The sequence below is a fragment of the Exiguobacterium sp. s192 genome (assembly GCF_018618795.1).
Lineage (GTDB): Bacteria > Bacillota > Bacilli > Exiguobacteriales > Exiguobacteriaceae > Exiguobacterium_A > Exiguobacterium_A undae.
In genome coordinates this window covers 1-57,516 of the sequence record NZ_JACSMS010000006.1, presented here as the reverse complement: position 1 = coordinate 57,516, position 57,516 = coordinate 1, and the positions used below count along the sequence as shown (strand labels likewise).

Genomic DNA, 57,516 nt, shown 5'->3' with positions numbered 1-57,516 from the left:
GTTCTTGAAAAAATCGGACAATGGATTGCGACATATCCGACTTTCAGTGTCTTGACCATCAGCTACAATACACTTCAAAACATCAATCATGATTTTGGCTATTCAATCGGAGATAAGTGGTTGTCGAAAACAGCGACTCAGCTTTTACACCATCTGCCACCCGCCTCCTACTTCGGTCATCTTTATGGAGATGAATACATTGTCTTGTTTCCAAACGTTGTTGAAGAATATTCAATCAACAAAATCTGTGAACAACTGCTTGAGGTCTCCAAACAAAAAATTGTCGTCGATTCCTATGAATGGTATCCATCCATCGGTATCGGAGTCAGTCGTTTTCCAGAGGATGCAGATTCGCCGGAAGAGCTCGTCAAAGCTTCCAGTATCGCACTCGGACGTGCCCGCGCGAACGACTACAGCGTCTACTCGTCGACTTTTAATGTCGAGACTTACCGACGCCATCAGCTTCAGAAAAGTATTCGAACGGCGATTCGACGAAATGAATTGTTCCTTGAGTATCAACCAAAGGTCAACGCCTGGTCGGGAACGATGGTCGGGGCGGAAGCGTTAATCCGTTGGCAGCATCCGGATTGGGGGCGGATTCCCCCCAACGACTTCATCCCGCTATCAGAAGAAAGTGATATGCATATCTTGATTGCCGACTGGGTGCTCGAAGAGACGTGTCGGAACATCAACCAATGGACTTTAGCTGAACTGCCGATTGTTCCGATCTCCATCAACGTCTCACCAAAACGATTGATCCACGGGAACTTTGCAGAAACGTGCCGGGAGACGCTCAACCGATTCGGTGTTTCTCCGAGCATGCTCGAAATCGAGATTCTCGAGACGGATGTTTTGTTTGATAACAGTAAGATTCAACAATCACTTCAGACATTGAGCCAGATGGGCATTAAGATCGCTTTAGATGATTTTGGAAAAGGCTACTCATCGATTTCTTATTTACAACAGTATCCGATTGATACCATTAAAATTGATCGTCAGTTCGCAACGACGCTCGTCCAGGATAAGAAAACCCAGTCCGTCGTCCGCAGTGTATTGTTCATGGCCAAAGAATTTGGCATGGATGTCGTCGCGGAAGGCGTCGAGACAATGGAACAACTCCACTTCCTGCGACAACTACAATGTACGACGATTCAAGGTTACCTGTTTAGTAAACCTTTACCAAAAGCACAGTTTGAACGAACGATGCAGGAACGACAAGTTCGAGCACTGGAAGCAATGACGACGGTCACAAATCATCGGACCGTTGCTGCGACCATCACGATTCACCGTTTAAACAGTCAGGAACTTAAAGTCGGTCAAACGGAGATTCTTGTTTCGAAAGGCACGCTAGAAAGTGTCTCCTTTTACTCGACGTTACACCTTCCCGTTCATGAGGGAATTGAGCTTTTACTTGTCCTCGATCAACAATCCATCGCGATTCGACCGATTCAAACGGTTGAACTCGATAACGGATGGATGGAGTATGAGTGCCGGTATCTGGATTTGAAGCAGTCACACTTTGTTTTTCAGGCGTTACAATCTTCGTAAGCGTTCAAGCATTTAATCGATTCAAAAAACGGGTCTGACTCAAGAGTCAATCTCTACAGAGATAAGGGTGGCAGATGACAAGTCTGCCACCCTTATCTCGTAAAAAAAGAATTACTCGTTACACGCACCTCCTAAAGGAAAAAGCGTATTTTTGCGCTGTCAGAGACAAACGAGACCCGCTTTCCTGCCTGAATGAGGCAGGAAAACTGGCTTGTATCTCGCCTGAGGAAAGGGGATGAAAAGACGAGTAATTCTTTTTTGAGTCAACTCCATCTCTTTTTGAGTCATCCCCTTTTTCTATAATCCAACTTATCTATATAAGTTGTTGACTTAACTTATATAGATAAGTTAAGATGAGTGTGCGCAGATAAGAAAACGTTTTCATTTCAATTGATGTCTTCAGTTCAATCCAAAAGGAGAATGTGAGATGAAACCCAACTACCGGCAAATCGCAGAACAAATCATCGAACGCATCGGCGGTAAAGACAATGTCGAGCAGGCTGCTCATTGTGTCACCCGCCTTCGTTTAACGCTGAAAGATCAAAGCCTCGTCGAGCAAGAAGCTTTACTCGAAGTACCACTCGTCAAAGGAGCCTTCTTGAATGCCGGCGTCTATCAAATCGTCATCGGAGCCGGTGACGTCGACCGGGTTTACGCCGAATTCATCCAATTGACCGGCTTGCAGGCCACCACAATCGCCGACGTCAAATCGTCCGGCGCATCCAAAATGAATCCGTTCCAAAAACTGATTAAAGTCTTTTCCGATGTCTTCATGCCCATTATCCCGGCCATCATCGTTGCCGGACTATTAATGGGGATCAACAATTTGTTCGGCATCGAGTTCGGCGGCAAGACGATGATCGAACGGTATCCGAATTTGCAAGGTCTCTGGGATTTGATCAACATGATGGCGAATACCGCCTTCGTCTTCCTCCCGGCACTCGTCGGCTGGTCGGCTACGAAGCGGTTTGGCGGCAGTGAAATCTTAGGGATTGTCATGGGACTGATGCTCGTTCATCCGGATCTTCTCAATGCTTGGAATTATGGACAAAGTGCCCTCAAAGGCGACATTCCGACATTTAATATCCTCGGCTTATTCGAAATCGAAAAAGTCGGCTATCAAGGACAGATTTTACCCGTCCTCGCAGCCGCTTACGTCTTGAGTACGATTGAACGTTGGTTGAAAAACCGGGTTCCAAATGCGATTCAACTCCTTGTCGTTCCGATTACGACGATCACGTTAACAGGGTTTCTTGCCCTTGCCGTCATCGGTCCTGTCACGCGCCAAATCGGGGACTGGATTACGATTGGTGTCGTTAATACATTTGAAGCTGTTCCATTGCTCGGCGCTCTGTTGTTTGGTGCCCTCTATGCCCCACTCGTCATCACCGGCATGCACCATATGTTCATCGCCGTCGATTTGCAACTGATCGGTCAAAGCGGGACGACGTTCATCTGGCCGATGATTGCCATCTCGAACATCGCCCAAGGTTCGGCGACGCTTGCGATGCTGTTCCTTGCGAAAAACGTCAACGATAAAAATATGGCATCGACTTCTGCCATCTCGGCTTACTTCGGGATTACGGAACCTGCCATGTTCGGGGTCAATCTCCGGTTCAAGTATCCGTTTTATGCGGCACTTGTCGGATCCGCGATTGCTTCTTCGTTCATCGCAGTCAGCGGTGTCTTAGCACCGGCGATTGGTGTCGGTGGTTTGCCGGCCTTCATCTCCATCGTGCCGGGATCCATTCTTTCCTTCATCATCGGTATGGTGATTGCCATCATCGTTCCAATCGTCTGTACGTTCCTGTTCCATTACGTCTCGACGAAACGTGCACGAAAAGCAGCACTGAAAGAAGCTGCGTAACTGTTTAGAAAGGTGTGACCTGACATGACTCTTACGACAACCGACTGGCGAAAATCCGCCGTCTATCAAATTTATCCGAAAAGCTTTTACAGCCCGGAAGGCACAGCGACCGGAACGCTCCGCGGTGTGACAGCGAAACTGGATTACTTGGCGCAGCTTGGCGTCGACTACCTTTGGCTGACACCGGTTTATGCATCGCCGCAACGCGACAACGGGTATGACGTCAGCGACTACTATGCGATTGATCCATCTTACGGGACGATGGCTGACTTCGAGGAGTTACTTGCCGAAGCCGACAAACGCCAACTCTCCGTCATGATGGATATCGTCGTTAACCATTGTTCGACGGACCATGACTGGTTTAAGCAGGGTCGGCATCCGGAAAGTCCGTATCACGACTATTTCATCTGGCGGGACGAACCGACGGATTGGATATCGAAATTCGGAGGTTCCGCCTGGTCGTTTGACGAAGTGGCCGGTAAGTACTACCTGCATTTGTTCGACGAGACACAAGCCGATCTCAACTGGGAAAATCCGGCGCTTCGGGAAGCTGTCTATCAAATGATGGGCTTCTGGCGTGATAAAGGGGTCCGCGGTTTCCGTCTCGACGTCATCAATTTGATTTCCAAGGATCGGTCTTTCCCAAATGATCCGACGGGAGACGGGCGCATCTTTTATACGGATGGACCGCGTGTCCATGATTATCTTCAGGAAATGAATCAACGTGTGTTTGACGGTCATGATTTGATGACGGTCGGCGAAATGTCGTCGACGACACTCGATCATTGCCTGCGTTACTCGAACACGAACGAACAGGAACTTAAGATGACGTTTAATTTCCATCATCTCAAAGTCGATTACCCGGACGGACAAAAATGGACGGCTGCTCCCTTCGACTTCCTGGAGCTGAAACGAATTCTGTCGGACTGGCAGGTCGGGATGCAGGGCAATGCCTGGAACGCCATCTTCTGGTGCAACCACGACCAACCCCGTGTCGTCAGCCGGTTTGGCGACGATACGGTCTATCGGGTCGAAAGTGCCAAAATGCTTGCGACGACGTTACACGGTCTTCAAGGCACGCCGTACATTTATCAAGGTGAAGAAATCGGGACACCGAATCCGGACTTCACTAACATGACCGACTACCGGGATGTCGAAACTCTGAACGTCTATGAAGAAAAGAAGACACAAGGTGCCGACGACGAACAGATTCTTGCTGCAATCCGGCAAAAGTCACGCGATAATGCGCGGACACCGATGCAATGGGATGCTTCGATGCATGGCGGTTTTTCAACAGAAACCCCTTGGATTCCGGTCGCTTCGAACCATACGACGATCAATGTCGAAGCGGCACTCGCTGATCCCGATTCCGTGTTTTATCATTATCAAAAATTGATTCAGTTGCGGAAACAGTATGATGTTTTGACGAACGGCCGGTATCGTCTCCTGACACCGGACGATCCATCGCTTTGGGCGTACGAACGAACAACTGACGACGAACAATTACTTGTCTTGTCGAATTTTTACGGGATAACGTGTTCGTTCACGTTACCAAACGAGTGGTTCGAACATGAGGTCTTGCTTCAAAACTATCCGGAGTTGCAGATAAAAGACGGTCTCGTGACACTCCGTCCCTATGAATCCGTCATGTTGTACAAATCGATTTAACACGATCAACCCCCGCATTCTCAAACGAGAGTGCGGGGGTTGTTAACTATCTATGAAATCTTTCGATTCGCTTCCTCCCGTTTCAGCTGTTCCCGGAACAGCCGGGTTTCGGCAATGACGACACCGGACAATCCAATCAATCCGATCAAGTTCGGGATAGCCATCAGTCCGTTGAAGACATCCGAAATCGCCCAGACCATGTTCAAGTTCGTCGTCATCGCCCCGAGACCAGCGACAAGGACAAACAAAATCCGGTACGGCAGAATCGATTTTTGACCAAACAGATAATAGATTGATTTTTCTCCGTAATACGACCAACCGAGGACTGTCGAGAAGGCAAACATGACGAGACCAATCGTCACGATGTATTTTCCAGTTGGTCCAAGGAACACTTCAAAACTTGCCGTCGTCAATTCGACACCTTCTAATTTCGTATCCAGTTGACCACCCATGACGAGTGTCAATCCGGTAATCGAACAGACGACGAGTGTATCGAGGAACACTTGGGTCATCGAGACGAGCGCCTGCCGACCCGGGAAATCCGTTTTTGCCGCAGCGGCAGCAATCGGCGCTGACCCCAGTCCTGCTTCATTTGAAAAGACCCCACGCGCGACACCATAACGGATCGCTGCCCCAATCGCACCACCTGTGATGGCTTCATTCGAGAACGTACTGCTGAAGATTGTTGAAATCGCACCCGGAATCAAGTCGTAGTTCATGACAAGAATCACGAGACCACTGCCGACATAAAAGAAAATCATGAACGGAACGAAGTAGCTGACGACTTTCCCGATGGATTTGACCCCACCGATGATGACGATTCCGGTCGCGACCATCAAGACGATACCCGTTACATACAGCGGAACGTCAAAAGTCGACTTCATCGCAAGAGCAACCGAGTTCGTTTGAACACCGTTTCCGATCCCAAAGGCAGCGAGTGACGCAAATGCCGCAAACAACACTCCTAACCATTTTTGTTTTAACCCCCGTTCGAGATAGTACATCGGCCCCCCGGCCATCTGCCCCTTCTCATCAACGACCCGGTACTTGACGGCAAGAATTGCCTCGGCGTACTTCGTCGCCATTCCGAATAACCCGGACAACCACATCCAGACGATTGCTCCCGGTCCCCCGAGCACGACTGCCGTCGCCACCCCGACGATATTCCCCGTACCGACCGTTGCGGCGAGCGCTGTCATCAGTGCTTGAAAGTGACTGATGTCCCCTTCGGATGTATCATCCTGATGTTTCGTAAACGCGAGTTTTAACGCATATGGAAGCTTGGTAATCTGAATGAATCCCAATCGTATCGTCAAGTAAATCCCCGTACCGACCAAAAAGACAAGCAACGGTGGTCCCCAAACGAAGTCCGACACCGTGCTGATCCAATCACTAAACGATGTTCCCATTCTATTCCCCTCCTCCAATTCAGTATGTACTTTTCTATTTTTTCAGAATTTACAGATTATTGTCAACACTTAATTTCACATGCAGATGATTACCTAACTTATAATTTTCAAATATAAGTAAATTTTCGAGTCCGCTTGTTATATTACAGGTAGTTGGATTGTTGTTCATTTCGCAAAAAGGAGCGTGCATGATGAAGATTAAAACGAAGTTAGTCTTATTGTCCTCCATTCTTTTGCTCAGCCTGATCGCGGTCGGTTTATTTGGGGCATTTGCACTCAACGATGCCGATCAAAAAAGTCAGGAAATCACCACGTCTTGGATTCCCGGTCTAAATTTGTCACACGAGACGAATACGGCATTATCCGATTTACGGCGTGTCGAACTGTTACACATCCAAGAGGATGACCCGACGATCAAAGCTGATTATGACAAACGATTACAAGACGGTCTTGCGACCGTCGAAAAAAATCTAACGGCTTATAAAAAAACGATTTATGGCGAATCAGACCGCCAACTGTTTGATGATCTTCAGAAAAAATGGACGACCTTTGAACAGACGACGGATCGGCTAGTTGAACTCAGCACACCGGAGACGAAACAAGAAGCCGTCACCTATTATGAAGGTGCGAGCCGGGATTCCTACTTTGCCGTATCCGACAGCTTAAAAAAATCGTTTCTTATAATAACAAACAGGCACAAGAGGCTGGAAACAGTATTACCGATGCGACGAACCGCGCACATATACTGTTGTTCTCCATCATTGGTCTGATCAGTGTGCTCGGAGTTGTCTTTACATTTTTCATTTTGCGCTCGATTTTCATCCCCTTGCAACAGTTACAGGATAAGACACATGAACTGGCGACACAGGGTGGCGATTTAACGGCACAGCTTCAGGTGACGCGTCATGATGAAATCGGACACATCGCAGACTCGATGAATCAGTTTATCCGAAATCTGCGGCAGATCATCCAGCAAGTGAATGGAACAGCGACCCATGTCGTTTCTACCTCTCAGCATGTCGCAGCACGTATCGGGGAGTTGGATCAAGATATGCATTCGACCTCACATACGATTGAAAATCTGTCTGCCGGAATGGAGGAAACGGCCGCTTCAGCAGAAGAAATGAACTCATCCGCGGTCGACATGGAGTCAACCATCCATGGAATTGTCGCAAGTGCCGGTGAAAACGGTCGGCTGGCAAAAGACGTCGACCAACGCGCCCAGTCACTTCAGGTCGTCGCGACAGAAGCCAAATCTAACGCGACGCTCATCTTGTCCGAGACAAAAACGAAACTGGAGGATGCGATGGTCCGGGCAAAGGCGGTCAAGGAAATCTCCGTCCTCTCCGACGCGATCCTCTCGATTGCCGCACAAACAAATTTGCTCTCACTGAACGCCTCGATTGAAGCGGCACGCGCCGGGGAAGTCGGACGGGGATTCGCGGTCGTCGCCGAAGAAATCCGGAAGCTCGCCGAAAGCAGTCGTGCAACCGTCGAACAGATTCAAGACGTGTCGTTATCCGTCATCGAATCCGTCGAGCACCTCAATACAGCATCCGGCGAAATGCTTCATTTCATCGATACGAAAGTTGTTCATGACTATGACTTATTTGAACAAGCATCCGAACAATACCGGACCGATGCGCATGTGTTCGGGAACGCGGCAGATCATTTTGCCGAACAAGCCGGACAGTTACAGGAGCTGACGACGAACATGCTCGGTGTCATTCATGATGTCGCTGTCACCGTCAACGATGGGGCCCAAGGCACGCAGTCGATGTCCGAACAGATGAATCATTCGGTCCAAGCCTTCCGGGATGTCCGGGAACAGACGACGGCAAGTCAACAGCAGGCCGAATCTCTCCAGGCTGTGTTACGTCAATTTAAAATTTAAAAGACACTAAAAAAGCAAACCGATTCCCGGACCAATCACCGGAAATCGGTTTGCTTTTATGATGTTTCAGCTGCATCTTATTGAGTGGCACTTGGTAATGCTTGCGCGTCTTTCGCTTCTTCCGGTAGCTCGATTGACTTGATCTCATTGAATTTCGAGAAGGTTGATGCATTTTCCATCGTGAATTCTGTTCCTTCCTCGATCTCAAATGCCATTTCCATATCGAGTGTCTGCGGATAATAGGTCTTGGCGTCATAGGTCATCGAATACTCCATCTTTTTGTAATCGACCTGGTTCATGACATCTTTCATCTGAGCAAGTTGTCCGGTTTGTTCAAGCGAATCTTTCATGAATGCTTTCAGTTGGTCTCCCTCAAGGTCGACATCGATGCGATACACATCGCCCTCTTTTTTCATCGTCCAGTTATCTTTATATTTTTTTAATAACGTTAGACTTTGTTCTGTCGATGCAGAGGATTCCATTGTTTTCATCAAATCCCCTAGTTCGGATGCATCTTGTACTAACCATTGTCCTGCTTGTGACATATACATCTTGTCATTTACGAGATAAAGTTCTGTCTCCATATCCGTACCATCTTCTGCATTTTTCATCGTCATTTTTTGATAGATCGACATCGGGTTTTGAATGATGTCTGCCGAAATCTTTTGACTGATCGGCATGCCGCCAATTTCTGACATCATATCACTGTCCATATGAAACGATTTGATGTTCTTCTGTGCAGCTGTTGCTTTTTTCAACAGTTCTGCATTGGACAGCTGACCTGAATCCGTGGAACTTCCACCGTTCTCACCTGTTTGGCTACATCCTGCCAATCCGATTGCCACCGTCATGAATCCGACTGTCATAAACCTCGTTTTCTTCATTCCCGTTCCTCCTTTAAAACATATTATCTGTATTTACGTGTTCTTAATGGAAAATGTTTCAATTGCCTATAGTATGCTATTACCTTTCTCTCCAGTTCTTACACCTTTCCAGTCAGGTCTTGTCTCTCACCTTGTAGGACTACTGCTATTCTTTATGAAACTTTACATCAGCAAAATGTTCGTTTTACATTCGAGCGCTACAGTTAGGTCTGTAGGTTTTACCCAGTAGCGAATAACATTCATTTTCCTTGAGGAGGAACATCCATGAAGTTGAAACGAATCATCCCGATTATGGCATTATCGACATTATCCCTTAGCACGATGATCTCGACAGATAATGCCGAGGCCAAGACGAAATCATCCAAATCTCCGGAAATCCGTAACGTCATCTTTTTGATTGGTGACGGAATGGGTGTTTCTTATACATCTGCCCACCGTTATCTGAAAAACGATCCCGCTACACCTGTCGCTGAGAAAACCGCATTCGATCAATATCTAGTCGGTCAACAGATGACCTATCCGGAAGATCCGGAACAAAACGTCACCGACTCTGCTTCTGCCGCAACGGCGATGTCATCCGGTGTCAAAACGTATAACGCGGCAATCGCTGTCGACAACGATAAGTCGGAAGTCAAGACCGTCCTTGAAGCGGCAAAACAACGTGGCAAATCGACGGGACTCGTCGCGACGTCCGAAATCACACACGCGACGCCGGCCTCATTCGGGGCGCATGACGAGAACCGCAAGAATATGAACGCCATCGCCGACGACTATTTCAAAGAACGTGTCAACGGAAAACACAAGATTGACGTCCTGCTCGGCGGCGGGAAATCCAACTTCGTCCGTCCGGATGTTGATTTGACGAAATCGTTTAAGAAAGACGGTTACAGCTACGTCACGGATCTTGATCAAATGCAGGCAGATAAGAACAAGCAGGTACTTGGTCTGTTCGCGGACGGCGGACTGCCAAAACGAATCGACCGCGAGAATACCGTCCCGTCTCTCGAGCAGATGACGAACTCGGCCATCAAGCGTCTTGATTCGAACAAAAAAGGCTTCTTCCTGATGGTCGAAGGAAGCCAAATCGACTGGGCGGGTCATGATAATGACATCGTCGGAGCGATGAGCGAGATGGAAGACTTCGAACGTGCCTTCAAAGCAGCGATCGCTTTTGCCAAAAAAGATAAACACACACTCGTCGTCGCAACAGCCGACCATTCAACCGGTGGTTACTCGATCGGAGCAGACGGGATCTACAACTGGTTCGCCGAGCCGATTAAAGCAGCAAAAAAGACGCCGGACTTCATGGCGGCAAAAATCATTGAAGGTGCAGATGTCCGGAAGACCTTGACGACGTACATCGATCAAAACCGACTTGCCTTGACGGAGGAAGAAATCCAGTCCGTTTCACGTGCCGCGGAGTCGAAGAAACTGCTCGACGTCGATAATGCGATCGAAGACATCTTCAACAAACGTTCGCACACAGGCTGGACGACAGGTGGACACACCGGAGAAGATGTTCCGGTCTATGCCTTCGGTCCTGCAAAGGAACGATTCGCCGGACAAGTCGATAATACGGATCATGCCAAAATCATCTTCGATCTGTTGAAATCGAAGAAATAAGGAGACTTTCCATGAAACAGATACTTGCTGCCTTGATGCTCGGGACGATTCTTTCGGGTTGCGGCACTACGCCAGACACCGTCCAAGAGAAGTCGTCAGAGAAATCGGTCCCGAAACAGGAGACACCGGTATCGATCGAGAAGTCTGCCGCGTATGTCCCGAACCCGCAATTACCAGATGACCGCAAACTGACGACCGTCAATCAATCGGTATCCGACGATAAAGGTGAACTGACATTAAAACAGATCGTCCGTCCCGATGTGACACAAACCATCGGACCAATCACGATGAAGATTGAAGAGATGAAGGTGTTCCATGCCCGTCCCAGTTACGGGATGATCGACTTTTTCCACGGCTTCACCCATGACGAATCCTTCGACCTCGTCAAGACGCGTGTGACGATCACAAATACAAGTGACGAACCGGTCACCTTTAACCCTGTCGCCCATTTTAAACTCGACGCTAAGACCGAGAAGACGATCGAGGACGATGTCTATCTCGAGTCACTCGCGACGACATACGCGCCGTCCGAGACACGAACCGGTAACTTCGGCTTCATCATCGAACAACCGCTCAAGTCCGTTGAATTATTGACCAGTGACGTCCTGAACGAGAAACGTGACGTCATTGAAAAAGGCATTTCGGTCTCAACAACACTCAAGTGAGAACAAAAAAACAGACAATCCTTTCCGCATGATACGGAAGGGATTGTCTATTTTTGATACAATGCCGGAATCTGTTCGGACGGCATCGGACGACCGAAGTAATATCCCTGCATCCGTGAACATTCCAACCGATTGAGGACATTGACCTGCTCCAGTGTCTCGACTCCTTCCGCGATGACTTCGAGCTCAAGCGATTTCGCCAAATGGATGATCGAGGAGATCATCGAGTAGCCGGTTGTTGCCGGCTGGATTTTTTCGACGAACTCGCGTGGAATCTTCAGCGTATCAATCGGAAAATCAGCCAGTCGGGATAAGGACGAGTAGCCGGTGCCAAAGTCGTCAATTGAAATCGTGAAGCCAAGTTCCTTCAGGCGATTCATCGTCTCGACCGTCTCTTCAATATCTTCCACGGCCGAGACTTCCGTGATTTCAAGATCAATTCGGGCCGGATTGACCTGTGTCTCTTCGACAAGTCGAACAAGTGTCAGGACAAACGTCGGATGGTGGAACTGTTGCATCGAGACGTTCAGTCCGACCTTCAAGGTCAAGCCGTCATCTTCCCACTGCTTCGCCTGTAAAAATCCTTCGCGTAACACCCATTCGCCTAGACGAATGATCATCCCCGCCTCTTCTGCCATCGGAATGAAATCGTTCGGGGCAATCATGCCGAGTTCCGGATGATTCCAGCGGATCAATCCTTCGACACCGACCATCCGATACGTCACCGTATCGACTTGCGGTTGATAATACAAAATCAATTGATTGGTGTCGATCGCAACCGGTAATTCGGACTCAAGCCGCAATCGATACGACGCTTTCTCCGCAATGTCTTCAAAGAAGATAATCGATTTTCCACCGCTTGATTTAGCCTGGTACATCGCTAAATCTGCTTGTTTCAACAACGTCACGATCGGCTTGTCGGTTGTCCGCTGATAACCGACGGCGCCGATGCTTGGATTCGAAATCAGTTCAATCTCATCAATCGTATAGGTCATGCGTAACCGTTCGAGCAGTCGGGTCGTCCGGATCCGTCCGTCCGTTTCCGATGCGACATGACGCAAAATGACCGTAAATTCATCACCGCCTTGACGCGCAACTAGATCTTCCGGCTCTGTCACCTCTTGTAAGCGGCTTGCGACTTGAATCAATAACTGATCTCCGACGTGGTGGCCAAACGAGTCATTAACGAGTTTGAAGTCATCCAAATCGATGAAGCACAAGATGATCGTTTCATTGTCCTGTTCCACTTCCACCAAATGATGAAGCACTTCTTCAAAGTACGTTCGGTTGATCGCTCCGGTCAAATGATCGTAATACGCAAGGCGGCGAATTTTCAGTTCATTTTCCCGCACCCGTGTAATATCCTGACCGATTCCATAGATACCGACAAACCGGTCCCGGACACGAATCGGAATGTTGGTTACGTTCAGCAAAACATCCGTCCCGCCCGATTTACGAAACGTCGTTTCAAATTGATGTGCCGTCATCTCCTCATCAGCCGCTGCCTGCTGTTCCATCAGCTGTTGATAGGATTTGCCGACCAGTTGGTCCGCACTTTGCTCCGTCAGTTTTTCAAAGGACGGATTGGCACTTTTGATGCGCCCTTTCAGATCCAGCGAGTAGACGGCATCCGGATGATACGTAAATAATGACTTATACCGCTCTTCACTCTCTTCAAGTTCGTCTGCCTTATGATGAATTTCTTCTATTAATTCGTGATTACTCAAAATCATCAAGATCTGCCGGATTAAAATTAACAGAATCGTAATCGCACAGCCAATCATCAATCCGTTTAAGGCCTCGTCACGCCGTGCATACAGGGCCATCGTTGAAAATAGGATGATGACGAGCAAATACGGCAAAAACAGTTTCCCCAGTTGCACCGTATTCCGTTGCTGACTGTCATTCGGCTCGTTCGCATTAACCGACTTGTTGACATGCCCCGCTACACCAACCATCAATAATCCGAGGATGAATAACGGATCAATCAAACGAACCGCTTCATTTCCGCTGACAGTCGTCATGTAGACGAACATCGTGTCGGCAACAACCTGCAGTAAAAGTCCTAAAAACAAGAATTGGAACAAACGAATCCGTTCACGCCACTCTTTTTTCTCAAACAGATAATAAATGCTGATCATACAAAACAGAAGCACGATGTCACACATTGGATAAGCAAACGCCAAAATCACTTCGCCGCGTGACGCAAACGGTGTATCGAACAAGGGGCGAATCAAGAAAAACCAGCTGTAGGTGACGGCGACCGTCATGACGATGGCAATATCGAAGATAAAACTGATCAGTCGGTTTTTCGTGACGTGCCGGCGAATCAAATGTAAAAAAGCGGCTAAAAAGCAAACCGATTGCAAGATGTAAAAAACATCCGACATGCCTGGAAAGGGGACATCCACACGCAGGATATTTTCATAAGACATCCAAATCAATTCGGCAATCAGATAACTCCCTGTCCCGAACGACAAATATAGAAAAAATCGTCCTTCTTGTTGACGGAATGTCCGGTGTGCCTGAAGCAAGAGAACTGTTGCTACGAAGCAACCGATGATGGAGAATAGATTGTTTCCCCAAGCCGAAAGCGCCGGCCGGTCCTCTAAAAGAATAATCCACAGGTAATACATCGCAATGAAAAGTAAGATTCCCGGCAGATAATACGATTTTTTAAGACTGATCATGTACCTTTCCTCCTTCATGAAAAAGTCCTTCTCCTTCCATTAGGGATAGACCGTTCAAAGTCCTGCGCGGGCGACAAAAAAAGAAACCTGCTTCTATCAGAAACAGGTCTCTAGCCTTACGTTCCACTCTTAGATCGTCCGCAACAGATTTGCCATTTCGATTGCCGAAACAGCTGCTTCGTATCCTTTATTCCCTGCTTTCGTACCCGCACGTTCGACGGCTTGTTCAATCGAGTCGGTCGTCAGGACACCAAAAATGATCGGAACACCTGTCTCACGTGACGCATTGGCAACCCCTTTTGCCACTTCATTGCAGACATAATCGTAGTGCGACGTCGCTCCGCGAATGACGGCTCCAAGCGTGATGACCGCATCGTACTTGCCGCTTTTCGCGAGCTTTTCTGCGACGAGCGGAATTTCAAACGCTCCCGGTACCCACGCCGTATCGACTGCGTCCGCTGCCACGCCGTGTCGACGGAATGCATCGTTTGCGCCTCCGACTAATTTTGATGTGATTAATTCATTAAAACGTGCCGCGACGATTGCGACGCGTAGTCCCTCACCTGTTAAAAATCCTTCGAATACCATGTTATTGTCCTCCTTGGATGTCGAGCAGATGCCCGAGTTTCGTTTGTTTAGTGTGCAGATAATTTTTATTTTCCGGAACCGGCGCGATTTCAAGCGGCACCCGTTCGAGCACCGTAATGCCGTGTTGTTCAAGGGCTTGTTGCTTATCCGGGTTATTCGTCATCAAGCGGACCTTCGTCACACCTAAATCATGTAACATCGCGGCTGCGACTTTGTAGTCGCGTAAGTCCGTCGCATATCCGAGCGCGTGATTCGCTTCGACCGTATCAAGTCCCTGCTCCTGCAACTCGTACGCTTTTAACTTTGCCATCAAGCCGATGCCCCGTCCTTCCTGTCGTAAATACAGGACGGCGCCTCCTTCTTGACCGATTCGTTCGAGGGCAGCGTCGAGTTGCGGACCGCAATCACAGCGTTTGGAGCCAAAAACGTCTCCCGTCAGACATTCGGAATGAAGCCGGACGAGCATGCCGTCTTCTGCCTCACCGGACAAGACAGTGACGTGTTCCTTCGCATCCGGCGTCGTGTAACCAAGCATCCGAAATGCTCCGTGATCCGCTGGCAGCAAGACGTCGGCTTCACGTCGAACGGGACGTTCCAGATAAGAAACGAGCGCGTCGATCGTGATCATCTTCAGTCCATGGACTTCTTTATACGTCAACAAGTCATCAACCCGCGCCATCGTCCCGTCTTCTAAGATGATTTCACAAATAACGGCCGCTTCGGCGCTTCCCGCGAGTCGCGCCAAGTCAACACCGGCTTCTGTATGACCCCGCCGTTCCCGGACACCGCCTTCTTTCGCAATCAAGGGGAAGATATGTCCCGGACGTTTGAATTGACCGGCTCGATCCGTCAACATCCGTTGAATCGTCAAGGCCCGTTCGCCCGCGCTGATACCGGTCTTCGCCTCTTCGTGGTCGATACTGATCGTAAAGGCTGTTCCGTGCGGATCGGTGTTGACGTCCGTCATCGGATTCAGTTCCAATCGGTTTGCCAATTGCGGACTGACCGGCACACAGACAAGTCCTTTGCCGTGAGTAATCATGAAGTTGATTTGTTCCGGTGTTGCATGTTCCGCAAGCAGAATCAAATCGCCTTCATTTTCCCGATTTTCGTCGTCACAGACGATGATCGGACGTCCTTGTTTTAACTCTTCAATGGCTTCTTCTATGAGATCAAATCCGTTCATCCTGCTCCGCCTCCTAAAAATGCCGACCAATCGGTTTTCTGTTCCTGTTGCGTAAAGTGATACAAGTGTTTCGCCATCAGATCACACTCAATATTGACGAGGGCTCCACTCTGTAAACGGTCAAACGTCGTCACTTGGCGTGAATGCGGAATCAGCGAAATCGTCAGACTGTCCGCTTGGACGTGTTGAATCGTCAAACTGGTTCCGTTGATCGCAATCGAGCCTTTCGGAATACAGTATTTGCGCCAGTCAGCGGTCTCAAATCGGTATTCCATCGCTTCACCGTCCGGTCGACGGCTTAACAGCCGGGCTGTCCCGTCAATGTGGCCACTGACGAAATGACCGCCGAATCGTCCGTTCGCCGGCATCGCCCGTTCCAGTTGGACCGGTGTGCCGACACGCAATGTCTGCAGTGCCGTCGCCCGAATCGTTTCATGGACCGCATCCGCCGTGAATCCGGTTGCCGTCATCGCCGTAACGGTCAAACAGATGCCGTCGACCGCGATACTGTCACCGATTTTTGTTCCTTCGAGGACGTGCCGGGCTTCGATTTCTAGCGCCAGACCGTTCGGACGCGGTACTTTTCGTTTGATCGTGCCGACTTCTTCAATCAATCCTGTGAACATGTCCATTCTCCTTTCCGCTCATACCGCAGATGGATATCCTGACCAATCGGCTCGACGTCTGTCAGTGCAAATCGATCTTCGATCTCGACGGTACCCGTCAAACCACCGGTTCCCTTCAAGACGGAAGGTGCCTGATAGACATCGATTCGATCCACAAGGTCCGCTGCCAAAAACGCCGACTGGATGGTCGGTCCGCCTTCAACCAAGAGGCTGCGGATGCCTTGTTCGTATAAGGTCTCAAGAATCTGGTCCGGTGTCGAATACGTGCCGACAAGGACGGTGACATTCGGCTTGGAACTGATTCGCGGCTGTTCCGTCAGCCAGTACGTCGGATTCAAGCCGTCATGCAAGACCTGAAACGTCTCCGACAACCGCCCCCGTCGATCAACGAGGACCCGAATCGGTTCGATTCCCTCTTCACTGCGTAACGTCAGGGCCGGATCATCAATTAAAACCGTCTCACTTCCGACCAAGATAGCGTCATGTCTTGCCCGCAACCGGCGTCCCGCCGTTCGCGCGGCTTCTGACGTAATCCAGCGTTTTTCACCTGTCGTGATGATTCCGTTTAGTGTCTGAGCAATCTTCACCGTGACAGCCGGCCGTTTTCGCTCGATACTTTGCCAAAACGGTGTATAAAAACGAACCGCTTCGTCTTGCAGCAATCCGACTTCGACCGTCAGTCCGGCGTCGCGCAGACGTGCAATGCCCTGCCCCGCGACGATCGCATGACGATCTTCCGTCGCGACGAACACCCGCTTGATACCGGCGGCAATGATTGCTTCCGTGCAAGGAGGTGTTTTGCCGTGATGGTTACACGGTTCAAGCGTGACATACAGATCGGCGCCGCGTGCCGCCTCTCCCGCCATCCGTAACGCTTCGACTTCGGCATGGGGACCCCCGGCAAACCGGTGCGCTCCAAAACCGATGATCCGTCCGTGCTTCGTGATCACACAGCCGACACTTGGATTTGGACTCGTTTGTCCGTCTAACATCTCTGCCAATTGCATCGCATGATGCATTCTATTTTTCATAATTTCGCTCCTTTCAAAAGAAAAAGACGCCGCTGCATTTGCAGGGCGTCATGATTGAAGGGTCACGAAAGAAACGTCTTGTTTTTCTGTTTGAAAGCATACAGAAATAGACCTTTCTCTGAATGTATTTTTTCAGAAAATGGTTTCAAGCACATTTTTTCGTTCTTCTCCCATCCGGACTTTACCGTCGGCCTTGGAATCACACCAAGTCAGCCATAGTGCGTACACTATGGGTCGCGGGCTCGTCGATTCAAAAATCGCATCACCGCCGGTTGGGATTTTCACCCTACCCCGAAGAACTGGTTATTCAGTTGTACAGCTCAAGACTAGCACAGGTTATTTTAAAATACAAAAAAGAATTTGTTTTTACTTCCATTTCCGAAAAAAAGTATGTGCTATCCGACGGACTTTAAAAGACATCCTCCCGTCGGACAGAAACATACTTTTCGTCTTGTCTGTTACGCCAAATAGCCGTTTTTCCGGTCATGGAACTCCTGTTTGACCGTCCCGAGTAACTGTCCGTCCGTCAACAGGCGTAACGCCGTCCGAGCCAGGATTTTTGCGCCGGTGTTCAAGGCTTCGTCGCCTTGTTCCGACCGTGCCGCTTCCCGGAAACTTTCCGTGTGGGCGACCAAATCGTCCGCTCCGATCTTGATGTACGGATGGATCGTCGGCAGGATCTGGCTGATATTGCCGGCGTCGGTCGAACCAAGACCCGGGCGTTCATCCGTCTTGACGTCTTCCCCAAGCGCAGTCGCCTCTTCCCGGAAAATCTCGTCAAACGTCCGGTTGAACAGGAGATTGTCGACCTCATTTTGGAATGCGATGACCTCAAGCGTCGCCCCGGTCGCAAGCGCCGCCCCTTCGGCAACGGCTTTGACCTTCTTCGTCACGGCATTCAGCCGTTCGCGTGTCGTCGCCCGGATGAAGAAGCGCGCTTTGGCGTATTCCGGGATGATGTTCGGCGCATCACCGCCATCCGTGATGATGCCGTGAATCCGGACATCGCTCGGTAATTGCTGGCGTAAGGCATTGATGCCGTTAAAGAGTTGGATGACGGCGTCGAGTGCATTGATGCCCTCTTCCGGTGACGCTGCCGCGTGAGCCGGCTTGCCGGTAAAGGCAAAATCGAGTGGATCGACGGCAAGTGAGGAACCGGTAATCCGCGTTTGTCCGGACGGATGAATCATCAGTGCCGCATCGATCCCCGTCAGGAGATCATGTTTGACGAAGCTGCCTTTCGCACTGCCGTTTGGTCCACCTTCCTCTGCCGGTGTTCCGAGCACGACGACACTGCCGCCGACTTCATCGATGATTTTACTAAGCGCGATCGCCGCTGCGACACTTGTCGTGCCGATGATGTTATGACCGCAGGCATGACCAATCCCCGGCAACGCATCGTATTCGGCAAGGAAGGCAACCGTCGCCCCCGGTTTATCCGAAGTCTTCCGGGCCAAAAACGCCGTGTCGTGTCCCGCGACCCCGAGCTCAACCGTGAACCCTTCTGCCGTCAGGCGTTCCGCATGATGACGCGAAGCAAAATATTCCTCGTTCCCAATCTCGGGTGTCGCATGAATCCGGTGACTCGTCTCGAGATACGACTCGCGTTTTTGTTCGATATCCTGCTCAATCGTTTGAATCAAGTTTTCCCGTTTTGTCTGAACCTTCATTTGGGTCACGCTCCTTTGGATTTTTAGTTATTCGCCGATGTCACTGAGTGGGACGAACGTCGGAATCGTGCTTCCTTTGTACTCTTTTTTGATGAATTCCGCGACATCATCCTGTTGGTACAGGGAAGCAATTTTCTTTAACGTCTTTTTGTCTTTGTCTTCCGTTCGTGTAGCGATGATGTTGATGTAAGGTTTCGCTGTTTCATTTTCATGGAGAATCGAGTCTTTGATCGGATTAAAGCCGGCATCCACGGCGATTCCGTTATTGATGATCGATGCGGATACATCCGGCAGAACACGCGGCGTCTGTCCGGCGACGACTGGAACAATCTTCAGCTTTTTCGGATTCTCGACGATTTTGTCGACGGCTCCGTTTCCATCAAAGTCGTCCGGCAACTTGATTAAGCCCGCTTCCTGCAACAACAGCAGTGCCCGTCCCATGTTCGTCGCCTCGTTCGGGACGGCAATCTTTCCACCGACCGGGATATCTTTGACATCCTTGACTTTATCCGAATAGATTCCCATCGGTGCGATGACGGTCGTCGCAATCGGCGACAGTTTTAAGTTATGTTCTTTTTTAAAGGCATTGAAATAGGAAATCGTCTGGAACGAGTTGGCATCGATTTCACCTTCCGCGAGTGCCAGGTTCGGTTGCACGTAATCGGAGAACTTGACGAGTTCAATCGTGATGCCCTCTTTTTCCGCTTTTTTCGCGACGTATTCCCAAACTTGCGTATCCGAGCCGCTGACGCCGAGCTTGACCGTATTTTTGTCGTCCTCCCCGGACGCCGCACACCCTGCAAATAATACCGTCGTCAATGCTGCACCAATCGCTAATCCTTTTTTCATCGTTCATCTCTCCCTTATCTTCTCTATGTTTTGTTAGTGCCTCCGAATTTTTCGTGCCAGCAGGTTACCTGTTGTCTGTAAGCCTTGTACCAGGATGACGAGGATTCCGACCGTGATGATCATGACGGTCGTATCAAACCGTTGGTAGCCGTAGGTGATGGCCAAGTCCCCGAGCCCTCCGCCACCGATCGCCCCGGCCATTGCCGACGCCCCGATCAAGCCAATCGTCGCGATCGTCAAGTTCAGGACAAGCGAGCTGAGTGCTTCCGGCAACAGGAAACGGAAAATCGTCTGCAACGGTGTCGCGCCCATCGCTTCCGCCGCCTCCAAGACGCCCGTACTGACTTCGAGCAGTGAACTTTCAATCAATCGGGCAATGTACGGTGCCGCATAAAAGACCAGCGGGACGATTGCTGCCTTCGTTCCGATCGACGACCCGACGAGCAACCGTGTCAGCGGAATGATTGCGACGAGCAGAATGATGAACGGAACCGACCGAAACACATTGACGACGCTGCTTAAGACGTTGAAGAGCGGTACTTGTTCGAGCAACGCTCCCTTACGTGTGACGACCAACAGAATTCCGAGCGGTAGACCAATCAGCGTCGAAAAGAGTAGCGACAATCCGACCATCGTCAAGGTTTGCAGAAAAGCGGTCCAGATGTCCGTGTAGTTAACTAGCATCGGCCAGCACCTCCTCGACCTTGACATCCGACTGATCAATGTATTGCAGGGCTCGCGCAATTTCCGCCGTTTCACCGATCAATTCGACGAGCAGACTGCCGAACGGGATATTTTGCAGTTCCGTGATGCTGCCGTGCAGGATGTTGACATCGACATCAAACCGTTTGGCGACTTGCGACAAGAGCGGTTGCCCGGTGTGTGCCCCAAGGAAATTGATTTTATAGACATGATGTCCGGCATCCCGTTGTTTGATCAACCGTTGCACTGACGCCGGAATCTCATCTTGCATGACGGAACGGACAAAGTTTTTCGCTGTCGCCGTCTGGGGATTCGAGAAGACGTCGAACACGGTACCTGATTCAATCAACTTGCCTGCCTCGATGACTGCGACCCGGTCACAAATCTCACGGATGACGCCCATCTCGTGTGTAATCAGTAAAATCGTGATCCCATATTCCGCGTTGATCTGTTTCAGTAACCGCAGGATATGCTGTGTCGTTTGCGGGTCAAGCGCCGATGTCGCTTCGTCACACAACAGAACCGACGGCTGGGTTGCCAGTGCCCGCGCTATTCCGACACGTTGTTTCTGCCCTCCCGATAACTGATCCGGATAATGATCGGCTTTATCCGCTAAGTCGACGAACGCCAGCAGCTCGGTGACACGCCGGTGGACTTCCTCCTTTTTGATCCCTTTTAAGACGAGTGGTTTTGCGACATTCGCGAAGACCGTATTCGAATCAAGCAAGTTGAAATGTTGGAAGATCATCCCGATGTTTTGTTTCGCTTCCCGCAGTTGTTTTGCCGAAAGGGTCGTCAGTTCTTGCCCGTCGACCGTCACGCTGCCGGATGTCGGACGTTCAAGAAGATTGACACACCGTAATAAAGAACTTTTTCCAGCCCCGCTGAACCCGATCACGCCAAAGATTTCACCTTTTCGGATTTCGAGATCGACACCGTCCAATGCAGCGATCGATTGTTCGTTGGTCTGGTAGATTTTTTTTACATTTTTGAATGTAATCACCACTTTTTCCCCCTTTTAAAAAACAAAAAGGCCTCTTCTTAAGAAACAAGAAGAGACCTGGATCCGCACAGAGGCAGAATCCACTCGACTCATCTCTCAGACAATCGTCTGATGGAATTGGCACAGTGCTCATAATGAGTCTGTTGCCGAGGTTTCGTAGGGCCAGTCCCTCCACCTCTCTGGATAAGTGTTGCGGTATGAAATTCATATGTGTGTTGTTGCTGTTCGAACTTATGTCGTAAAACTAATTTTTACATTACAGAAAGATCTTTTAAAGGTCAACCATATTTTCAAAAATAAACCATATGACCCATATCGATTGATTTCCCGGGTTGGGCTTCATCATAGAAGAGTTCCGGTCGCCGGTCAAGGAGCATTTGACAATCCTTTTCTGTCAGTGCTATCATCTTCTCAATGATTAATCCGACAATTCCTATATGTTATATCAAGAGTGGACGAGAGACCTGGCTCTAGGACTCCACGGCAACCTGCGATTGGCAAGGTGCTCCGACCAGCAAAGCAACCGCTTTGGATGATACACACGAGAAACTCGTTTGCCGTCCAAAGCCAAACGGGTTTTTATTTTGAAATGGAGGATGAGATGATGAGTATGAGTTATCCTGTTTTACCGGGCGCCGAAGCCTTTTTCTTGGAACGTGGATCAATCGGCATTTTGCTGTGTCACGGCTTTAATGCGACGCCGCAAAGTGTTCGGGCTGTAGGAGAACGCTTCGCAGAACACGGTTTTTCAGTCTATGCCCCCCGTCTGCATGGTCACGGGACAGATGTACGTGACTTCGAAACGGCGACGGCCGAAGATTGGAAACAGAGTGTCCGCGAGGGCTTTGCTCAACTGTCCCGCCAGTGTGAATCGATCTTCATCGTCGGTCAATCGATGGGTGCGACGCTCGCACTGGCACTCGCTGCCGAAGGTCTGCCGGTCGCAGGTATCATCACAATCAATGCTGCTTTATCCGTCCCCGCTTACGAAGCGTTATCGTTTACGGATTGTCCGGTTTATCTGCCGGAAAGCCCACCCGATATCAAGCAAACCGCTTTTGAAATCATCTATGATGTCGTGCCGGCGGTCGCTGCGTCCGAACTTTTACGCTTGATTCGCGACACCATCCCAACCCTTCCCGCCATTCAAATTCCGACGCTTATTTTATATTCTGCTGAAGATCATGTCGTTCCGCCAACCTGTTCGGATTACCTGCACCGGACGATTGGTGCGACGGATAAACGCAGTTATTGTCTGCTCGATTCCTATCATGTTGCGACACTCGACCATGACCAAGAGACGATTGTCCGCGAAACGGCTTATTTCGTCGAGCAGTACAGTCAGTTGACACGGACCGGTTGATATAAAAAAAAGCGAACGATTTCAAGCCCTGAGGCCGGAGAATCGTTCGCTTTTTCATATTGTACTCTTAATTCTGCTGTTGTTTTTTCCATTCCTGCAACGGTTGCGGTTTGCCTGGTACCTGATGGCAGTGACGGCAACGTGGTTCATAAGATTCAGAAGCCCCCACCAAAATGATCGGATCATTGTAGTTGGCCGGTTGGCCGTTAATCAAGCGTTGTGTCCGGGAAGCCGGATCGCCACACGATAAGCAAATCGCCTGTAATTTCGTCACGAACTCGGCACGTGCCAATAATTCAGGCATCTTTCCAAATGGTTCTGCCCGGAAATCCTGATCGAGCCCCGCACAAATCACGCGTTTGCCATCTTGCGCCAGTGCCTCGATGACCGCGACGATTTCATCGTCAAAAAATTGAACTTCATCAATTGCGACGACCTGCGTCTCTTCTGCTACTGCCGCATAGACGTCGCGGCTCGTCGCCATCGGAATCGCAATGACGGAATTTCCGACGTGCGACACGACATGTTCTTCATGGTAACGGTCGTCAATCGCCGGCTTGAACACTTGCACCGGTAATTTTCCGTACTGTGCCCGTCGAACACGACGGATCAGCTCTTCGGATTTGCCGGAAAACATGCTTCCGCAAATCACTTCGATCCAACCATACTGATTGATCACATGCATCATCGTAAAACACCGTCCTCTAAAATTAGTCACTTTAACGAGTATAGCCCGAATCTAAATTGAGAAAAAGAGTTGACTTCTCAAAATCGAAAACTCCTCGATATTCCCCTGAATCTTCATCTCCTCATTTCAACTGGTATCTATTTCCTGTACACTAAAGAAGAAGTTTCTTTGAAGGAAGGTGACTCCGATTCATCACATACTACATGAAGTTCTCCACCAATATGGAGCATTCGGTCTCGCCATTCTGTTAGCCGGCGGAATTGTCGGTTTACCGATCCCTGACGAAACGTTACTCGTCATGTCAGGATTTTGGATGCATCACGGTGATTTACCACTGATCGGAACGATTCTGGCGGCGTATGCCGGCAGTTGCATCGGGATGACGATCAGCTATGTTCTTGGTCTGAAACTCGGGATGCCCCTGCTGCATCGTGTGGCTCCGAAGTTACGGATTTCCGAAAAACATATCTTTCAAGCGGAGGCCGGATTTTTACGTTACGGGAAAACGGTTTTGATCATCGGTTACTACATACCCGGACTCCGTCAGCTCTCTGCGTTTTTTGCCGGTGTCTCGAAGATGCCGTTTCGGGTCTTCGTCACGTATGCCTATACCGGTGCCTTGATCTGGATCAGCATCTTTTTAGGAGCGGGTTATTTTCTCGGGCGTCATTTTTCCTTCAGTCTGCTGTTTCAACACTTTGCGGACAATCCGGATATGCTGCCGTACCTCGTCGGAGCGGCTGGAGCGATCGGTCTGTCGTTTGTGCTTAAAACCTATCTCACCTATCGTGCTCAGTTCAGTTTATACAAAAACAGCCTGCTCCAGTGATGGAGACAGGCTGTTTTTTAATACAGAAGTCGCAATTACTTGCGGCCGTATTTTTTGTTGAAGCGATCGACACGACCGTCTGCAGCGTTGAACTTTTGACGACCAGTGTAGAATGGGTGCGAGTCCGAAGACACATCCACGCGGATGAGTGGGTACTCGTTTCCATCTTCCCAAGTGATTGTCTCGTTCGAAGAACGTGTAGAACCAGTCAAGAATTTGTACTCAGTAGTTGAATCCATAAATACAACTTTGTTGTAGTTTGGGTGAATTCCTTGTTTCATGGTTGTTTTCTCTCCTTCCGCCCTGGTTCATTTGCTGAGCCAGAGTAAGTTACCTTCCTATACTAAACGATTTTTTGATGACCCGCAATACCTATTTTTATGTCGTTGTGTCGGTTTTCGTCACGCGGGGTTTGACAGGTGCGCGTCGGACGGGCTTCTTCTTTTCTTTGTTCAGTTCCACAAAAAATTCTTCATTGTTTTTTGTGTCACGAATCTTGCGTAAGAAGCTGTCGACGAACTCATTGGACTCGTTCATCGTCCGGCGGATCGTCCACAAGGCATCCAGCTGATCTTGCGGTAACAACAACTCTTCTTTCCGTGTTCCGGATTTCCGGATGTCGATGGCCGGGAAGATCCGGCGTTCGGATAACTTCCGGTCGAGATGGAGCTCCATGTTGCCGGTCCCTTTAAACTCTTCATAGATGACGTCGTCCATCCGTGAGCCGGTCTCGACGAGGGCAGTCGCAAGAATCGTCAGGCTGCCACCGTGTTCGATGTTCCGGGCAGCACCGAAAAAGCGTTTTGGTTTATGGAAGGCGGCGGGATCAATCCCCCCGGACAACGTTCGTCCGCTTTGCGGAACCGTTAAGTTGTAAGCACGTGTCAGACGTGTAATCGAATCCATTAAGATGACCACATCTTTTTTATGCTCGACGAGACGCATCGCCCGTTCCAAGACGAGTTCTGAAATCCGCACGTGGTTGTCCGGTGTTTCGTCAAACGTTGAACTGACGACATCGGCTCCCGGAACAGACCGTTCGATATCCGTCACTTCTTCCGGGCGCTCATCGATCAATAGAATGATCAATTCGACATCCGGGTGATTCACTTGAATCGAATTCGCGATTTCTTTTAATAGAGATGTTTTACCCGCTTTAGGCGGTGCGACGATCAATCCCCGTTGTCCGAAGCCAACCGGTGCAATCATATCCATCACACGAACCGACAGATGGCGTGGTTCTGTTTCGAGTCGCATCAAACGATCCGGATAAATCGGCGTCAATGCCGGGAAAAACAGACGATTCCGGGCCGTATCCGGCGCTTCCCCGTTGACTGCTTCCACACTTAATAAACCTTGGAACCGTTCATTCTCTTTTGGCGGTCGGACCTTTCCGGTCACGACGTCTCCATTACGAAGGTTGAATCGGCGGATTTGCGAAGCAGCGATGTAGATATCTTCAGAGGATTGCGAATAGTTGATAGGACGAAGGAAGCCGAAGCCGCCATCATTTTGCATCTGTGGGTTGCCGGGGATCACTTCTAATACCCCTTCGAGGAAATATAGACCGGTTGACTCAGCCTGCGCTTTTAAAATCTTGAACATCAGTTCACGTTTGCGGGCCTCTCGGTATTGCGGGACGTTTTTCGATTTGGCGATCTCATATAAGTCTTTTAATGTCAGGTTGCTCAGTTGAGCCAGTGTATAGGAACGTTCTGGTTTGTCAGTTTTCTCAGTTGGCATATGCATTCACCTATTCTTCGTATAAATTCAGTAGCAAAGGACGCGATGTTCGTTTTAACAGTTGTTGCTTAATATTTTGTTGTGCATTAAAGGTATCACATTTCCACCTCTTTCGTCGTGATTTAACGAATGGGAATTTCTTCTTTGTAATATTCGAGTATATTATTGCAGTTATGTTACAAAAACGTCATGTTTTGTAGCGGAACTGAAAAAACGTTTTCATGTATCGGCGTGCTAAGATAATCGTGCAGAGAAAAACTTACACAGTTGTAAGACACACTGCCTAAACAAACACTTAATGAGATTGATCATATAACCCGGTTTTCAAACTACTTTAAAATGACATGGAGGATTTCACATATGAAACGTTTTCTAGCATCGGTCGCGACAGCAGCATTAGTGGTTTCAGGATTTGCATCAGTGGGAACAGATAAGGTTGAAGCAGCAGCTACAGTCACGAAAGTTAAGATCACAGATAACGGATTACGTGTTCGTACGGCTCCTTCTACAAAAGCAGGCATCGTCGGTAAAGTAAACGCAGGCCAAACATTTACATACAAAGGTAAATCAGGCAGCTGGACTAAAATTTCGTACGGTGGAAAAACACGTTATGTCTTCTCGCAGTATACGAAAACATACAAGTCTTCTACTTCAACGGCTAAAAAATCAACAACTTCATCTTCAACACGTACACGTCTTCTAAGCGAAGCCGCTAAACACAAAGGAACTCCTTACGTATGGGGCGGAACGACAACTCGTGGATTTGACTGCTCTGGTTTCACAAGCTACGTTTACAAAAAAGCAGCAGGCAAAACATTGCCACGTACGTCTTCTTCACAATACGCATCTTCTAAAAAAGTCAGCGTATCTAGCGTTCAACCGGGAGATCTTGTTTTCTTCTCACACGGTAGCGGCATTCAACACGTCGGTATGGCGACAAGCAAAACAAGCATGGTCAACTCGGAAACGGGTGGCGTTAAGTACTCAAGCTTTAAATCAGGATACTGGGGTTCACGCCTTGTCGGCGCGGGTTCATATCTATAATTCAAATGACCAAGCGGTTGAGCATCGGCTCGATCGCTTTTTTTCTATCCTAGTATAAAAGGAGGACCTATCATGAACGTATTGATTACAGGTGCTTCCGCCGGAATCGGGCGGGAACTTGCTTATCTGCACGGCGAACAAGGACATCATCTGTTACTCGTCGGACGAAACGTCGAACAGCTTTTCGAAACGAAACACTTTATCGAACAACGGGGTGGTTCCGCCGTCGTTCTCCCGTATGATATCGGTCAAACCGTTCAAATCAAAGCCTTATTACGTGCGACAGAACACACTCCCGTTGATGTTTTGATCAACAACGCGGGTTTTGGTCTGTATGGTGAATTTATCGAAACGGATGTATCACGCGAATTGAACATGATTGACGTCAACATTCGGGCGCTGACGTATTTGACGAAAGCTTTTTCCCGTCGGATGCAAACACAAGGCGGCGGACGGATCGTTCAGATTGCATCGACCTCCTCTTTTCATGGCGGTCCTTTCATGAGCGTGTATTATGCAACAAAAGCTTACGTTCTCAGTTTTTCGGAAGCATTGGCAGACGAGCTCGCCCCGTACAATATTCAGGTGACGGCCGTTTGCCCGGGAGCCACCCATACTGATTTCGCTAAAACAGCGGATCTTGCAACGTCCGGGTTATTTAAACGTCCGGGAATCATAGATGCCAAAACAACTGCTCAACTTTCCTTCACCGGATACATGAAGGGAAAAACGCTTGTCATCCCGGGTCGAAGTAACGCCATCTACGTTTTCATGACCCGTTTCCTCTCACGCCGAAAACTCGTCCAGATGACACACCAATTGCAAGCTCCGACACATGACGCTCTCGAATAAATCTTGTTCCTGTACTTGCTTTCCTCAGGCGAAACACGAGCCGCGGATTCTTTGTCCTGAAACGGACAAGTACCCGGGTCTCGTTTGTTTCTGACGCGCGGTGAACCTGCGCTTTTCCTGTAGGAGTCGCGTACAGTCTATAAGATTTCATTCCATAATAAAGATGAATCCGGTTTGAACCGAAATTATTGTGCTATCTTCCATCTCGTGCTCTTAAATATTCCTCTTCTTCGGGAATGAAGGGCTTTTTTCCATGAAGAATTCAATCGTAATCGACCTCTAAATCCAGTTCTTCTTTTTATTAATGCGTAACGCATCGGACGAACTTCTTACCAAGCGTCGAGAAGTACGAAATTTTTCATCTATTCCCTGCTATGAGAAGAAGCGTTTTGTTCGCTCGAAATCGCTTCCTAGGGAAAAACAAGCAGGAGCGACCCTGCAGTGAAGCGAAGCGGCGCGATGCTTGTCCCAGGAAAACGATTCGAAGCGAACAAAAAAAGCGATCTTTCTCATTTAAGAGAAAAACCGCATTTTGTCTTACATCTAAGACGGATCCGATTTGAGTCGGATTCGTCTTTATTTGCATTATGAAAATAAACTTATTTAATAACGAGCTTTGGTTTTTTCTTGAACGAGTGGATCCCTTCGACAAAACGAACCGTTCCCGATTTCGCCCGCATGACGACAGAGTGCGTTTGACCGCCTTGCGCCGTAAACTGAACACCCTTCATCAACTCGCTGTCCGTGACACCTGTTGCCGCAAAGATACAGTCATCTCCCGTGACAAGGTCGTCCATCATAAGGATTTTCGACGGATCTTCAATCCCCATCTTTTTGCAACGCGCGACTTCCGCGTCATCTGCCGGCAAGAGTCGTCCTTGGAGTTCTCCGCCGAGACATTTTAAAGCAACCGCCGCCAGAACACCTTCCGGCGCACCACCTGAACCAAGCAACATGTCAATTCCGGTATGCGGGAAAGCGGTATTGATGGCTGCTGCGACGTCACCGTCTCCAATCAGACGAATCCGTGCCCCTGTTGCGCGAATCCGTTGAATGATTTCTTCGTGACGTTCCCGGTCGAGAATCGAGACGACGACGTCTTCGATCTCTTTATTTTTCGCTTTGGCGACTGCCGCGATGTTTTCTTCGATCGTCGCATCCAAACTGACGTGTCCCGCTGCTTCCGGTCCGACGGCAATCTTATCCATGTACATATCCGGTGCATGTAACAAATCTCCGGCATCGGCTACGGCGAGAACGGCAAGTGCTCCCCATGTTCCTTTAGCAACGATGTTTGTTCCTTCGAGCGGATCAACGGCGACGTCAAGACGTGGTCCGTATCCGTTCCCCAGTTTTTCACCGATGTAGAGCATCGGGGCTTCATCCATTTCGCCTTCGCCGATGACGACTGTTCCTTTCATCGGGATCGTATCAAATACATCACGCATGGCGCTTGTTGCCGCGTCATCTGCCTCGTTTTTCAAGCCCTTCCCCATCCAACGTGCCGAAGCAAGTGCTGCCGCTTCCGTCACCCGTACGAGTTCCATTGATAAACTTCTTTCCATGTGTATAATCCCCTCTCCCTAGCTGAAAATCTTAGACCGTTTCACGCCACACGAGGGCGCCAAGCCCTTTTAACTTCTCAACGAACTGTTCATAACTCTGATCGAGCACTTCCGCATGATGCAACAAGGTTTCCCCTGAAGCAAGCATACCGCTTAAGACAAGAGCTGCCGCACCGCGCGGATCGTGCGCTTCGATTTCGGTTCCACGCAAGTCTTCCCCGCCGCGAATGATGATCGAGGCATCTTCGTGTGTAATCCGTGCGTTCAGTCGCCGCATTTCCTGAACATGCCGGAAACGTTGCGGATACAGTTTATCGACGACGACGCTCGCGCCTTTCGGTTTGAGCAAAACAGCAGAGATGATCGGTTGAAGATCACTCGGAAAACCGCCGTAATGAAACACACGAATATCAATCGGTTTTGCCATGTCGACAGAGGCTGTGACCGCATCATCTGCGATTTCGATGTTCGCTCCGAATCGTTCGAGCTTTTGAATGATGCTCTCCAGATGAAGTGGAATGACATTATCGACTGTCACCCGACCGAGGACAGCACCCATGGCGAGGAACGTCCCCGCTTCCATCCGGTCAGGAATCAACGTATGCCGGCAACCTTGCAGCGTCTTGATCCCTTTGATGCGAATCTCATCGGTCCCTGCACCTTTGACACTCGCCCCCATGTTCGTCAACATCGTGCTGACGTCAATGACTTCCGGATCACATGCTGCATTTTCAATGACCGTTGTCCCTTCCGCCATGACGGCGACGAGCAATGCACTGATGGTTGCACCGAAGGAAGGAAGGTCCAAATAAATTCGGTTCCCCTTCAACTCTTCGACATGCATATAGTAAACCCCTTGTTCATTTCGCATCGAAACACCGAGTCGCTCCAGTGCCTTGATGTGTAAATCAATCGGTCGAGGACCGATGGCATAACCACCGGGCAGACCGACGACTCCCTGTTTGAATCGTGCCGCGAGGACACTCATCAGATAAATCGATCCACGTAATTTCCGTGTATCCGTACCTGTGAGCGGCATCGGCTCAACATGACTTGGGTCAATCGTCACCATATCGCCTTGACGTGTTACGACAGCTCCAAGCATCTCAATGATTTGGATCATCGTCGCGACATCGCCAATGTCCGGCACCCCCTCTAAGATGACCTGTTGGTCGGTCAGCAGTGCTGCCGCGAGACACGGAATCGCACTCTGCTTCGATCCACTGATCATGACGGTCCCTTCAAGACGTTGTTGTCCTACGATATGCAAAATGTCCACATTCCATCAACCTTTCTGTACAATCTGTTATTGCTGCGCTTTTTCCCAGTCAGCCAGGAACCGCTCGATTCCTTGTGTCGTGAGTGGGTGTTGCGTCAGTGACTCAATGACATTCAGCGGAATCGTCGCGATATCGGCACCCGCAAGTGCTGCGTTCGTGACATGAACCGGATTCCGGACAGATGCCGCAATGATTTGTGTCGGAATGTCATGAATGACGAAGATTTGGGCGATTGTCTCAACAAGCCCCATGCCATCTTGACCGATATCGTCCAAACGACCAAGGAATGGTGAGACATACGTCGCACCCGCACGTGCTGCGAGCAAGGCTTGGTTCGGATTAAAGATCAATGTGACGTTCGTCGTGATCTTTTCTTTCGAAAGTGCTGCGACGGCCTCAAGACCGGCCGGTGTCATCGGAACCTTTACCGTAATGTTCGGTGCAATCTGGGCAAGTTCCTTCCCTTCCCGAATCATTCCCTCCGCGTCGAGCGCGATGACTTCTGCACTGACCGAGACGTCTCCGACGATCTCACAAATTTCACGCAAGCGTGTATGGAAATCGACGCCCTCTTTTGCGACGAGTGACGGGTTGGTCGTAACCCCATCTAAAATCCCCATTTTATGTGCTTTTTTAATATCCTCTACGTTTGCTGTGTCGATAAAAAATCTCATCTCTCTCTTTCCCCTTTCATCCCTTAAAATATCCCTTGAAATCGCTTACTCTTCTATTATAAATTTTTTCCCCGAGAAGTCCTAACGTTTTCCAAAACAATCTGCTGAAACAGATGAAAAAAACACGATAGACGAATGTCTACCGTGTTTTGGGCACGAAAAATTAAGCTTTGTTGCTTGAACCAAACTCACGCATCTTACCGATGACTGTTTGTTTGATTGCTTCGCGACCTGGTGCGATGAATACGCGTGGGTCATATGCTTCTGGTTTCTCAGCCAAGACTTCACGAACCACTTTCGCGAACGAAATTTGGTTTTCCGTGTTGACGTTGATTTTCGAAGTACCAAGCGAAATTGCTTTTTCGATATCGTGTGTCGGGATTCCTGTTCCACCGTGAAGAACGAGTGGGAGGTCCGTTGCGTTACGGATTTCTTCCATTTCAGTGAAACCAAGGTTTGGTTCACCTTTGTATGGTCCGTGAACAGAACCGAGTGCAGGAGCAAGCGTATCGATACCAGTTTCTTTAACGATACGAACGCAGTCGTCAAGTTTCGCGTACATAACATCGCCGATAACGTCGTCTTCTTGTCCGCCAACTGTTCCAACTTCTGCTTCGACTGAAACACCTTTCGAGTGTGCATACTCAACAACAGCTTTTGTTGTTTCGATGTTTGTGTCGATCGGGCTATGTGAATCGTCGATCATTACAGATGTAAATCCAGCGTCGATCGCTTCTTTACATTTTTCAATGCTCGAACCGTGGTCGAGGTGGATTGCAACAGGAACTGTTACTTTCATGTCGTGAACGAGACCTTCTACCATTTTAACAACTGTGTAGAATCCGCCCATGTGACGTGCTGCACCTTCAGATACTCCAAGAATGACTGGTGACTGCTCTTCTTGAGCCGCACCGAGTACTGCTTGAGTCCACTCGAGGTTGTTGATGTTGAATTGACCTACTGCGTACTTACCTTCGAGAGCTTTGTTTAACATGTCTGTCATAGATACTAATGGCATAATGACATCCTCCTCTGTTTTGATCGCTACTTACACGTAAACGTGCATTTTCAGACTGATTATAACACACTGATTCGCTTGAACGTACAGCATTTCGCTCCGAATTTAGGATTGTGACGACGACGTGAAGGATTAACCGCTTACATCGCTCGAAATTTGCACAGTCACTTCTTTTTTTAATTCAAAGATGTCAAACGGCTTTCCGAAGAAGGCGACGACGCCCAGTCGCTTCGCTTCTTCCATTGCTTCTTTTTCCCCAAGTGCCGTCATCAAAATCGTCCGAACCCGTCGTCCGACCTCGTCTTGGTGACGCAGTACTTCAAGACCGGTCCGTCCCGGCATGTTGACATCCATCAACAATAAATCATAATCCGCCTCTTTAAGGCGTTCAATCGTCTCTAAGCCGTCTACAGCGACGTCTGTCGTGTAGCCCTGTGCCCGAAACAATTGGGCCAATAAATTCCGAATCCCCGGTTCATCTTCCGCGATCAGCAATCTCCCTTTCATGTCCCACACTCCTCCTCTAGTTATTTCCATTCTACATGAAAGCAAAACTTGCTATATACTATCCTTGACAGAAAGTTAGAGAGGATGTTCAAAATGATGAAAATTTTAGCGACTCAGTTCAACGGAAAATTACAAACGCTTACAAAACAAGAAGACGAATTATTCGATGTCGTCCGTCTGCTGGCTCAGGCGCTCGTCGGTCAAGGGAAAGTCTATCTCGATGCGTACGGTGAATTTGAAGGTCTCTATCCGATGCTGTCCGACGGTCCGGATCAGATGAAACGGGTCACGAAAATCAAAGATCATAAAACATTACATGCCGTCGACCGAGTGTTGATTTTCACACCGGATACGGAACGGTCCGACTTGCTGGCGTCTCTCGCCCGTTATGATGCGTGGCACACACCGTACGCGATCATCACGCTCGGCGACGTGACCGAGACACTCGAACGGTCGATTGCACCGCTCGCCTTGAAATTCAACAAAGGTCTGCTTCCGGCTGAAGACGGTTCCCGTCACGGCTTGCCGAGTCTTGCACTGGGCGCGTTCCTGTTGACGCATATCCTGACGCAATTACAAGAGATGACGGAAGAGTGGGAATGACGCTTTTCTTCTATAGTATTAGGAAGCACTTCTAAACTGTTTTATCTGTAACGACAAACCGAGTAGGTTTCTCTGCTTTTAGAGAATACCTACTCGGTTTTGTTGCGTCTAAATTGATGGATTCTCTCAAGCCGAAGCTTGATCTTCCTGCGCTTTTACTTCTTCGCCGTATGACAGCTGATCCTGCATCCGAACGAACGGCAGATAAATCGCGACTGACATGGCGATCGTTGCGATTTGCAACAAGGCAGCACGCCATCCGCCGATCAAGAAACCGGAGATGATCGGGGGTGTCGTCCACGGGACCTGCAAGGCATTAAACGGTTCGACCCAGCCCCACAGAATCGTGAAGTAGACCATGAATGATGCGATGGCAGGGACGATGACGAACGGGATGAACATGATCGGGTTAAAGACGATCGGCATCCCGAAAATGACGGGTTCATTGATGTTAAACAAACTTGGGGCAAGCGACAACTTACCCAGTTGCTTCAAGTGCGCCGACCGGGCAACCATCAACGTTGCGATGATGAAACCGATCGTAATTCCGGTTCCGCCGAGTTTCGTAAAGACATCAAGGAATTGAATCGTAACGATGTTCGCATTTCCGCCAACAACCAGTTCTTTCCCCGAGTCAATGATCGCTTGGTTTTGCAGCGCGTTGGCAGTCAACAGCGGTCCCATGATTCCCATGATGATGGCGGCACCATGAATCCCGCACCACCACATGACGGACATGAGGACCATGATGAGAACAGCTCCAGCCAACGTATCCGTCAAGTTTTGAATCGGCGCTTGGAGAACGTCATAGATGACTTCCGTGAACGTCCGGTCTGCAAATGCCTGGAACACGGCAAACGTGACGACAGACAACGTGATGACGGCTAATCCCGGTACGAGCGCCGAGAACGAGTTCGCGACACCGGGCGGAACACCAGCCGGCATCTTGATGCTGATGCCGCGTTTGATGAACTGCGAGTAGATGAAACCGACGACCAATCCAACGACGATCGCCGCCATGACACCTTGTCCACCTGTCCAGACTTTCGGGACGACGCCTTTGACGACTTCTCCTGATTCCGACAGAACGGATGCTTGGGTGATGATCAAAAACGAGATGATCGCGAGGATCCCAGCCGGTACCCCTTCGATTTTTTCATTTTTGACGTAGGAATAAGCAATTCCGAATACACCAATCAAGGCAAGGATATCAAACGTCGCTCCGACGACTTGCGTCAACGGCAACGTCCAATCGGCTCCAAAGAGACCGGACATGAACTTTTCCCAGCCCGGAATCGGCAGGGCTAAGATTAACAGGAACAGTGACCCGATGATTGTCATCGGCATCGTCAGGATGAATCCATCCTTGATGGCGAGCACGGGTTTGGCATTCGCAAAACGGGCAAACGCCGGGGTCACTTTTTCGAATACGGTTTCTAGACGACTCATTCGGAAACCTCCTTACAGGTCTTCAGCGCGCGTGGCGATGATCTCTTTGTACCAATGGAACGACTGTTTCTTTTTGCGGGCAAGACCATTTTCATGGTCGACATAGATGAAACCGTATTGTTTTTTATAACCATTCAACCAGCTGAGGAGATCGATGACCGACCACGCATAATATCCGGAGACATTGATTCCTTCCTGGACCGCGTGTTTGACGGCGCGGAGGTGGCTCTCGATGTACTCGATTCGTGGTGTATCCATGATTTCTTCGCCGACGATCGGATCGACATCACCGAGACCGTTCTCTGTAATGTAGATTTTGACGTCGCCATAACGGGCTTGTAGCATCCGAAGTCCATCGAGGAAGGCATCCGGTGCAATTTCCCAACCCCACTTCGTATACACTTTATCGTCCATCAGAACGGTCTTATAAACACCGTCAAACGATGGATTACCCGGACGACCGGTCGAATTTTCGCGACCACCCGCCATGACGAGTGCTGTATCATTTTTCATGACACGTTGCGGGCAATAGTAGTTGAGACCGATGAAATCATTCATCGGAGCCGTCCGTTTGAGGACGTCGAGTTCGTCTTGTGTCCAGTCCGGCAGGAGACCTTGTTGCTCCAGTTGCTTGACGACGTATTCCGGATACGTCCCTTTTAAGATCGGATCGTAGAACCAGTGCGTCGCAAATTCGTTCGCATGCATCTCGGCGAATTTGTTGTCCGCCTCGTTGTCGATGCTGAAAGCCGGGTTAAAGACGTGCGTGATGCCGATTTCCCCTTCGTATCCGGCTTGCTTAAAGCGTTCGACGGAACGGGCATGGGCGACGAAAACATTGTGCGTCGTCTGGAAATAGGCTTTCGCATCGCCTTCGATGCCTGGCGGGTGTGCGCCTGACAAGTAGCCGAGCGAACAGAAGATGACGGTCTCATTAAACGTAATCCAGTTGCGGACACGGTCACCAAACGCTTCGAAACAAATATCAGCGAAGCGGACGAAAGCATCGACTGTCGCTTGATTCCGCCAGCCGCCCTGTTCTTCAAGGACTTGCGGCAAATCCCAATGATAGAGCGTCACGAACGGGACGATGTTGTGTTTTAAACACTCATCGATGACGTTGTTGTAAAACTCGAGGCCCTTTTCGTTTACTTCGCCTGTGCCGTTTGGGAAGATCCGTGGCCATGAAATCGAGAACCGGTATGATTCCAGCCCCATCTCTGCCATCAGTCCGATATCTTCTTTATAGCGGTGATAATGGTCAATCGCGACATCACCGTTTGTATTTTCAAAAGTCTTTCCAGGAATTTTCGAGAAGACGTCCCAGTTCGAGACGCCTTTCCCGTCCTCGTTCCATGCACCTTCGACTTGGTAAGAAGCCGATGCTGCACCAAACAGGAAATGTTTAGGCATTTTCAAAGTCGTCACCCCGTTTTATTTATTTGCGAGCTTCAATGCGTGGTCGAGTACTTTTGTTCCGTTCATCATGCCGTAATCGATCGTGTTGATGACATCAATCGGCACACCTTTTGGTTCACAGATCTGTTTGCCTTTTGCGAGCAAGTATTTAACTTGCGGTCCGAGCAGCGCAACATCCAAGTTGTCGACATACGTTTCCATTTCTGATTCCGGGTAGGCTGCGATTTCTGTTTCGAGTCCACGCTCAGCGGCAACCGCTTTCATTTTTTCCACTAACATACTTGTCGACATACCTGCCGCACAGAATAATCCGATTTTCATCATTTTTGATCCATTCCCTTCAGTTGGTTGATTTCGTTTTGCATGTGCATCATGTATCCGAGCATTTCTTTAACAAGAATCGTATTCATCAAGTGATCTTGCGCGTGTACCATCAGGACACCGACCGTAGCCGTTTTTCCTTGTGCTTCAAGTGTGACGAACTTCGTTTGAATGCTGTGCGCTTCTTTTAAAGTCGCATCTCCCGTTTTGACCGCTTCATTCGCTTCATCTACTTTTCCTTCTTGCATCAAAAGCATCGCGTGGTGGTAACTTGCTTTCGCGTCTCCCGAGAGGGCAATCAGACCGAAGATGTCTTCCGGTGTAATTTCAATCGTTTCAGAAACCATGGTATCTCTCCTTTTGTATGGATAACTAAAATTCATAGGTACAAATTCTACAAATTGATAATAGCACGTGCGAAAATTTATGTAAACCCTTTCTTCTTGAATAAAATGTGAACAAAAAAAACGCAGGTGAGAGATTCCTCCCGCCGGCGTTCAAGATTTAATATTCGAGACTTTCAACATTTTGACGTGCCGGAAATGATGGGTCGCCCGCGAGACGTCAAAGATTTGACCGTTCGTTAAGTAGACCGTATTATCGACGAGCAGCGCCGGATCGTTTTCTTTTAACTCAAGCAACACGGCGTCTTCCGCATTCAAAAAGTCCGCGTAGATGACTCGGTCGGCAAAGCCGATCGCAAGCTTCTGGTCATTGCGTAAATAGTTGTAAATCGACTTTTGAATGATGTTTTCATCCAAATAGACGACAAGATTTTTACGGAAGTACGAATCCTCGACCGAAAACGGATGATCGTCGACCAACCGCAGACGCTTGACGTAATAGACCGGCGTGCCGACGGGACACTTCATCCGTTCCGCCACCTCTTCGTTCGCCGTCGTCTGTTCAAACGCCAAGGCACGTGTCTCGACTTTGCGCCCGCTGAAGTCACTCGTCAATCCTTGGAGTTTCTCGAGGTTGACGTAATCACTGTTGTAATGATCGCGGACGAACACGCCGCTGCCCTGCACTTGATAGACGTATCCTTTATTGACGAGGATCTCGATTGCCTTTCGGACGGTGTTGCGGCTGATGCCGTACTTCGTGGCATATTCATCTTCCGTCAATAACTTATTCGTATGTTGATAGACGTGATTTACGATATCCGTCTCGATTTGTTCTGCTACTTGTTTGTACTTTGGAGCCATCAATATCTACACCTTCCACGTAAATTTGTAGGAATGAATTCGCTATCATTATAGCAGATAAGTTTTACACGCGTCTTTGAATCCTCAAATTCCAACAAAACATAAAAAACCTGCCTCCACACGGGAGACAGGTTTTCGATTCCAATCCTTGACGCTTACTCACCAAGTGATGCTTGAATGAAGTCATGGAAAAGAGCTTGCGGACGTTCCGGGCGTGAAATCAATTCCGGGTGGAACTGACACGCAACGAACCATTTGTGTTCTGGAATCTCGATGATTTCGACCAAACGGCCATCCGGGCTCGTACCGGAGAAGATCATACCGTTCGCTTCGAACTGCTCGCGGAATTCGTTGCCGAACTCATAACGGTGACGGTGACGTTCATACACGAGTTCGCTTGAATATGCGGCACGTGCTTTCGAACCTTCCTCGAGCTTACATGGATAAAGACCAAGACGAAGCGTTCCGCCTAAATCTTCGATGTCTTTTTGCTCCGGAAGCAAATCGATGATCGGGTATGGTGTCGCCGGATCGATTTCCGCCGAGTGCGCCCCTTGTAAGTTCAGGACGTTACGGGCGAATTCAACTGTCGCCAGTTGCATCCCGAGGCAAATACCGAAGAACGGAACGTTATTTTCGCGTGCGAAACGGGTTGCTTCGATTTTTCCTTCGATGCCGCGTTCGCCGAATCCGCCGGGAACGAGAATTCCGTTTGCTGATCCAAGGAGTTCTTGGACGTTCTCACGCGTGACGTCTTCCGCATTGATCCAGTCGATTTCGATGTCGCTGTTGAACGCAAAACCGGCATGCTTCAACGCTTCTGCAACCGAGATGTACGCATCACGCAATTCGACGTATTTCCCGACGAGTGCGATTTTCGTTTTCTTCTCGAGGTGTGTCACGGTATGGACAAGTTGTTTCCAAGCTGTCATGTCAGCAGATGGTGTATCGAACTTGAAGTAGTCACAGACGAGTTGATCCATGCCTTGACGTTGCAAGTTGAGCGGTACCTCATAAAGCGTTGACGCATCCTTCGCTTCGATGACGGCTTCCGGACGTGTGTCACAGAAGAGGGCAATTTTATCTTTCATTTCTTGCGGTACATCATGCTCCGCACGAAGAACGATGATGTCCGGCTGGATTCCGTAGCTCCGGAGTTCCTTGACACTGTGTTGCGTCGGTTTCGTCTTCAGCTCACCTGCAGCTGCCAGATACGGAACGAGTGTACAGTGCACATACATGACATTTTCTTTCCCGATGTCATTTTTCACCTGGCGAATGGCTTCGATGAACGGAAGCGATTCGATATCCCCTACTGTTCCACCAATCTCTGTGATGACGACGTCAGCACCCGTCTCTTTTCCGGCACGGAAAACGCGGTCTTTGATCTCGTTCGTGATGTGCGGAATGACCTGAACCGTTCCACCGTTGTAGTCGCCACGGCGTTCTTTTTTGAGGACCGTCGAGTAGATGCGGCCTGACGTGACGTTCGCATTCTGACTGAGATTGATGTCGATGAAACGTTCGTAGTGACCGAGGTCAAGGTCAGTTTCAGCGCCGTCATCCGTTACGAATACCTCACCGTGTTGGTACGGACTCATCGTGCCCGGGTCGATGTTGATGTACGGGTCGAATTTTTGGATCGTGACGTTGAGGCCACGGTTTTTCAAGAGACGTGCGAGCGATGCTGCCGTGATCCCTTTACCGAGTGAAGATACTACCCCACCGGTTACGAAAATATACTTTGTCATGATTAAATTGCTCCCTTCTCAAGTCCAGAAATCTGTCAGAGGTCGTAAAAAAATAAAAAAGCAAAAGTGCCCCCATTCACAGGAGACACTTTTGCTGAAATTAAGCACGTTGCTTAAAGAAGCCCATGACTAACTTACGTCATTCCGAAAACTTCGTCAAGCAGATTTTTTCAAGTCAAAAATCAAGCGTGCTGTCGTCAGCCGTCAACGAAAAAACTGCTATTTTCATGTTCAAAAATAGCAGGTTGCGGTTGTTAAACTTCTTCTTCATCTTCCTCGAAATCTTCGAGGTCTTCTTCATCCAAGTCGTCGTCGAGATCATCGATGACTGCGACTTTTTTGAATGTATCATCTTCGCTGTCGTCAGCTGCATCGTAATCGGCTGTTTTCGCGAACGTATCGAGATCATCTTCGATTGTCTCGAATTCATCTTCTTCTGCATCGTAGTTGAACTCTTCTTCGAACTCATCCAGTTCTCCACGTTGACGTGCTTCGATGACCAAATCTTCATCCGATTTGTCAAACGGATACCACGCACGAAGGGACCAACGGTTGGCTCCGACGTTAACGAAGTTCCCATCGATGTTCATGTCTGTATAGAGTTGGGCAAGTTTCTCGAACTTGTCCTCTTCATTTGTAAACGTATGATATTTTTCGATTTCTTTTGTGATGTCATCGAAAGTGATAGGCTGTTCGCCCGCTTCTTGCAGCATTTCATTGACGAAGTTAATCAGTGAAAGATCAGTAATTTCTTCTTTACTTAGACGGCTGAGGCTCATTGTGACGGCCACTTCCTTTCATTTGCGTTCAATCCATTACTTCTCATTATACGCAAAATGGCTTTTAAAAATCCAGTCTCTCGTAAAAAAAAGATTGTTTGTGAAACAAATCGGGTTTTTGACGCGGTCAAAAAAGGAATAATGCAGGGAGAAGAAGGAGGAATGACGGATGGAAATGACAATCGAACGGGTGAACGATTTTGACGGCTACAACTGGCTTCCGCTGCTGGCCAAAAGTTCACAGGAAGAGTTTATGTTCGTTGAACACATGTTACGCAACCGCCGGCAGGAAACCTTTCAAGAAAACGGCGAAGCGATGTTCGTCGCCTTGTCGACGACCAATCAGGTCCTCGCTTGCGGTGGATATATGAAACAATCCGGTCAGACCAAAACCGGTCGGATCCGCGATGTCTATGTGTTGCCGGAAGCACGGTCGCACGGCATCGGGACGGCACTGCTCGAAAAAATCGTGTCCGAAGCTTTCTTGACGTATGATCGTTTGGTTCTCTACAGCGAGCAGGCGGATCCGTTTTATCAAGGACTTGGATTTCAACCGGCAACGGGTGACAAGATTACGCATGCGCTCGATAAATCCGCTTTCGCCAATGCGAACCGATGAATTGACATATCGGAAATTATCGATTAGATTGATGGCATGACACATCAAGTTGATCTTTTTAAAGCTCTGTCGAACGAAGTACGGCTCGATATCTTACGCTGGCTCAAAGATCCTCAAACTCATTTCGGTAAACCGACCGCTCACTTGTCAACGAATTCCGCTGAAAAAGGAGGCGTTTGTGTCGGTGATATCCAGGAGAAGGCAAACTTGTCCCAATCCACGGTATCCCAGTACTTGGCGATGTTACAAAAAGTCGGACTGCTCGAATCAGAGCGTCACGGCAAGTGGACCTATTATCGGCGAAATGAACAAAAGATCAGCGAACTGGCGGAGTACCTCAAGGGAGAACTCTAACGGGTTTTCCTTTGCTCATATATCGACATTTCTCGATATATAGATTTGTTAAAGAAAGAAGTGACGGATTGTGAAATTCATTTATTACTTGTTCGCCTTGCTTGCCGGCATCTCGCTCAGCATCGAAGGCGCGATTTATGGAGAACTCGGCAACAGCATCGGCAAACTCGAGAGCAGTTTCTATAATTTCTTTGCCGGGACGATCATCATCGGCATCATCATGCTCTTTTTCGGAAAAGGCTCGCTCGGCTACACGTTTAAGGCACCGAAATGGACGTTGCTCGGCGGACTGCTCGGAAGTATTTACTTAACCATTCTCATCATCAGCATTCCGCTCGTCGGTGTCGGCTTGGCGATGATTAGCGTCATCATCGGTCAGATGATCGCTAGCATGATCATCGAACACAAAGGCTGGCTCGGGAGTCCACGGGTCGCCATCAACAAAGATAAGTTGATCGCATCCGGTCTGATGGTCATCGCCCTATTTTTGATTTTTTAAGGAGGAATCTTAATGAATATCGCATTACTTGGTATGACGCTGCTTGGAGGTGTACTCCTCAGCGCCCAGTCTTCAATCAACGGCGCGTTTGGTCAAAAAGCCGGCGCACTGGAAAGTACGTTCTTGACGTTCTTCACCGGCATGTTGTTGCTCGCACTCGCTGTCCTTTTCTTTGGACAAGGGGATGTCCTGATGTTGCTTGACGCCCCACGCTGGCAACTCAGTGCCGTCTGGTTCGGCGTCAGTTATCTGTTCCTCATCATTCTCGCTGTTCCCAAGATTGGTGTCACGGCAGCCAGCATCGCAACCGTCATCGGACAGTTGTCTGCCGGAATGGTGCTCGATCACTTCGGGACATTTGGTGGCGTCGAAGTGGCGTTTGATCTCAAACGATTTGCTGGTCTCTTGTTCATGCTCGCTGCTTTGTTCTTCATTTATCGCGGCAACAAACGGCGCGCTGCTGCTCCTGCTTCCGACTCGATTGCTTCTTGATTATGATATCCAAAACATGACTGACCTAAAAGGAATCACTCGTTTCACGCGACTCCTACAGGAAAAAGCGCAAGTTGACTTGCGCTGTCAGAGACGAACAAGACCCACTTTCCCGTCTCATTGAGGCGGGGAAGTTGGCTTGTGTCTCGCCTGAGGAAAGCCCGTGAGAGAAAGAGTGATTCCTTTTGCACGAAACAAGGGTGGCAGAATTATAATCTGCCGCCCTCTTTTGTATAGCAATCGATTTTCAGTCCATCCTGTTTTAGTTGTCTTGCCCATTCAAATACATCAAGGCATCCACCGCCAGCTGATGATCCGCTTCTTGTGATAAGCCGGACACGGTGATTGTCCCGATGACACCAACTCCTGCGACACGTATTGGAAAGGAACCACCGGCGTCGGCATAGTCGGCCGGATCGACGGCGTACATCGTGTGGTAGGACCGTTGCTTGCTCTCATTGTAGAGACGCATGTAGAGCGAACTGTGACCGTGTCGGAGCACGACGTTCGATTTCCGGCGAATCCACTCTTCCTGATCCGGTGCCGTTCCGTCGAGTGCTGCGTAAAACAAGCGTTGTCCGTTTCGCTTCAGTTCGACGGCGACCGACAATTGTTCCTGCAACGCCCGCTCGATGACATATTGTCCGGCCCGCAGTGCCTCCTGATTCGTAAAACTCTGTAACGTCAAGGTGTGCTCTTGTGCCAACAACTCCGTCAGCTTCATCGCTCCCACTCCTTCCGCAGGATTTTCCGTCCGGTCTCACTGCTCAACCGGACCGCTTCAATCAGTTGCATCGTCTTCAAAGCATCGGTCAGGTCGACCGGTAACGCTCCAGTCGCAAGCCCTTTCGCCAACGCTTCATAAAACCCGAGATAGTTGCCCGGAAGTGTCGCCAACCGTTCCGGCGGCTGATCGGCAATCTGCAGATAACCGTAGTTCGTTTCCTCGTCCCGTCCGAATGCGTGATCAATCGGTTGACCGGACGCCAGTCGGGCTTCTTGCGGATCCATCCCGTATTTGACGTAACTGCCGCGTGTCGCATGTAACTCAAACCGCGGGGTTGGTCCTTGGATAAAGGAGTTTGACCGTAAGACGACACGGCGCTTTCCGTAAAACAACGTCATCTGGAAGCCGTCATCCGTCTCTGCCCCGTCACGCTGGAACAAGACATCACCGACAACCGCATCCGGTTCGCCGAATAAAGCGAGCGCTTGATCAATCAAATGGGAACCAAGATCGAATAAAATCCCGGAGCCCGGTCCCTTCTGTTCGCGCCACCGGTCCCGCACGACCGGACGATACCGGTCAAACCGCGATTCAAGCCATTGCCAGTCACCGATCTCATTCATTTCAATCAACTGCTCGATCGTCAAAAAATCGCCGTCATACCGTCGATTTTGATAAACTGCGATCCGCACACCCTGCTGATTGGCAAGGCGCATCAGTTCTTCCGCTTCTTCGATCGTCACGACCGCCGGTTTTTCAAGCAGGACGTGTTTTTTCGCCTCGATTGCCTGTTTTGCCATGTCAAAATGTAAAGCGGTTGGCGTCGTAATGATGACCAGTTCCGTCTGCTCATCTTGAAGTGCTTCCTCTAACGTCGCGATGACGGCCGCATCCGGAAAGACCGTCGCGACCTTCTCTGCTTGGCTCGAAACGACTTGTCGGACCGTAAACTCCGGTAACGCTTGAATCAATGGGGCATGAAATGTCACGGCTGAAAATCCGAATCCGACAAGTGTCGTTTGAATCGTCGTCATGCTTGTTCCTCCTCTGCTATTTCGAGCAAGACTGCTGCTTCACGTAACCAGTCCTGCCATCTGTCTGTTGGTTGTTCATCGGTGATCAAGACGTCAATCTGGTCCAGGTCACAGACCTTATGCAGAAAACGTTTCTCAAATTTTGTCCGGTCGGCGAGCACGATGACCTCACAGGCACTGCGGATCATCGCTTTTTTGACGATCGCCTCTTCGAGATTTTCAGCAAACACGCCTTGCTCCGTCAGACCACATGCTCCGAGAAACACACGATCGACCTGATAGTTTAAAATATCATCGGCCGTCTTGATGCCGACCAGGCTGCGCGCATGCCGATCAAACTTTCCCCCGGTCACATACAAATCGATTTCCGGACGTGCCTCGACCTGCTCGACGATCGCGAGGGAGTTCGTGACGATGTGAAGGGGTTGCACCGGGAGATGAACCGTCATCCGGGCGACCGTCGTCGCAGCATCCAAGATGATGGTTTGATCGCGTTCGACATAGCGGACCGCCCGTTTGGCAATACGGTTTTTTTCCGGTTGTTCCGTTCGTCGATCGTATTGTACGGTCGTGTTTGTCCCGACACGAATCAAGCCGTTTTTGACCCGGATGATCTTGCCTTCCTGCTCGAGTGCAATCAGATCACGACGCGCCGTATCCCGTGAAATCCGGTATTCTTCCATCACCTCATCGAGTGAAATCTCAGGAGTCGTTTTGATCCATTCGCGCATTTGTTGAAGTCGTTCCTGTTGCGCCATTTAGATTCCCTCCCATTCTTTTCTTTATTTTAAGTTTTTAAATTAAAATGTGCAATTTTTACGCAAAATATATTCGTTGAATTCGGGTAAAGAAAACTAGGACTTAGATTTAAAAAGGAGGAATCACGCATGCGTACGATTTTCATTACCGGCGCCTCGTCCGGCATAGGTCTTGCGACCGCCACACGATTCGCTGAGGAGGGATGGACGGTCTACGCTGGCATCCGCGAATGGACGCCGGCACTCGAGCAACAAGCTGTGCCAAATCTGCATTTTCTTGAAGTCGACGTCACCGATCTTGCGAGCCTGAAACAAGCCGTCGCCGTCATCGAGCAGGAAGTCGGGCATCTGAATGCCTTATTTTGTAATGCCGGACAAGGATTGTTGCGGGCGCTCGGACAAGCAACGAGTTACGAAATCAATCAACTGTTTGATATCAACGTCTTTGGCGTCATGCGGACGGTTGAATGTTGTCTGCCGCTGCTCAAAGCCGCTCCGCACGGCAGTCATCTGCTCGCGACTTCAAGCATCAGCGGCCTTGTCGGTCAGCCGATGAATGAAATTTATTGCGCCAGTAAATTTGCTCTCGAAGGATTGTTTGAAAGTCTCGCCACCTATTACAAACCGTTTTTCTCGATTGATGTCACATTGATTGAACCCGCTGCCGTCGAGACGAACTTTACCGCAAGCGTCCTCGACCGTCTCGAGCAGACGGGCGGACTTCACGAGGATGACTTCAAGCCGATTGTCGAGAGCTATTTACGCACCTATCGCATCCGTCATCAAGACCGGCAGTCAGCGGATGACATCGCCGAGCTGGTATTCGACCTCGTCCACGCAGACGAAAAGCCGCTACGTGTCCGAACTGCACCGGAAGATGAAGCATTCGTCGCTCATAAAACGGCGAACGATCCATCCGGTCTGATCGGAACCGTCAAAACCCGGCAACTGACGTTAAATTTAGACTGATTTCCCTTTTGTTGAAAAGAAAATCGCTGCACCCTTTTCTTCCTCCTATAATGAAACTATCCAATTCATTTTATTCAAAAGGACGGTTTTTTCATGACGAATTTGTTTTTGTACGCAGCCGTCTATTTGATTCCGACGTTCATCATGTTTTATATGGCGGTCGATATCTTTTTGCGGAATCCGAAGCGCTCGCAACACCGGTTGTTGAGCTTGTTTACCTTTGCCTACGGGATGTTATTCCTCGGCGAATTTTTCCGAAATACCGCACCGGTCGCAATGAGTCCGGCTTTTGTGACGTATTGGTTCGGGAATGCCGGCTTACTCGTCTTCAGTACATCGCTTCATTTCATCTTCCGGGTGTCGAACTTGTGGAAAAAGATGCCGCGCCTCCTGTATCCGGGCATCTTTTACCTGCCGATGGTCATCGTCTTGTTTACCTATGTCTTTCAGACGAACGTCATCAACAGCCAACAGTTCGACCGGATCGGACTGTTCATCTATCCGGAATTCAATCCGTCCTATTTGATCACGATGACGGTCGGGAACGTCTTCCACGTCCTTGTGATCGGCCTCCTCGTCTACGCCCGGACGCACTTGCGTGACGCACGACGCGGCATCATCAACGTCTTGCTGGGTGTCGCGCTGATCGTCCTTGTCTGGGATGTCGTCTTCGGTTACAACTCGTTTTACGGCGTCATGCCCCCATACGCCTATATGTACGGCGGACTGTTTTGGGCGGCTGCCTTGACGATCGCGATGCGTCGGTTTGATTATCTTGCGTCCTACCAAAAACGGTTTGCGACGCTGTATAACTTGAATCCTTCCGCGATCCTGTTGGTCGACCGGCACGGCCGGATCGAAAGTGCGAACCCTGCCGCCTATACGTTACTGAAAGAACACGACTTGTTGGGTCATCCGTTCGCCGATTATCTGCCGGAGAAAAAACAGCAGGACTGGACGGCCCATTACGAGGTCCATTTCCAGTCGCAGCGCAAGTTCAATGAGTACGAAACGAAAGTCGTCACCCGGGAACAGCAGGAACGGTACGTCGTGATGGATGCCGATTTTGTCTTCATCGAACAGGAACTCCATGGGATGTTGTTGATCCGGGATATCCAGTCCTTCAAAGAGGCCGAGCAAACGATTCGCTTTTTTGCGTATCACGATCCACTGACGAAGATTGCCAACCGGCGCAGTTTTTATGAAGCAGCGGGACAAGAACTGTTGAAACGGATCAGCATTACGATTGTCGTCGTCGATCTGGACGGATTCAAAGGCATCAACGATACGTACGGGCATCAGATTGGGGATGCCTTCTTAATCCACATGGCCCGGTTACTCGAACAAGAAGTCGCATCCCTCGGCTTTGCGGCGCGTGTCGGGGGCGATGAATTCTTTTTACTGTTGTATGATCAGACACCGGATCAGCTCCATCAGTTCATGTCTTCACTCTTAAAGACATTCCAAGACAATCCGTTTATTTTGGCGGAAGAGTTGATTGAGATTCGGACGAGCATCGGTCTCAGTTATTCCCCTGACCACGGCATCAGTCTCGATACGTTGATTCATCATGCCGATCAAGCGATGTATCATATCAAACATAACGGCAAAAACGGATACCGGATTCATGATACGCTGGATCCGATACAACGACCGTATGAAGGAGGGGCCAGATGATTTCCGCGTTCGCTATTTTTTCACGCCTGTTCAAAGGAATACGTCGTGCGTTCCACTTGTCGTACTTCCAAGGATTATTGATTCTCTGTCTGTTGACATTGATTTCCGGAACGATTTTTTACAGCACGCAAGAAAATTTATCGGTCGTCGATGCGCTCTACTTTTGCATCACGACACTGAGTACGGTCGGGCATCCGACATTTGCCCCCGTCACGACGCTCGGGAAAATCTTTACGATGGCGTACATCACGATCGGATGCGGATTGTTTTTGACGCTGATCGCGACGCTGTCCTATGTCTTGATCAAACAGCCGGAAGAGTGGGAGGAGAGGTTATCGATGCGACAAGCTGCCATTCAAAACAATTTCGACTGGTGTCGTTTAATCTGTGAGTTGCATGGGTGTACCGTGACGGAAACGGCGGATAGCTGGGTCGCCAAAGGGGATGTTCCGCTGCTCTATCCGGAAATGATGGTCCGCGCTCACCAACAACAACTTGATCTGTCCGGTGTCAGGAGCATCAAGGATTGTACGGCCGGTTACGATTTTTCACGTGCCGGTTTGACGCATCTCTTTACAGCGGAATGGATCACCCGCCGCCCGATCCTCGATCGTCGGGCTTTACCTGCCGATTGGACCGTCGTACGTGACGTGCAGGAAGCAACACGTTTTTTCGCCATCCTCGAAACGGAGGATGTCCCGCAAAGGTTGTTTGAACGTTCCGATGTCCGGCTCTTTTTTTCCGAGCAGCAACAAGCGGGATTCATCGCCTATTCGAACGGACAGACGACCGGTCTGTCCCACCTGACCTCAAACTATCTCGACGAACGGCTGTGGGATGATGTGATCCGGCTCAGTTCCGCCCATTTTCCCGGACAGCCGCTCGTCGGCTATGAGTATGGGGATCAGCTGATTACGGCTCTGGAAGCCGGTTTTGATGACATCGGACCGCTTGCGGTCTGGATTCGGTGAACGGATGAACGTTCCCCTCTCCTTTTCAGACGAAGTAAGGTAGAGTGGAACAAGACAGTGGATAAGAAGAGAGGAGGTGCAGGTTGTCTTCACCTGAACAGGTGAAACAGCCAACACCATGAAGCGAACAACTTTTTTCACCTTAAATACGTTAGGCACGAAACGCGGCGGTCTCGTCAAAGCCGTCATCAAGCGGGCGAACACGATCGCAGCCGCTGAGCCGGATCGTCACGTCCATCTGTTGACCCTCGGGTTGCAGACACAAATCAACAGCATCCGGGAAGAGATGGTCCACCTCCATCTGTTGGATCAGCGTGTGCAGGTTACGAACTTGATCCATACGTTAGTTAAGCAAAAACCGAATGATAAACAGACAAAAGCCCGTTTGCTGAAACGATTGCAGCGGCAATTCGTCATCTTCGAGGATGCGAGCCGCCCGGAAAACGACTCCTACCGTCTGTTCGAGAACGGTGTCTACTGCCAGTACATACGGTTTGACGCCGATGACCGGCTCGTCTTCATCGATTATTTTTCAGAGTCGCGCCACCGCTTAAAACGGGAAGAATACCTTGAGCACGGCCAATTGTTCCAAGTCATTCATTATTCGGCGACGACGAACAAACCGGTCTCCCGTCAATTTCTCCACGGTGACGGCACTTGTTACTTAACACTGTGGCATAAGATCAATTCGGTGGATTGGAGTCATCTGTTTTACTTCGGAAAAAACGAACAGTTCCAATTCAACGATCCGGCCGCCTTCTACACGTTTGCGCTGAATCAGTTGCTGGCTCAATATCCGGCAGTCCTGCTGTCCTCGGAATTCCGGGATCGTCTGCCAAACTTACCGAAACGGAATTTAGATGCCGTCGTATTGGATGTCACCCATCCGAACATTCGGAAAATCGCCTTCGGCCACAGTAATCATTTTGTCGCGCCGTTTGACGAGACCGCGACGATAAGCGGTGTGTGGAATGCGCTGTTTAAGCGGATTGGTGAATGGAGTGCCGTCGTCACGGCAACGCCCCGTCAAGCCACACACATGAAACAGCAATTTGGACATGATTCGCTTTTCAAATCGATTCCGCATGCCTTTACGAATAAAGCGGCAGGCAACCTTGTTGCTGACGCCGTCAATCCGAACCGGTTCGTCGTCGTGTCACGAATTCAAATCAAAAAAGATGTCGCAGAGAGTGTTCGCGCGATGCGTTTGATCGTCGATCATAATCCAAACGCCTTCCTTGATTTTTATGGATTCGGCTACAACGATCAACTCGAAAAGGATCTCTTGGCCCTGATCAAGGAACTCGCCTTAACGGATCATGTTCATTTCAAAGGGTTCGTCACCGATATGCGGGAAGCCTATGCCGGTGCCGTCGCAACGCTCTTCACCTCCCAATCGGAAGGATTCGGAATGGCGATCCTCGAGAGCATGAGCTACGGGATCCCGGTCATCGCTTACGATATTTGTTATGGTCCGGCGGAAATCATCGAAGACCGGGTGACGGGACGTCTCATTCCAAAAGGCGACATGGCTCAGTTTGCCGAGGCCGCGATCGAATTGATGACACAGCCCGAAGCACGGCAGGCGATGGGCTTACGTGCTGCCGGAGCGCTCGAACCGTTTTCTGATCAACAATATGAAACGAGTTGGGTGAACCTGTTACACGAACTGGACGTTTCGACACATTAACTGTTATCCCCGAGAAAAAGAAAAAGTATCGTTTCGCCGCATCTCAACAGATCCGGCAGAACGATACTTTTTTGGTGTTACATCAAACGGCTGATGAATGCGGTCGCGATCCCAAAATAGACGAGCAACGACAGGATGTCGTTTAACGTCGTGATGAGCGGACCGGATGCGATGGCCGGATCGATGTTCAGGCGATGCAAAATCAACGGAATGATCGTTCCCGCCAGTGTGCCGAAAATCAAGGTGATGATCAACGAACTGCCGACGACGAGACCCAAAATCGGATCCCCCTGCCAGACATAGGCGATGATCGCAATCAAAATACCGCACGTCACGCCGATGATCAATCCCACCCGCAACTCTCGAAGAATCAGCCGGGTGACGACTTTTTTATCGACTTCGCGTGTGATCAATCCGCGGACGACGACAGCGAGGGACTGGGTTCCAGTGTTTCCGGTCATGCCGGCAATCATGGGCATGAAGAAGGCTAAGGCGACGACCTTCGACAACGTCTCCTCGAACTGACTGATGATCGATCCCGAGACGAGTCCGATGAAGAGTAACAGAATCAGCCACGGCAACCGACGTGACGCCGCCACCCAAGGTTTTGTATCAAAATCAATCGATTTACCGGAAGCGGATAGTTTCTCGATGTCTTCATTGGCTTCTTCCCTTAAGACGTCGAGCGCATCATCGACGGTAATCAGTCCGACGAGAACCTCCCCTTCGACGACCGGCAACGACACCAGATCGTATCGTTCGAACATCTTCGCGACATCCTCCTGATCGGTCTCCGACGAGACACTGATGACTTTTCGATCCATCACGTCCGCAATCTGTTCGTCGTTATTCGCCAAAATCAAATCGCGGTACGAGATGACGCCGACGAGTTGACTCAGCTGATTGACAACATAGACGTAGTTGATCGTTTCCGAGTATTCGATATAATCCCGCATCTTCTCGACCGTCTCGCCGATTGTCGACTCCTCCGTCACCCAGATGAAACGGTTTGTCATCAAACGTCCGGCCGTCTCTGCCGGATACGTCAGCAAATTCCGGACGACCAGTGCTTCGTCCTGTCGCATCCCCGACAGTAAGCGGTCCACTTCCTCGTCCGGCAGTTCTTCCAGGATTTCTGCCAAATCATCGTTTTCCATTAAATCCATGACGTGTCCGGCATGTTCGACATCGAGACGCCGCAACACATCCAACTGTTGCTCCAGTTCCAGTTCCTCGATGACATCCGCCAAACGTTCATGATCGAGATAGCGTAACAGACGTTCTTGCTCGGTTGGCGCCAACTCGACATACCACTTCGCCAAATCGTACGGATAGACTTCCTCAATCACCTGCTGTGCTTCTTCACGTCGTTCCTTCATCAACGCATCCAGCAGCAGCAGCTTCCATTGTTGTTCCTTTGACTGACTCATACTACCACCCCCACGTTTTCTCCTTCTCCATCTTAGCACGATGCTTTCAAAAAGAACGCCCATCAAAGCAGTTGACTTTTCTTTCGTCACGCCTTAAAATTTGCCTAAAGGAAACATTATTAGTTCGGAGAACAATCCATGCGATAAGGCAATCTCTTTTTTTAAACTTTTTCTTGCCCTAAGGAAACATTTGTTTCCACACTAAAATTAAAGCAGTTGAAAGGAGTGTCTTCACATGTACGCAATCGAAGTAGAACAATTAAACGTGTCGTATTTTGAAACGACCGCCTTGGAAAAATTGTCCGTTCGCTTCACGGCAGGACAGCTTGTCGGCATCATCGGTCCAAACGGTGCCGGCAAATCGACCTTCATCAAAGCCATCATGGGATTGATTCCGGCCGGTGCGAAAACGATCACCTTGTTGGGTCAATCAACAAAAGAAGCACGGACGCGGGTCGCTTACGTCCCACAACGCAGTGCCATCGATTGGGATTTTCCGATTCGGGTGCTCGACGCGGTTTTGATCGGCTGTTATCCAAAACTCGGTCTGTTCAAGCGTCCGACGAAACAACACCGGGCCTTGGCGATTGCTTGTCTCGAACGGGTCGGCATGCAGGACTATGCCAATCGACAGATCGGTGAATTGTCGGGCGGTCAACAACAACGGGTCTTTTTAGCCCGCGCCCTGGCACAAGAAGCAGAACTGCTGTTACTGGACGAACCGTTCGTCGGAGTCGATGCCGGCAGTGAACGGGTCATCATCGACTTATTACGGACACTACGCAATGAAGGCAAAACGATTGTCGTCGTCCACCATGATTTAAGTAAGGCCGCCGATTACTTCGATACTCTCATGTTGTTGAACCGGCAATTGATTGCCGTCGGCCCGCCGAAAGATGTTTTACATGCCAAAACGATTGAAGGCGCATACGGCAATCCGCTCGCCTTCTTACAGAAAGTCGAGGTCACCTCATGAACTTTTTAACTTTCATCGAAGCGACGTTTCAGTATGATTTCCTGCAAAAAGCGCTCATCACCTCCGTCATGGTCGGGATCATCTGCGGTGTCATCGGCTGTTTCATCATCCTGCGCGGCATGTCCTTGATGGGGGATGCGATTTCCCACGCTGTCTTACCGGGCGTCGCGATTTCCTATCTGCTCGGTATCAATTTCTTCATCGGTGCGGTCGTGACCGGTCTGCTGACGGCGCTCGGAATCGGGTTTGTCAGTCAAAACAGCCGGATCAAAAACGATACCGCGATCGGGATTTTGTTCACTTCTGCCTTTGCGCTCGGCATCATCCTGATTTCCTTCTTACGCAGCAGCAGTGATTTGTACCACATCCTGTTCGGAAACGTCCTCGCCGTCCGCCCGAGTGATATGTGGATGACACTGATCATCGGCATCATCGTTCTCGGGGCGATCTATCTGTTCTACAAGGAGTTATTGGTCACATCCTTTGATCCGACGATGGCTGCTGCTTATGGATTGTCAACACGATTGGTCCACTACCTGCTGATGACGATGTTGACGCTCGTCACAGTCGCCTCGCTGCAGACAGTCGGCATCATCCTCGTCGTCGCGATGTTGATCACACCGGCAGCGACCGCTTATCTCTTGACGAACCGGTTGTCGCGGATGATCTTCCTGTCTGCCGGGTTCGGCACAATCTCTTCCATCGTTGGTCTGTATTTTAGTTTTACCTATAACCTTTCTTCCGGAGCGTCAATCGTGCTGGTCGCGACTGCCCTGTTCGCACTGGTCTTCGTGTTCTCACCACGTCACGGTCTGCTCCGGAAATGGAAATCATCTAAAAAGGAGCTCACGACATGACATTCAAACGATTCATCCCCTTGGCGGGTCTCGCCGTCTTACTGGCAGGCTGTTCAACGGATTCCGCGGACGAAGGAAAACTGCAGGTCGTCACGACCTATTCGATTTTAGAAGATATGGCACGTGTCGTCGGCGGCGAACACGTCGAGGTGCACAGCATGGTCAAGATTGGTGCCAATCCTCATGAGTATGATCCGTTGCCGACGGACGTCCAGAAGATGGCCGATGCCGACGTCGTTTTTTATAACGGGTTAAACCTTGAAGCCGGCGGTTCCTGGTTCAACAAACTCCGTTCGAGTACAAACAAAGACGGAAAAGACGCACCGGTCTATCAACTGAGTAAAGGCGTCGAACCGAAGTACTTGACCGCAGCCGGAAAAGAACAGGAAACCGATCCCCACGCCTGGCTCAATCTGAACAACGGCATCCAGTACGTCGAAAACGTCAAGGATGGCTTGATTAAGGAAGATCCGGATAATCGGGCGGATTACGAAAAAAATGCTTCCGCGTATATCAAGGAACTCAAGACGCTCGATACAAAAGCCAAAGAACGGTTTGCAGCGATTCCAAAGGAACAACGGCACCTGATCACGAGTGAAGGCGCCTTTAAGTACTTCAGTTCCGCCTATGACTTCAAAGCCGACTACATCTGGGAGATCAATTCCGATAATCAGGGAACACCCGATCAAGTCCGCCGCATCGTCGATTTAATCAAGCAGCAGGACATTCCCGTCTTGTTCGTCGAGACAAGTGTCGACCGCCGAAGCATGGAGACGGTCTCCCGCGAGACCGGTGTCCCGATTGGCGGAACGCTCTACACCGATTCGCTGGGTGCAAAAGGAAAAGACGGCTCAACGTACTTGACGATGATGGAAGCGAACTTCGATACGATCGAACAACAACTGACCCGCTAAGAACTGTCATCGGATTGCCACCCGCTTTTTCTGCACGGCTGTCTGATCCAACGTATACTAAGGACGGAAACGATATACGATGGAGGGATATGAATGGTAAGAAAAAACGGATGGATGATCGCGACATTATCAGCGACCCTTGCGCTTGGTGCCTGTGGACAGGCGGAACAAAAGACCGCCCCACATGCCGAACAGGAAAAACAGGAAGCGCATGCTGAACATGAAGGACATGCTTCACATACAGGTGCTGATCAGTTGGAGCGGACGACGTCTCCGACAATCGCCCCGTCATTTTTAAAAGAGACCGATTCGTCGATTCAGACGATTTACCTGTCTGTCGCGAAACATCAGGACTTGCTCGAAAAAATGCCGTGTTACTGTGGTTGCGGGGAATCTGCCGGTCATACGAGTAACTATGACTGCTTCATCGCGGATCAGACACAGAGCGGTGAAACGACGTGGACGACACACGGCATTACGTGTGGGACATGTCTCGACATCGCGGCTCAATCGATCGTCGCCTATCAACAAGGCACACCAATCAAACAAATCCGCGATGACATTGATGCGATCTATTCAAAAATGGACGTGGCACCGACACCCACTCCTGCCCTCTAAATCAAAAAGCTGTTTCGACCTCAAGCGTCGAAACAGCTTTTTTTGTGTAGGACTTAGTGTCGCGAACGAGCGGTCGCATGGAGGACAAACGGTCTGCCGGAAAGCAGTTCTTCGAGTTGATAATACGTATGGGCGCGAAGTGGTTGACTCGTGCGTGGGAGATGCCGCAATTCGTACGCCACTTCCAGCAGGTAGAATTTATAGGTTGCCGACTCATCGAAACCAAAACTGGTGCGTCGTGCTTCCACGTAACCGAGTAAACGCCGTTGTTGCTCCATCGATAACCGTTGTACTTGTGGGGCAATTGCTTCAGCCGGACGAAGGATCAGTTCCCGTTCCGTTCGATACAGACGGTTCATGACGCCTTGTTCCCGTCGTAAAGCGATCAATTTTGCAGGCTGGTAAGAGCGCGGGTGCGGGTGGGCATGGACTAAATACTGTTCAATGAGGGCTTGCGTCGGGGCTGCTGGAAAGGAAATGACATCATGCATACGATTCGACTCCTTTTTCAGTAGTAGATACGCCATTTATTTTACTACAAATTTCCAAATGAAATAGACCGTTCAGCAGGAAGGAAATCAGTTTTTTAGTTTTAGAGAGGGTTTCATTTCTTGAGGCAAGTGGAACAGTTCAAAAGATAGTTACTTACGAAAGGATGATCGATATGACTCAAATGAAAGCCATTGGATTCCATAAGCATTTACCGATTACTGAAGCCAACAGTTTGATTGATCTTGAAATCGAGCGCCCTGTCGCGCAAGGACACGACCTGTTAGTTGAAATTAAGGCGGTCTCCGTCAATCCGGTCGATACGAAAGTCCGGGCCCACGGTACGGACGAGACTGAACCAAAAGTCATCGGTTACGATGCGGCAGGTATCGTCGTTGAAGTCGGCGACCATGCTTCCCTCTTCTCGGTTGGTGACGAAGTCTATTATGCCGGTGCCATCAACCGTCCCGGTTCCAACAGCGACTTCCAACTCGTTGATGAACGGATTGTCGCCAAAAAACCGCAACGGCTGACGTTTAGCGAAGCGGCCGCCCTACCATTGACGACTTTGACGGCTTACGAAGCATTGACCGACCGTCTCCAGTTGACGTTTGATGCCAAATCAAACCTCGATAAGACGATGTTAATCATCGGTGCAGCCGGCGGTGTCGGCTCGATTGCGACACAACTCGCGAACAAGGCAGGACTGACCGTCATCGGAACGGCTTCACGACCGGAGACGATTGAATGGACCAAAACACACGGGGCCCATCATACGATCAATCACCATGAAGACTTCCGAGCCCAACTCGAGCAGCTGGGGTATCACTATGTCGACTATATCTTCTGTTTGAATGCAACCGATCAGCACTTTGATGCGATGGTCGACGTCATCGCTCCCCAAGGAAAGATTTGCAGCATCGTCGAGACGGATCAAAACCTTAACCTCAGTGCATTGCAACAGAAAAGTGCGACGTTCGTCTGGGAGTTCATGTTCACCCGTTCGCTGTTCGAGACAGCAGACATGATCCGCCAACACGAAATCTTGACACAAGTCGCCACGTGGCTCGAGGAAGAGACGCTTGAGACGACCGTCACGCAGACATTGATTGGTCTAAATGCCGCCAACTTGAAAGAAGCCCATCGCCTCGTCGAAAGTGGCAAAACGATTGGGAAAGTCGTTGTTGAACGACGATAAGACGCAACAGGGACTGACTCAAAAAAGAATCACTCGTCTTTTCACGCCCTTTCCTCAGGCGAGACACAAGCCAGTTTTCCTGCCCCATTCAGGCAGGAAAGCGGGTCTTGTTTGTCTCTGACTGATATGCTCCCCAAAAAGTAGACAGTTGAAATAAGAAAAACTGTTTATTTTTGAAAGGAGCTTTTTTCTATGTCCAAATTCAAGCGTTCCGCTAGTGAAAAACTAGATGCCATCCAAACCTATGA

Annotated in this window: 55 protein-coding genes, 1 pseudogene and 3 riboswitches (1 of these 59 only partly in view); of the genes and pseudogenes, 25 read left to right on the top strand and 31 right to left on the bottom strand. The window is 49.5% G+C overall.

Annotated elements, in window-relative coordinates:
• The 3 genes from KNP87_RS11090 to treC form a co-directional block, all read left to right on the top strand.
• Positions 1-1,548, top strand: the 3' portion of a protein-coding gene (locus KNP87_RS11090; RefSeq protein WP_214721691.1) for an EAL domain-containing protein. The gene continues 1,227 nt to the left of window position 1, outside the view; the window shows 1,548 of its 2,775 coding nt (coding positions 1,228-2,775); its start codon lies off the left edge, out of view; the stop codon is at positions 1,546-1,548.
• Between the two features lie 427 nt (positions 1,549-1,975).
• Positions 1,976-3,415: a PTS system trehalose-specific EIIBC component gene (gene treP, locus KNP87_RS11085; RefSeq protein WP_012371570.1), complete on the top strand. Its 1,440-nt coding sequence runs from the start codon at positions 1,976-1,978 to the stop codon at positions 3,413-3,415.
• A gap of 24 nt (positions 3,416-3,439) precedes the next feature.
• Positions 3,440-5,083: an alpha,alpha-phosphotrehalase gene (treC, locus tag KNP87_RS11080; RefSeq protein WP_214721690.1), complete on the top strand. Its 1,644-nt coding sequence runs from the start codon at positions 3,440-3,442 to the stop codon at positions 5,081-5,083.
• Between the two features lie 50 nt (positions 5,084-5,133).
• On the opposite strand, the gene KNP87_RS11075 is transcribed toward treC, so the two are convergent.
• Positions 5,134-6,492 carry an alanine/glycine:cation symporter family protein gene (locus KNP87_RS11075; RefSeq protein WP_214721689.1) on the bottom strand — a complete coding sequence of 453 codons (1,359 nt, stop codon included), beginning with the start codon at positions 6,490-6,492 and terminating at the stop codon, positions 5,134-5,136.
• Positions 6,493-6,683: 191 nt separating this feature from the next.
• Between KNP87_RS11075 and KNP87_RS11070 the strand changes: the two genes are divergently transcribed.
• Together KNP87_RS11070 and KNP87_RS11065 are read left to right on the top strand one after the other, a co-directional pair.
• Positions 6,684-7,262, top strand: a complete 579-nt coding sequence (locus tag KNP87_RS11070; RefSeq protein ID WP_214721688.1) for an MCP four helix bundle domain-containing protein — start codon at positions 6,684-6,686, stop codon at positions 7,260-7,262.
• 5 nt (positions 7,263-7,267) lie between these two features.
• The gene (locus tag KNP87_RS11065; RefSeq protein WP_353049370.1) at positions 7,268-8,386 is read left to right on the top strand and encodes a methyl-accepting chemotaxis protein; all 1,119 of its coding nucleotides are present in this window, start codon (positions 7,268-7,270) and stop codon (positions 8,384-8,386) included.
• Positions 8,387-8,463: 77 nt separating this feature from the next.
• Here KNP87_RS11065 and KNP87_RS11060 read toward each other — a convergent pair whose 3' ends face one another.
• Positions 8,464-9,270 (bottom strand): DUF6612 family protein, encoded by an 807-nt coding sequence (locus tag KNP87_RS11060; RefSeq protein ID WP_214721686.1) that lies wholly within the window; start codon positions 9,268-9,270, stop codon positions 8,464-8,466.
• Positions 9,271-9,534: 264 nt separating this feature from the next.
• Here KNP87_RS11060 and KNP87_RS11055 point away from each other — a divergent pair, with 264 nt between their 5' ends.
• Positions 9,535-10,893, top strand: a complete 1,359-nt coding sequence (locus KNP87_RS11055) for an alkaline phosphatase (RefSeq protein WP_214721685.1) — start codon at positions 9,535-9,537, stop codon at positions 10,891-10,893.
• An 11-nt stretch (positions 10,894-10,904) separates the two neighbouring features.
• Positions 10,905-11,558: a DUF4352 domain-containing protein gene (locus KNP87_RS11050; RefSeq protein ID WP_214721684.1), complete on the top strand. Its 654-nt coding sequence runs from the start codon at positions 10,905-10,907 to the stop codon at positions 11,556-11,558.
• Positions 11,559-11,605: 47 nt separating this feature from the next.
• On the opposite strand, the gene KNP87_RS11045 is transcribed toward KNP87_RS11050, so the two are convergent.
• The 9 genes from KNP87_RS11045 to KNP87_RS11005 form a co-directional block, all read right to left on the bottom strand.
• A complete protein-coding gene (locus KNP87_RS11045; protein ID WP_214721683.1) occupies positions 11,606-14,248 on the bottom strand; it encodes a putative bifunctional diguanylate cyclase/phosphodiesterase in 2,643 nt (880 codons plus the stop codon).
• A 129-nt stretch (positions 14,249-14,377) separates the two neighbouring features.
• A complete protein-coding gene (ribH, locus tag KNP87_RS11040) occupies positions 14,378-14,836 on the bottom strand; it encodes a 6,7-dimethyl-8-ribityllumazine synthase (protein ID WP_214721682.1) in 459 nt (152 codons plus the stop codon).
• Position 14,837: 1 nt separating this feature from the next.
• A complete protein-coding gene (ribB, locus tag KNP87_RS11035; protein ID WP_214721681.1) occupies positions 14,838-16,022 on the bottom strand; it encodes a 3,4-dihydroxy-2-butanone-4-phosphate synthase in 1,185 nt (394 codons plus the stop codon).
• On the bottom strand, positions 16,019-16,648 hold the full coding sequence (ribE, locus tag KNP87_RS11030; RefSeq protein WP_028105555.1) for a riboflavin synthase: 630 nt from the start codon (positions 16,646-16,648) through the stop codon (positions 16,019-16,021). The genes ribB and ribE overlap by 4 nt, the downstream gene beginning before the upstream one ends.
• Positions 16,633-17,679, bottom strand: a complete 1,047-nt coding sequence (ribD, locus tag KNP87_RS11025; protein WP_214721680.1) for a bifunctional diaminohydroxyphosphoribosylaminopyrimidine deaminase/5-amino-6-(5-phosphoribosylamino)uracil reductase RibD — start codon at positions 17,677-17,679, stop codon at positions 16,633-16,635. Before ribD ends, ribE begins: the two co-directional genes overlap by 16 nt.
• 158 nt (positions 17,680-17,837) lie before the next feature.
• Positions 17,838-17,982: riboswitch (FMN riboswitch) on the bottom strand.
• Between the two features lie 155 nt (positions 17,983-18,137).
• On the bottom strand, positions 18,138-19,349 hold the full coding sequence (locus tag KNP87_RS11020) for a M20 family metallopeptidase (RefSeq protein ID WP_214721679.1): 1,212 nt from the start codon (positions 19,347-19,349) through the stop codon (positions 18,138-18,140).
• A 27-nt stretch (positions 19,350-19,376) separates the two neighbouring features.
• Positions 19,377-20,198: a MetQ/NlpA family ABC transporter substrate-binding protein gene (locus tag KNP87_RS11015; protein ID WP_214721678.1), complete on the bottom strand. Its 822-nt coding sequence runs from the start codon at positions 20,196-20,198 to the stop codon at positions 19,377-19,379.
• Between the two features lie 33 nt (positions 20,199-20,231).
• Positions 20,232-20,882, bottom strand: a complete 651-nt coding sequence (locus KNP87_RS11010; RefSeq protein ID WP_026831891.1) for a methionine ABC transporter permease — start codon at positions 20,880-20,882, stop codon at positions 20,232-20,234.
• The gene (locus KNP87_RS11005; protein WP_214721677.1) at positions 20,872-21,903 is read right to left on the bottom strand and encodes a methionine ABC transporter ATP-binding protein; all 1,032 of its coding nucleotides are present in this window, start codon (positions 21,901-21,903) and stop codon (positions 20,872-20,874) included. Before KNP87_RS11005 ends, KNP87_RS11010 begins: the two co-directional genes overlap by 11 nt.
• Before the next feature lie 86 nt (positions 21,904-21,989).
• Positions 21,990-22,093, bottom strand: a riboswitch (SAM riboswitch).
• 249 nt (positions 22,094-22,342) lie between these two features.
• Positions 22,343-22,445: riboswitch (SAM riboswitch) on the top strand.
• Between the two features lie 62 nt (positions 22,446-22,507).
• Here KNP87_RS11005 and KNP87_RS11000 point away from each other — a divergent pair.
• Positions 22,508-23,266: an alpha/beta hydrolase gene (locus KNP87_RS11000; protein ID WP_251135559.1), complete on the top strand. Its 759-nt coding sequence runs from the start codon at positions 22,508-22,510 to the stop codon at positions 23,264-23,266.
• Between the two features lie 67 nt (positions 23,267-23,333).
• Here KNP87_RS11000 and KNP87_RS10995 read toward each other — a convergent pair whose 3' ends face one another.
• Complete coding sequence (locus KNP87_RS10995) at positions 23,334-23,954, bottom strand: thymidine kinase (RefSeq protein ID WP_026831888.1); 621 nt, start codon at positions 23,952-23,954, stop codon at positions 23,334-23,336.
• Between the two features lie 178 nt (positions 23,955-24,132).
• Between KNP87_RS10995 and KNP87_RS10990 the strand changes: the two genes are divergently transcribed.
• Positions 24,133-24,783: a DedA family protein gene (locus KNP87_RS10990; protein ID WP_214721675.1), complete on the top strand. Its 651-nt coding sequence runs from the start codon at positions 24,133-24,135 to the stop codon at positions 24,781-24,783.
• Positions 24,784-24,818: 35 nt separating this feature from the next.
• On the opposite strand, the gene KNP87_RS10985 is transcribed toward KNP87_RS10990, so the two are convergent.
• Positions 24,819-25,064 carry a type B 50S ribosomal protein L31 gene (locus KNP87_RS10985; protein ID WP_012371588.1) on the bottom strand — a complete coding sequence of 82 codons (246 nt, stop codon included), beginning with the start codon at positions 25,062-25,064 and terminating at the stop codon, positions 24,819-24,821.
• Positions 25,065-25,161: 97 nt separating this feature from the next.
• On the bottom strand, positions 25,162-26,526 hold the full coding sequence (rho, locus tag KNP87_RS10980) for a transcription termination factor Rho (RefSeq protein ID WP_214721674.1): 1,365 nt from the start codon (positions 26,524-26,526) through the stop codon (positions 25,162-25,164).
• Between the two features lie 360 nt (positions 26,527-26,886).
• On the opposite strand from rho, the gene KNP87_RS10975 reads away from it, so the two are divergent.
• Both KNP87_RS10975 and KNP87_RS10970 read left to right on the top strand, forming a co-directional pair.
• The gene (locus KNP87_RS10975) at positions 26,887-27,570 is read left to right on the top strand and encodes a C40 family peptidase (protein WP_026831885.1); all 684 of its coding nucleotides are present in this window, start codon (positions 26,887-26,889) and stop codon (positions 27,568-27,570) included.
• A gap of 72 nt (positions 27,571-27,642) precedes the next feature.
• On the top strand, positions 27,643-28,422 hold the full coding sequence (locus KNP87_RS10970; RefSeq protein ID WP_214721673.1) for an SDR family NAD(P)-dependent oxidoreductase: 780 nt from the start codon (positions 27,643-27,645) through the stop codon (positions 28,420-28,422).
• Positions 28,423-29,021: 599 nt separating this feature from the next.
• On the opposite strand, the gene glpX is transcribed toward KNP87_RS10970, so the two are convergent.
• The 5 genes from glpX to KNP87_RS10945 all read right to left on the bottom strand — a co-directional run bounded on the left by glpX (position 29,022) and on the right by KNP87_RS10945 (position 33,466).
• Positions 29,022-29,987 carry a class II fructose-bisphosphatase gene (gene glpX, locus KNP87_RS10965; RefSeq protein WP_026831883.1) on the bottom strand — a complete coding sequence of 322 codons (966 nt, stop codon included), beginning with the start codon at positions 29,985-29,987 and terminating at the stop codon, positions 29,022-29,024.
• Positions 29,988-30,018: 31 nt separating this feature from the next.
• A complete protein-coding gene (gene murA, locus KNP87_RS10960) occupies positions 30,019-31,266 on the bottom strand; it encodes a UDP-N-acetylglucosamine 1-carboxyvinyltransferase (protein WP_026831882.1) in 1,248 nt (415 codons plus the stop codon).
• A gap of 27 nt (positions 31,267-31,293) precedes the next feature.
• On the bottom strand, positions 31,294-31,941 hold the full coding sequence (fsa, locus tag KNP87_RS10955; RefSeq protein ID WP_026831881.1) for a fructose-6-phosphate aldolase: 648 nt from the start codon (positions 31,939-31,941) through the stop codon (positions 31,294-31,296).
• A 163-nt stretch (positions 31,942-32,104) separates the two neighbouring features.
• Entirely contained in the window at positions 32,105-32,959 is an 855-nt protein-coding gene (fba, locus tag KNP87_RS10950) for a class II fructose-1,6-bisphosphate aldolase (protein ID WP_026831880.1), read from the bottom strand.
• Between the two features lie 132 nt (positions 32,960-33,091).
• Positions 33,092-33,466, bottom strand: a complete 375-nt coding sequence (locus tag KNP87_RS10945) for a response regulator (RefSeq protein WP_026831879.1) — start codon at positions 33,464-33,466, stop codon at positions 33,092-33,094.
• Positions 33,467-33,559: 93 nt separating this feature from the next.
• On the opposite strand from KNP87_RS10945, the gene KNP87_RS10940 reads away from it, so the two are divergent.
• Positions 33,560-34,069, top strand: a complete 510-nt coding sequence (locus KNP87_RS10940) for a DUF2529 family protein (protein WP_214721672.1) — start codon at positions 33,560-33,562, stop codon at positions 34,067-34,069.
• A 126-nt stretch (positions 34,070-34,195) separates the two neighbouring features.
• Here KNP87_RS10940 and KNP87_RS10935 read toward each other — a convergent pair whose 3' ends face one another.
• From KNP87_RS10935 to rpoE, 7 genes are all read right to left on the bottom strand, one after another.
• Positions 34,196-35,518, bottom strand: coding sequence for a PTS sugar transporter subunit IIC (locus KNP87_RS10935; RefSeq protein WP_026831877.1), 1,323 nt, complete (start codon positions 35,516-35,518; stop codon positions 34,196-34,198).
• 12 nt (positions 35,519-35,530) lie between these two features.
• A complete protein-coding gene (locus KNP87_RS10930; protein ID WP_214721671.1) occupies positions 35,531-36,937 on the bottom strand; it encodes a glycoside hydrolase family 1 protein in 1,407 nt (468 codons plus the stop codon).
• A gap of 15 nt (positions 36,938-36,952) precedes the next feature.
• Positions 36,953-37,261 (bottom strand): PTS sugar transporter subunit IIB, encoded by a 309-nt coding sequence (locus KNP87_RS10925; protein WP_026831875.1) that lies wholly within the window; start codon positions 37,259-37,261, stop codon positions 36,953-36,955.
• Complete coding sequence (locus tag KNP87_RS10920; RefSeq protein WP_026831874.1) at positions 37,258-37,605, bottom strand: PTS lactose/cellobiose transporter subunit IIA; 348 nt, start codon at positions 37,603-37,605, stop codon at positions 37,258-37,260. Before KNP87_RS10920 ends, KNP87_RS10925 begins: the two co-directional genes overlap by 4 nt.
• A gap of 150 nt (positions 37,606-37,755) precedes the next feature.
• Positions 37,756-38,466 (bottom strand): GntR family transcriptional regulator, encoded by a 711-nt coding sequence (locus KNP87_RS10915; protein WP_026831873.1) that lies wholly within the window; start codon positions 38,464-38,466, stop codon positions 37,756-37,758.
• 155 nt (positions 38,467-38,621) lie between these two features.
• Positions 38,622-40,217 carry a CTP synthase gene (locus KNP87_RS10910; protein ID WP_026831872.1) on the bottom strand — a complete coding sequence of 532 codons (1,596 nt, stop codon included), beginning with the start codon at positions 40,215-40,217 and terminating at the stop codon, positions 38,622-38,624.
• A gap of 254 nt (positions 40,218-40,471) precedes the next feature.
• On the bottom strand, positions 40,472-40,996 hold the full coding sequence (gene rpoE / locus KNP87_RS10905; RefSeq protein ID WP_026831871.1) for a DNA-directed RNA polymerase subunit delta: 525 nt from the start codon (positions 40,994-40,996) through the stop codon (positions 40,472-40,474).
• Positions 40,997-41,165: 169 nt separating this feature from the next.
• On the opposite strand from rpoE, the gene KNP87_RS10900 reads away from it, so the two are divergent.
• From KNP87_RS10900 to KNP87_RS10885, 4 genes are all read left to right on the top strand, one after another.
• Positions 41,166-41,615: a GNAT family N-acetyltransferase gene (locus tag KNP87_RS10900; RefSeq protein ID WP_026831870.1), complete on the top strand. Its 450-nt coding sequence runs from the start codon at positions 41,166-41,168 to the stop codon at positions 41,613-41,615.
• A gap of 36 nt (positions 41,616-41,651) precedes the next feature.
• Positions 41,652-41,969, top strand: coding sequence for an ArsR/SmtB family transcription factor (locus KNP87_RS10895; RefSeq protein ID WP_026831869.1), 318 nt, complete (start codon positions 41,652-41,654; stop codon positions 41,967-41,969).
• Between the two features lie 70 nt (positions 41,970-42,039).
• On the top strand, positions 42,040-42,468 hold the full coding sequence (locus KNP87_RS10890) for a DMT family transporter (protein WP_026831868.1): 429 nt from the start codon (positions 42,040-42,042) through the stop codon (positions 42,466-42,468).
• A 12-nt stretch (positions 42,469-42,480) separates the two neighbouring features.
• Positions 42,481-42,960 (top strand): DMT family transporter, encoded by a 480-nt coding sequence (locus tag KNP87_RS10885; RefSeq protein WP_214721669.1) that lies wholly within the window; start codon positions 42,481-42,483, stop codon positions 42,958-42,960.
• A gap of 262 nt (positions 42,961-43,222) precedes the next feature.
• On the opposite strand, the gene KNP87_RS10880 is transcribed toward KNP87_RS10885, so the two are convergent.
• From KNP87_RS10880 to KNP87_RS10870, 3 genes are read right to left on the bottom strand one after another with little or no spacing between them, the layout of a single operon-like run.
• Entirely contained in the window at positions 43,223-43,684 is a 462-nt protein-coding gene (locus tag KNP87_RS10880) for a heme-degrading domain-containing protein (protein ID WP_214721668.1), read from the bottom strand.
• Entirely contained in the window at positions 43,681-44,721 is a 1,041-nt protein-coding gene (locus KNP87_RS10875) for a Gfo/Idh/MocA family oxidoreductase (RefSeq protein ID WP_214721667.1), read from the bottom strand. The genes KNP87_RS10880 and KNP87_RS10875 overlap by 4 nt, the downstream gene beginning before the upstream one ends.
• Positions 44,718-45,479: a DeoR/GlpR family DNA-binding transcription regulator gene (locus KNP87_RS10870; protein WP_214721666.1), complete on the bottom strand. Its 762-nt coding sequence runs from the start codon at positions 45,477-45,479 to the stop codon at positions 44,718-44,720. The genes KNP87_RS10875 and KNP87_RS10870 overlap by 4 nt, the downstream gene beginning before the upstream one ends.
• A gap of 129 nt (positions 45,480-45,608) precedes the next feature.
• Here KNP87_RS10870 and KNP87_RS10865 point away from each other — a divergent pair, with 129 nt between their 5' ends.
• From KNP87_RS10865 to KNP87_RS10845, 4 genes and pseudogenes are all read left to right on the top strand, one after another.
• Positions 45,609-46,448 carry an SDR family NAD(P)-dependent oxidoreductase gene (locus tag KNP87_RS10865; protein ID WP_214721665.1) on the top strand — a complete coding sequence of 280 codons (840 nt, stop codon included), beginning with the start codon at positions 45,609-45,611 and terminating at the stop codon, positions 46,446-46,448.
• Positions 46,449-46,541: 93 nt separating this feature from the next.
• Positions 46,542-48,125: a sensor domain-containing diguanylate cyclase gene (locus KNP87_RS10860; protein ID WP_214721664.1), complete on the top strand. Its 1,584-nt coding sequence runs from the start codon at positions 46,542-46,544 to the stop codon at positions 48,123-48,125.
• Positions 48,122-48,445: pseudogene (locus tag KNP87_RS10855) on the top strand (potassium channel family protein); the annotation flags it as partial. The gene KNP87_RS10860 and the pseudogene KNP87_RS10855, both read left to right, overlap by 4 nt.
• Before the next feature lie 769 nt (positions 48,446-49,214).
• On the top strand, positions 49,215-50,786 hold the full coding sequence (locus KNP87_RS10845) for a glycosyltransferase (RefSeq protein ID WP_214721663.1): 1,572 nt from the start codon (positions 49,215-49,217) through the stop codon (positions 50,784-50,786).
• A gap of 77 nt (positions 50,787-50,863) precedes the next feature.
• On the opposite strand, the gene mgtE is transcribed toward KNP87_RS10845, so the two are convergent.
• The gene (gene mgtE / locus KNP87_RS10840; protein WP_119924008.1) at positions 50,864-52,216 is read right to left on the bottom strand and encodes a magnesium transporter; all 1,353 of its coding nucleotides are present in this window, start codon (positions 52,214-52,216) and stop codon (positions 50,864-50,866) included.
• Positions 52,217-52,451: 235 nt separating this feature from the next.
• Between mgtE and KNP87_RS10835 the strand changes: the two genes are divergently transcribed.
• The 4 genes from KNP87_RS10835 to KNP87_RS10820 all read left to right on the top strand — a co-directional run bounded on the left by KNP87_RS10835 (position 52,452) and on the right by KNP87_RS10820 (position 55,581).
• The gene (locus KNP87_RS10835) at positions 52,452-53,192 is read left to right on the top strand and encodes a metal ABC transporter ATP-binding protein (RefSeq protein ID WP_119924009.1); all 741 of its coding nucleotides are present in this window, start codon (positions 52,452-52,454) and stop codon (positions 53,190-53,192) included.
• A complete protein-coding gene (locus KNP87_RS10830; protein ID WP_026831856.1) occupies positions 53,189-54,049 on the top strand; it encodes a metal ABC transporter permease in 861 nt (286 codons plus the stop codon). Before KNP87_RS10835 ends, KNP87_RS10830 begins: the two co-directional genes overlap by 4 nt.
• Positions 54,046-54,963: a metal ABC transporter substrate-binding protein gene (locus tag KNP87_RS10825; RefSeq protein WP_214721662.1), complete on the top strand. Its 918-nt coding sequence runs from the start codon at positions 54,046-54,048 to the stop codon at positions 54,961-54,963. The genes KNP87_RS10830 and KNP87_RS10825 overlap by 4 nt, the downstream gene beginning before the upstream one ends.
• Positions 54,964-55,056: 93 nt before the next feature.
• Positions 55,057-55,581 (top strand): PCYCGC motif-containing (lipo)protein, encoded by a 525-nt coding sequence (locus KNP87_RS10820; RefSeq protein WP_214721661.1) that lies wholly within the window; start codon positions 55,057-55,059, stop codon positions 55,579-55,581.
• A 53-nt stretch (positions 55,582-55,634) separates the two neighbouring features.
• On the opposite strand, the gene KNP87_RS10815 is transcribed toward KNP87_RS10820, so the two are convergent.
• Positions 55,635-56,072 (bottom strand): hypothetical protein, encoded by a 438-nt coding sequence (locus KNP87_RS10815; protein WP_214721660.1) that lies wholly within the window; start codon positions 56,070-56,072, stop codon positions 55,635-55,637.
• Between the two features lie 173 nt (positions 56,073-56,245).
• Between KNP87_RS10815 and KNP87_RS10810 the strand changes: the two genes are divergently transcribed.
• Complete coding sequence (locus tag KNP87_RS10810) at positions 56,246-57,268, top strand: zinc-binding alcohol dehydrogenase family protein (protein ID WP_214721659.1); 1,023 nt, start codon at positions 56,246-56,248, stop codon at positions 57,266-57,268.
• The last annotated feature ends 248 nt before the right edge of the window (positions 57,269-57,516 follow it).

What these genes read in the sequence shown, in the direction of transcription:
- KNP87_RS10870 (WP_214721666.1), bottom strand. Translation starts at nt 45,479, where the DNA reads ATGGCGCAACAGGAACGACTTCAACAAATGCGCGAATGGATCAAAACG.
- KNP87_RS10820 (WP_214721661.1), top strand. Translation starts at nt 55,057, where the DNA reads ATGGTAAGAAAAAACGGATGGATGATCGCGACATTATCAGCGACCCTT.
- KNP87_RS10900 (WP_026831870.1), top strand. Translation starts at nt 41,166, where the DNA reads ATGGAAATGACAATCGAACGGGTGAACGATTTTGACGGCTACAACTGG.
- KNP87_RS10970 (WP_214721673.1), top strand. Translation starts at nt 27,643, where the DNA reads ATGAACGTATTGATTACAGGTGCTTCCGCCGGAATCGGGCGGGAACTT.
- KNP87_RS11015 (WP_214721678.1), bottom strand. Translation starts at nt 20,198, where the DNA reads ATGAAAAAAGGATTAGCGATTGGTGCAGCATTGACGACGGTATTATTT.
- KNP87_RS11020 (WP_214721679.1), bottom strand. Translation starts at nt 19,349, where the DNA reads ATGAAGGTTCAGACAAAACGGGAAAACTTGATTCAAACGATTGAGCAG.
- KNP87_RS10935 (WP_026831877.1), bottom strand. Translation starts at nt 35,518, where the DNA reads ATGAGTCGTCTAGAAACCGTATTCGAAAAAGTGACCCCGGCGTTTGCC.
- KNP87_RS10925 (WP_026831875.1), bottom strand. Translation starts at nt 37,261, where the DNA reads ATGATGAAAATCGGATTATTCTGTGCGGCAGGTATGTCGACAAGTATG.
- rho (WP_214721674.1), bottom strand. Translation starts at nt 26,526, where the DNA reads ATGCCAACTGAGAAAACTGACAAACCAGAACGTTCCTATACACTGGCT.
- fba (WP_026831880.1), bottom strand. Translation starts at nt 32,959, where the DNA reads ATGCCATTAGTATCTATGACAGACATGTTAAACAAAGCTCTCGAAGGT.
- KNP87_RS10885 (WP_214721669.1), top strand. Translation starts at nt 42,481, where the DNA reads ATGAATATCGCATTACTTGGTATGACGCTGCTTGGAGGTGTACTCCTC.
- ribB (WP_214721681.1), bottom strand. Translation starts at nt 16,022, where the DNA reads ATGAACGGATTTGATCTCATAGAAGAAGCCATTGAAGAGTTAAAACAA.
- ribE (WP_028105555.1), bottom strand. Translation starts at nt 16,648, where the DNA reads ATGTTCACAGGATTGATTGAAGAAGTCGGCACGATCAAACGAAAAGTA.
- KNP87_RS11075 (WP_214721689.1), bottom strand. Translation starts at nt 6,492, where the DNA reads ATGGGAACATCGTTTAGTGATTGGATCAGCACGGTGTCGGACTTCGTT.
- rpoE (WP_026831871.1), bottom strand. Translation starts at nt 40,996, where the DNA reads ATGAGCCTCAGCCGTCTAAGTAAAGAAGAAATTACTGATCTTTCACTG.
- glpX (WP_026831883.1), bottom strand. Translation starts at nt 29,987, where the DNA reads ATGGAAAGAAGTTTATCAATGGAACTCGTACGGGTGACGGAAGCGGCA.
- KNP87_RS10845 (WP_214721663.1), top strand. Translation starts at nt 49,215, where the DNA reads ATGAAGCGAACAACTTTTTTCACCTTAAATACGTTAGGCACGAAACGC.
- KNP87_RS10945 (WP_026831879.1), bottom strand. Translation starts at nt 33,466, where the DNA reads ATGAAAGGGAGATTGCTGATCGCGGAAGATGAACCGGGGATTCGGAAT.
- ribH (WP_214721682.1), bottom strand. Translation starts at nt 14,836, where the DNA reads ATGGTATTCGAAGGATTTTTAACAGGTGAGGGACTACGCGTCGCAATC.
- mgtE (WP_119924008.1), bottom strand. Translation starts at nt 52,216, where the DNA reads ATGAGTCAGTCAAAGGAACAACAATGGAAGCTGCTGCTGCTGGATGCG.
- KNP87_RS10880 (WP_214721668.1), bottom strand. Translation starts at nt 43,684, where the DNA reads ATGAAGCTGACGGAGTTGTTGGCACAAGAGCACACCTTGACGTTACAG.
- KNP87_RS10860 (WP_214721664.1), top strand. Translation starts at nt 46,542, where the DNA reads ATGACGAATTTGTTTTTGTACGCAGCCGTCTATTTGATTCCGACGTTC.
- KNP87_RS10910 (WP_026831872.1), bottom strand. Translation starts at nt 40,217, where the DNA reads ATGACAAAGTATATTTTCGTAACCGGTGGGGTAGTATCTTCACTCGGT.
- KNP87_RS11045 (WP_214721683.1), bottom strand. Translation starts at nt 14,248, where the DNA reads ATGATCAGTCTTAAAAAATCGTATTATCTGCCGGGAATCTTACTTTTC.
- KNP87_RS10815 (WP_214721660.1), bottom strand. Translation starts at nt 56,072, where the DNA reads ATGCATGATGTCATTTCCTTTCCAGCAGCCCCGACGCAAGCCCTCATT.
- ribD (WP_214721680.1), bottom strand. Translation starts at nt 17,679, where the DNA reads ATGAAAAATAGAATGCATCATGCGATGCAATTGGCAGAGATGTTAGAC.
- KNP87_RS10915 (WP_026831873.1), bottom strand. Translation starts at nt 38,466, where the DNA reads ATGGCTCCAAAGTACAAACAAGTAGCAGAACAAATCGAGACGGATATC.
- KNP87_RS10920 (WP_026831874.1), bottom strand. Translation starts at nt 37,605, where the DNA reads ATGGTTTCTGAAACGATTGAAATTACACCGGAAGACATCTTCGGTCTG.
- treP (WP_012371570.1), top strand. Translation starts at nt 1,976, where the DNA reads ATGAAACCCAACTACCGGCAAATCGCAGAACAAATCATCGAACGCATC.
- KNP87_RS10985 (WP_012371588.1), bottom strand. Translation starts at nt 25,064, where the DNA reads ATGAAACAAGGAATTCACCCAAACTACAACAAAGTTGTATTTATGGAT.
- KNP87_RS11060 (WP_214721686.1), bottom strand. Translation starts at nt 9,270, where the DNA reads ATGAAGAAAACGAGGTTTATGACAGTCGGATTCATGACGGTGGCAATC.
- KNP87_RS10940 (WP_214721672.1), top strand. Translation starts at nt 33,560, where the DNA reads ATGATGAAAATTTTAGCGACTCAGTTCAACGGAAAATTACAAACGCTT.
- fsa (WP_026831881.1), bottom strand. Translation starts at nt 31,941, where the DNA reads ATGAGATTTTTTATCGACACAGCAAACGTAGAGGATATTAAAAAAGCA.
- KNP87_RS10825 (WP_214721662.1), top strand. Translation starts at nt 54,046, where the DNA reads ATGACATTCAAACGATTCATCCCCTTGGCGGGTCTCGCCGTCTTACTG.
- KNP87_RS10975 (WP_026831885.1), top strand. Translation starts at nt 26,887, where the DNA reads ATGAAACGTTTTCTAGCATCGGTCGCGACAGCAGCATTAGTGGTTTCA.
- treC (WP_214721690.1), top strand. Translation starts at nt 3,440, where the DNA reads ATGACTCTTACGACAACCGACTGGCGAAAATCCGCCGTCTATCAAATT.
- KNP87_RS10865 (WP_214721665.1), top strand. Translation starts at nt 45,609, where the DNA reads ATGCGTACGATTTTCATTACCGGCGCCTCGTCCGGCATAGGTCTTGCG.
- KNP87_RS11050 (WP_214721684.1), top strand. Translation starts at nt 10,905, where the DNA reads ATGAAACAGATACTTGCTGCCTTGATGCTCGGGACGATTCTTTCGGGT.
- KNP87_RS10995 (WP_026831888.1), bottom strand. Translation starts at nt 23,954, where the DNA reads ATGATGCATGTGATCAATCAGTATGGTTGGATCGAAGTGATTTGCGGA.
- KNP87_RS11000 (WP_251135559.1), top strand. Translation starts at nt 22,508, where the DNA reads ATGAGTATGAGTTATCCTGTTTTACCGGGCGCCGAAGCCTTTTTCTTG.
- KNP87_RS11055 (WP_214721685.1), top strand. Translation starts at nt 9,535, where the DNA reads ATGAAGTTGAAACGAATCATCCCGATTATGGCATTATCGACATTATCC.
- KNP87_RS11070 (WP_214721688.1), top strand. Translation starts at nt 6,684, where the DNA reads ATGAAGATTAAAACGAAGTTAGTCTTATTGTCCTCCATTCTTTTGCTC.
- KNP87_RS10810 (WP_214721659.1), top strand. Translation starts at nt 56,246, where the DNA reads ATGACTCAAATGAAAGCCATTGGATTCCATAAGCATTTACCGATTACT.
- KNP87_RS11010 (WP_026831891.1), bottom strand. Translation starts at nt 20,882, where the DNA reads ATGCTAGTTAACTACACGGACATCTGGACCGCTTTTCTGCAAACCTTG.
- KNP87_RS10830 (WP_026831856.1), top strand. Translation starts at nt 53,189, where the DNA reads ATGAACTTTTTAACTTTCATCGAAGCGACGTTTCAGTATGATTTCCTG.
- KNP87_RS10895 (WP_026831869.1), top strand. Translation starts at nt 41,652, where the DNA reads ATGACACATCAAGTTGATCTTTTTAAAGCTCTGTCGAACGAAGTACGG.
- KNP87_RS10875 (WP_214721667.1), bottom strand. Translation starts at nt 44,721, where the DNA reads ATGACGACGATTCAAACGACACTTGTCGGATTCGGATTTTCAGCCGTG.
- KNP87_RS10835 (WP_119924009.1), top strand. Translation starts at nt 52,452, where the DNA reads ATGTACGCAATCGAAGTAGAACAATTAAACGTGTCGTATTTTGAAACG.